Annotated in this window: 53 protein-coding genes, 1 tRNA gene and 2 pseudogenes (2 of these 56 running past the window's edge); 30 read left to right on the forward strand and 26 right to left on the reverse strand. The window is 46.6% G+C overall.

The annotated features are described in order from the left end of the window. Together LEPBO_RS0130720 and cbiB are read left to right on the forward strand one after the other, a co-directional pair. Nucleotides 1-277, forward strand: partial view of a molybdenum cofactor guanylyltransferase gene (locus LEPBO_RS0130720; RefSeq protein WP_017291442.1) — the 3' end only. Its footprint begins 281 nt before the window's first position; 277 of the gene's 558 nt are visible here — the last part of the coding sequence; its start codon lies off the left edge, out of view; it ends in the stop codon at nt 275-277. Then, complete coding sequence (gene cbiB, locus LEPBO_RS0130725; protein ID WP_017291443.1) at nt 265-1,236, forward strand: adenosylcobinamide-phosphate synthase CbiB; 972 nt, start codon at nt 265-267, stop codon at nt 1,234-1,236. Before LEPBO_RS0130720 ends, cbiB begins: the two co-directional genes overlap by 13 nt. Before the next feature lie 22 nt (nt 1,237-1,258). Here the strand turns inward: cbiB and LEPBO_RS0130730 are convergent, their stop codons facing one another. Further along, nucleotides 1,259-1,939 carry a response regulator gene (locus LEPBO_RS0130730; protein ID WP_017291444.1) on the reverse strand — a complete coding sequence of 227 codons (681 nt, stop codon included), beginning with the start codon at nt 1,937-1,939 and terminating at the stop codon, nt 1,259-1,261. Nucleotide 1,940: 1 nt separating this feature from the next. Beyond that, on the reverse strand, nt 1,941-3,038 hold the full coding sequence (locus LEPBO_RS0130735; RefSeq protein WP_026149040.1) for a sensor histidine kinase: 1,098 nt from the start codon (nt 3,036-3,038) through the stop codon (nt 1,941-1,943). Between the two features lie 293 nt (nt 3,039-3,331). Between LEPBO_RS0130735 and kdpA the strand changes: the two genes are divergently transcribed. From kdpA to ggt, 5 genes are all read left to right on the forward strand, one after another. Then, complete coding sequence (gene kdpA / locus LEPBO_RS0130740; RefSeq protein ID WP_017291446.1) at nt 3,332-5,068, forward strand: potassium-transporting ATPase subunit KdpA; 1,737 nt, start codon at nt 3,332-3,334, stop codon at nt 5,066-5,068. Between the two features lie 58 nt (nt 5,069-5,126). Continuing rightward, the gene (gene kdpB, locus LEPBO_RS0130745) at nt 5,127-7,253 is read left to right on the forward strand and encodes a potassium-transporting ATPase subunit KdpB (RefSeq protein WP_017291447.1); all 2,127 of its coding nucleotides are present in this window, start codon (nt 5,127-5,129) and stop codon (nt 7,251-7,253) included. Between the two features lie 9 nt (nt 7,254-7,262). Continuing rightward, on the forward strand, nt 7,263-7,523 hold the full coding sequence (locus tag LEPBO_RS38805) for a potassium-transporting ATPase subunit F (protein ID WP_017291448.1): 261 nt from the start codon (nt 7,263-7,265) through the stop codon (nt 7,521-7,523). 1 nt (nt 7,524) lies between these two features. Beyond that, nucleotides 7,525-8,139 (forward strand): K(+)-transporting ATPase subunit C, encoded by a 615-nt coding sequence (gene kdpC, locus LEPBO_RS0130755; protein ID WP_017291449.1) that lies wholly within the window; start codon nt 7,525-7,527, stop codon nt 8,137-8,139. A gap of 96 nt (nt 8,140-8,235) precedes the next feature. Then, nucleotides 8,236-9,927 carry a gamma-glutamyltransferase gene (ggt, locus tag LEPBO_RS0130760; protein ID WP_026149042.1) on the forward strand — a complete coding sequence of 564 codons (1,692 nt, stop codon included), beginning with the start codon at nt 8,236-8,238 and terminating at the stop codon, nt 9,925-9,927. A gap of 4 nt (nt 9,928-9,931) precedes the next feature. Here ggt and LEPBO_RS0130765 read toward each other — a convergent pair whose 3' ends face one another. From LEPBO_RS0130765 to trxA, 4 genes are all read right to left on the reverse strand, one after another. Then, nucleotides 9,932-11,101 (reverse strand): MFS transporter, encoded by a 1,170-nt coding sequence (locus LEPBO_RS0130765; protein ID WP_017291451.1) that lies wholly within the window; start codon nt 11,099-11,101, stop codon nt 9,932-9,934. A 4-nt stretch (nt 11,102-11,105) separates the two neighbouring features. Next, nucleotides 11,106-11,969, reverse strand: a complete 864-nt coding sequence (locus tag LEPBO_RS45155; RefSeq protein WP_017291452.1) for an SAM-dependent methyltransferase — start codon at nt 11,967-11,969, stop codon at nt 11,106-11,108. 179 nt (nt 11,970-12,148) lie between these two features. Continuing rightward, a complete protein-coding gene (locus LEPBO_RS0130775) occupies nt 12,149-13,243 on the reverse strand; it encodes an LOG family protein (RefSeq protein WP_017291453.1) in 1,095 nt (364 codons plus the stop codon). A gap of 176 nt (nt 13,244-13,419) precedes the next feature. Next, nucleotides 13,420-13,743, reverse strand: a complete 324-nt coding sequence (gene trxA / locus LEPBO_RS0130780; protein ID WP_017291454.1) for a thioredoxin — start codon at nt 13,741-13,743, stop codon at nt 13,420-13,422. A 269-nt stretch (nt 13,744-14,012) separates the two neighbouring features. Here trxA and thrC point away from each other — a divergent pair, with 269 nt between their 5' ends. The 3 genes from thrC to LEPBO_RS0130795 all read left to right on the forward strand — a co-directional run bounded on the left by thrC (nt 14,013) and on the right by LEPBO_RS0130795 (nt 17,212). Then, nucleotides 14,013-15,125 (forward strand): threonine synthase, encoded by a 1,113-nt coding sequence (thrC, locus tag LEPBO_RS0130785; protein ID WP_017291455.1) that lies wholly within the window; start codon nt 14,013-14,015, stop codon nt 15,123-15,125. Nucleotides 15,126-15,241: 116 nt separating this feature from the next. Continuing rightward, nucleotides 15,242-16,276: a Rieske 2Fe-2S domain-containing protein gene (locus LEPBO_RS0130790; RefSeq protein WP_051077905.1), complete on the forward strand. Its 1,035-nt coding sequence runs from the start codon at nt 15,242-15,244 to the stop codon at nt 16,274-16,276. A 267-nt stretch (nt 16,277-16,543) separates the two neighbouring features. Continuing rightward, a complete protein-coding gene (locus tag LEPBO_RS0130795; RefSeq protein ID WP_017291457.1) occupies nt 16,544-17,212 on the forward strand; it encodes a DUF1877 family protein in 669 nt (222 codons plus the stop codon). An 83-nt stretch (nt 17,213-17,295) separates the two neighbouring features. Here the strand turns inward: LEPBO_RS0130795 and LEPBO_RS0130800 are convergent, their stop codons facing one another. Next, entirely contained in the window at nt 17,296-18,264 is a 969-nt protein-coding gene (locus LEPBO_RS0130800) for a hypothetical protein (protein WP_017291458.1), read from the reverse strand. A 68-nt stretch (nt 18,265-18,332) separates the two neighbouring features. On the opposite strand from LEPBO_RS0130800, the gene LEPBO_RS0130805 reads away from it, so the two are divergent. After that, nucleotides 18,333-18,608 carry a hypothetical protein gene (locus tag LEPBO_RS0130805; RefSeq protein ID WP_017291459.1) on the forward strand — a complete coding sequence of 92 codons (276 nt, stop codon included), beginning with the start codon at nt 18,333-18,335 and terminating at the stop codon, nt 18,606-18,608. Then, complete coding sequence (locus LEPBO_RS0130810; protein WP_026149045.1) at nt 18,605-18,982, forward strand: hypothetical protein; 378 nt, start codon at nt 18,605-18,607, stop codon at nt 18,980-18,982. Before LEPBO_RS0130805 ends, LEPBO_RS0130810 begins: the two co-directional genes overlap by 4 nt. Here LEPBO_RS0130810 and LEPBO_RS0130815 read toward each other — a convergent pair. Further along, nucleotides 18,975-19,544, reverse strand: coding sequence for an RNA 2'-phosphotransferase (locus tag LEPBO_RS0130815; protein ID WP_017291461.1), 570 nt, complete (start codon nt 19,542-19,544; stop codon nt 18,975-18,977). The genes LEPBO_RS0130810 and LEPBO_RS0130815 overlap by 8 nt on opposite strands. A 98-nt stretch (nt 19,545-19,642) precedes the next feature. Here LEPBO_RS0130815 and leuS point away from each other — a divergent pair, with 98 nt between their 5' ends. The 3 genes from leuS to LEPBO_RS41330 all read left to right on the forward strand — a co-directional run bounded on the left by leuS (nt 19,643) and on the right by LEPBO_RS41330 (nt 23,703). Beyond that, nucleotides 19,643-22,210 (forward strand): leucine--tRNA ligase, encoded by a 2,568-nt coding sequence (gene leuS / locus LEPBO_RS0130820; protein WP_026149046.1) that lies wholly within the window; start codon nt 19,643-19,645, stop codon nt 22,208-22,210. An 86-nt stretch (nt 22,211-22,296) separates the two neighbouring features. Then, nucleotides 22,297-23,322 (forward strand): agmatinase family protein, encoded by a 1,026-nt coding sequence (locus tag LEPBO_RS0130825; RefSeq protein ID WP_017291463.1) that lies wholly within the window; start codon nt 22,297-22,299, stop codon nt 23,320-23,322. A 216-nt stretch (nt 23,323-23,538) separates the two neighbouring features. Further along, a complete protein-coding gene (locus LEPBO_RS41330; RefSeq protein WP_197693302.1) occupies nt 23,539-23,703 on the forward strand; it encodes a hypothetical protein in 165 nt (54 codons plus the stop codon). Here LEPBO_RS41330 and LEPBO_RS45655 read toward each other — a convergent pair. After that, a protein-coding gene (locus tag LEPBO_RS45655; RefSeq protein ID WP_394368072.1) for an IS1 family transposase occupies nt 23,679-24,423 on the reverse strand; the annotation gives its coding sequence in 2 pieces (ribosomal slippage) (nt 23,679-24,173 and nt 24,175-24,423; 744 coding nt in all). The genes LEPBO_RS41330 and LEPBO_RS45655 overlap by 25 nt on opposite strands. An 80-nt stretch (nt 24,424-24,503) precedes the next feature. Here LEPBO_RS45655 and LEPBO_RS38815 point away from each other — a divergent pair. After that, the gene (locus LEPBO_RS38815; protein WP_394374100.1) at nt 24,504-24,725 is read left to right on the forward strand and encodes a type II toxin-antitoxin system RelE/ParE family toxin; all 222 of its coding nucleotides are present in this window, start codon (nt 24,504-24,506) and stop codon (nt 24,723-24,725) included. 2 nt (nt 24,726-24,727) lie between these two features. Further along, nucleotides 24,728-25,039 carry a helix-turn-helix domain-containing protein gene (locus tag LEPBO_RS0130845; protein WP_017291467.1) on the forward strand — a complete coding sequence of 104 codons (312 nt, stop codon included), beginning with the start codon at nt 24,728-24,730 and terminating at the stop codon, nt 25,037-25,039. A gap of 144 nt (nt 25,040-25,183) precedes the next feature. Here the strand turns inward: LEPBO_RS0130845 and LEPBO_RS45470 are convergent. The 3 genes and pseudogenes from LEPBO_RS45470 to LEPBO_RS0130855 form a co-directional block, all read right to left on the reverse strand. Next, nucleotides 25,184-25,306: pseudogene (locus LEPBO_RS45470) on the reverse strand (addiction module protein); the annotation flags it as partial. Between the two features lie 105 nt (nt 25,307-25,411). Continuing rightward, nucleotides 25,412-27,028: a B12-binding domain-containing radical SAM protein gene (locus tag LEPBO_RS0130850; RefSeq protein WP_026149047.1), complete on the reverse strand. Its 1,617-nt coding sequence runs from the start codon at nt 27,026-27,028 to the stop codon at nt 25,412-25,414. A 253-nt stretch (nt 27,029-27,281) separates the two neighbouring features. Continuing rightward, nucleotides 27,282-30,803 (reverse strand): WD40 domain-containing protein, encoded by a 3,522-nt coding sequence (locus LEPBO_RS0130855; RefSeq protein ID WP_017291469.1) that lies wholly within the window; start codon nt 30,801-30,803, stop codon nt 27,282-27,284. 177 nt (nt 30,804-30,980) lie between these two features. Here LEPBO_RS0130855 and LEPBO_RS41955 point away from each other — a divergent pair, with 177 nt between their 5' ends. Then, the gene (locus LEPBO_RS41955; protein WP_081614780.1) at nt 30,981-32,486 is read left to right on the forward strand and encodes an adenylate/guanylate cyclase domain-containing protein; all 1,506 of its coding nucleotides are present in this window, start codon (nt 30,981-30,983) and stop codon (nt 32,484-32,486) included. A 128-nt stretch (nt 32,487-32,614) separates the two neighbouring features. On the opposite strand, the gene LEPBO_RS0130865 is transcribed toward LEPBO_RS41955, so the two are convergent. The 5 genes from LEPBO_RS0130865 to LEPBO_RS0130885 form a co-directional block, all read right to left on the reverse strand. Then, nucleotides 32,615-34,978: a glycoside hydrolase family 65 protein gene (locus tag LEPBO_RS0130865; protein WP_017291470.1), complete on the reverse strand. Its 2,364-nt coding sequence runs from the start codon at nt 34,976-34,978 to the stop codon at nt 32,615-32,617. 57 nt (nt 34,979-35,035) lie between these two features. Next, nucleotides 35,036-37,276, reverse strand: coding sequence for a hybrid sensor histidine kinase/response regulator (locus LEPBO_RS0130870; protein WP_017291471.1), 2,241 nt, complete (start codon nt 37,274-37,276; stop codon nt 35,036-35,038). Between the two features lie 123 nt (nt 37,277-37,399). After that, the gene (locus LEPBO_RS0130875; protein ID WP_017291472.1) at nt 37,400-39,325 is read right to left on the reverse strand and encodes a hybrid sensor histidine kinase/response regulator; all 1,926 of its coding nucleotides are present in this window, start codon (nt 39,323-39,325) and stop codon (nt 37,400-37,402) included. Between the two features lie 14 nt (nt 39,326-39,339). Further along, on the reverse strand, nt 39,340-39,783 hold the full coding sequence (locus LEPBO_RS0130880; RefSeq protein WP_017291473.1) for a response regulator: 444 nt from the start codon (nt 39,781-39,783) through the stop codon (nt 39,340-39,342). Further along, nucleotides 39,780-41,204, reverse strand: coding sequence for a GAF domain-containing protein (locus LEPBO_RS0130885; RefSeq protein ID WP_017291474.1), 1,425 nt, complete (start codon nt 41,202-41,204; stop codon nt 39,780-39,782). The genes LEPBO_RS0130880 and LEPBO_RS0130885 overlap by 4 nt, the downstream gene beginning before the upstream one ends. 318 nt (nt 41,205-41,522) lie before the next feature. Between LEPBO_RS0130885 and LEPBO_RS0130890 the strand changes: the two genes are divergently transcribed. Then, entirely contained in the window at nt 41,523-42,623 is a 1,101-nt protein-coding gene (locus LEPBO_RS0130890) for a hypothetical protein (RefSeq protein ID WP_144056305.1), read from the forward strand. A gap of 150 nt (nt 42,624-42,773) precedes the next feature. Next, a complete protein-coding gene (psb34, locus tag LEPBO_RS42570) occupies nt 42,774-42,944 on the forward strand; it encodes a photosystem II assembly protein Psb34 (protein ID WP_017291476.1) in 171 nt (56 codons plus the stop codon). 157 nt (nt 42,945-43,101) lie between these two features. On the opposite strand, the gene trmB is transcribed toward psb34, so the two are convergent. Further along, nucleotides 43,102-43,734 carry a tRNA (guanosine(46)-N7)-methyltransferase TrmB gene (gene trmB, locus LEPBO_RS0130900; protein ID WP_017291477.1) on the reverse strand — a complete coding sequence of 211 codons (633 nt, stop codon included), beginning with the start codon at nt 43,732-43,734 and terminating at the stop codon, nt 43,102-43,104. A gap of 3 nt (nt 43,735-43,737) precedes the next feature. Next, entirely contained in the window at nt 43,738-44,997 is a 1,260-nt protein-coding gene (locus LEPBO_RS0130905; protein WP_017291478.1) for an FIST signal transduction protein, read from the reverse strand. Between the two features lie 129 nt (nt 44,998-45,126). On the opposite strand from LEPBO_RS0130905, the pseudogene LEPBO_RS38830 reads away from it, so the two are divergent. The 3 genes and pseudogenes from LEPBO_RS38830 to larE all read left to right on the forward strand — a co-directional run bounded on the left by LEPBO_RS38830 (nt 45,127) and on the right by larE (nt 47,488). After that, nucleotides 45,127-46,039 (forward strand): annotated as a pseudogene (locus tag LEPBO_RS38830) (IS982 family transposase). A gap of 305 nt (nt 46,040-46,344) precedes the next feature. Beyond that, nucleotides 46,345-46,569 carry a Calvin cycle protein CP12 gene (locus LEPBO_RS0130915; protein ID WP_017291480.1) on the forward strand — a complete coding sequence of 75 codons (225 nt, stop codon included), beginning with the start codon at nt 46,345-46,347 and terminating at the stop codon, nt 46,567-46,569. Between the two features lie 97 nt (nt 46,570-46,666). Further along, nucleotides 46,667-47,488: an ATP-dependent sacrificial sulfur transferase LarE gene (gene larE, locus LEPBO_RS0130920; RefSeq protein WP_017291481.1), complete on the forward strand. Its 822-nt coding sequence runs from the start codon at nt 46,667-46,669 to the stop codon at nt 47,486-47,488. Here larE and LEPBO_RS0130925 read toward each other — a convergent pair. Continuing rightward, complete coding sequence (locus LEPBO_RS0130925; RefSeq protein ID WP_017291482.1) at nt 47,466-48,461, reverse strand: vitamin K epoxide reductase family protein; 996 nt, start codon at nt 48,459-48,461, stop codon at nt 47,466-47,468. The two genes, larE and LEPBO_RS0130925, sit on opposite strands and share 23 nt — an antisense overlap. 207 nt (nt 48,462-48,668) lie before the next feature. Between LEPBO_RS0130925 and LEPBO_RS0130930 the strand changes: the two genes are divergently transcribed. Then, nucleotides 48,669-48,741: transfer RNA gene (locus LEPBO_RS0130930), tRNA-Phe, on the forward strand. Nucleotides 48,742-49,318: 577 nt separating this feature from the next. Then, nucleotides 49,319-49,669, forward strand: coding sequence for a hypothetical protein (locus tag LEPBO_RS0130935; RefSeq protein WP_017291483.1), 351 nt, complete (start codon nt 49,319-49,321; stop codon nt 49,667-49,669). A gap of 123 nt (nt 49,670-49,792) precedes the next feature. Here LEPBO_RS0130935 and LEPBO_RS0130940 read toward each other — a convergent pair whose 3' ends face one another. After that, complete coding sequence (locus tag LEPBO_RS0130940; RefSeq protein ID WP_026149048.1) at nt 49,793-50,044, reverse strand: DNA/RNA non-specific endonuclease; 252 nt, start codon at nt 50,042-50,044, stop codon at nt 49,793-49,795. A 135-nt stretch (nt 50,045-50,179) separates the two neighbouring features. Here LEPBO_RS0130940 and LEPBO_RS0130945 point away from each other — a divergent pair, with 135 nt between their 5' ends. Further along, complete coding sequence (locus LEPBO_RS0130945; protein ID WP_017291485.1) at nt 50,180-50,602, forward strand: hypothetical protein; 423 nt, start codon at nt 50,180-50,182, stop codon at nt 50,600-50,602. A 329-nt stretch (nt 50,603-50,931) separates the two neighbouring features. Here LEPBO_RS0130945 and LEPBO_RS0130950 read toward each other — a convergent pair whose 3' ends face one another. Next, nucleotides 50,932-52,188 (reverse strand): RNA polymerase sigma factor, encoded by a 1,257-nt coding sequence (locus LEPBO_RS0130950; RefSeq protein ID WP_017291486.1) that lies wholly within the window; start codon nt 52,186-52,188, stop codon nt 50,932-50,934. A 161-nt stretch (nt 52,189-52,349) separates the two neighbouring features. Here LEPBO_RS0130950 and LEPBO_RS0130955 point away from each other — a divergent pair, with 161 nt between their 5' ends. From LEPBO_RS0130955 to LEPBO_RS0130970, 4 genes are all read left to right on the forward strand, one after another. Then, nucleotides 52,350-52,706 carry a YciI family protein gene (locus LEPBO_RS0130955; protein ID WP_026149049.1) on the forward strand — a complete coding sequence of 119 codons (357 nt, stop codon included), beginning with the start codon at nt 52,350-52,352 and terminating at the stop codon, nt 52,704-52,706. An 83-nt stretch (nt 52,707-52,789) separates the two neighbouring features. Next, nucleotides 52,790-53,200: a VOC family protein gene (locus LEPBO_RS0130960; RefSeq protein WP_017291488.1), complete on the forward strand. Its 411-nt coding sequence runs from the start codon at nt 52,790-52,792 to the stop codon at nt 53,198-53,200. A 27-nt stretch (nt 53,201-53,227) separates the two neighbouring features. Continuing rightward, a complete protein-coding gene (locus LEPBO_RS0130965; RefSeq protein ID WP_017291489.1) occupies nt 53,228-53,956 on the forward strand; it encodes a DUF899 domain-containing protein in 729 nt (242 codons plus the stop codon). A gap of 65 nt (nt 53,957-54,021) precedes the next feature. Next, nucleotides 54,022-54,537 carry a DUF1579 domain-containing protein gene (locus LEPBO_RS0130970; RefSeq protein WP_017291490.1) on the forward strand — a complete coding sequence of 172 codons (516 nt, stop codon included), beginning with the start codon at nt 54,022-54,024 and terminating at the stop codon, nt 54,535-54,537. 211 nt (nt 54,538-54,748) lie between these two features. Here LEPBO_RS0130970 and LEPBO_RS0130975 read toward each other — a convergent pair whose 3' ends face one another. The 4 genes from LEPBO_RS0130975 to LEPBO_RS0130990 all read right to left on the reverse strand — a co-directional run. Then, nucleotides 54,749-55,021, reverse strand: a complete 273-nt coding sequence (locus LEPBO_RS0130975; RefSeq protein WP_017291491.1) for a hypothetical protein — start codon at nt 55,019-55,021, stop codon at nt 54,749-54,751. Nucleotides 55,022-55,095: 74 nt separating this feature from the next. After that, the gene (locus tag LEPBO_RS38835; protein ID WP_081614781.1) at nt 55,096-56,592 is read right to left on the reverse strand and encodes a serine hydrolase domain-containing protein; all 1,497 of its coding nucleotides are present in this window, start codon (nt 56,590-56,592) and stop codon (nt 55,096-55,098) included. A 72-nt stretch (nt 56,593-56,664) separates the two neighbouring features. Further along, entirely contained in the window at nt 56,665-57,279 is a 615-nt protein-coding gene (locus LEPBO_RS0130985) for a type 1 glutamine amidotransferase family protein (RefSeq protein ID WP_017291493.1), read from the reverse strand. 105 nt (nt 57,280-57,384) lie between these two features. Then, nucleotides 57,385-57,671, reverse strand: the 3' portion of a protein-coding gene (locus LEPBO_RS0130990) for a GNAT family N-acetyltransferase (RefSeq protein ID WP_017291494.1). Its footprint extends 280 nt past the window's final position; 287 of the gene's 567 nt are visible here — the last part of the coding sequence; its start codon lies beyond the right edge, outside the window — the gene reads right to left on this strand; its stop codon occupies nt 57,385-57,387.

Raw genomic sequence — 57,671 nt, forward strand, 5'->3', positions numbered from 1 at the left:
CGATTTGCCTCGATTGCGGGGTGAGACGTTGAAACAGTGGACAACTCAACTCGCAGAAGTATCGATCGTAGTTGCAAAAACTGAGCAGAGATGGGAACCTTTGTGTGGATTTTACCACCGCGATTGTCTACCAAGTTTGCAACGCTACATTGCACAAGGTCAGAGGTCGTTTCAGCATTGGTTAGATGCTGAAGTTGTCCAAGAGTTAGTAGTATCCGATCGTCAAATCTTGTTTAATTGCAATACTCCCGATGATTTGAAACAATGTCTGCCTTAATTTTAATTTGCTCAGCACTGCTTGATTTCTGGATTGGTGATCCGTGGAATTGGTTGCATCCAGTGCAGGTGATGGGTTGGGTGATCGAGCAATTTAAGCAAGTTACTTTTCGGCTTACTAAAAATGCGATCGCGCTGCGGATTGCGGGCGTGATTTTAACGATTGGATTAGGATTTGGAAGTGCTGGTATCAGTTGGGGGTTGATTCAGCTTGGAACATTCCTGCATCCGATTTTAGGAAGTGCGATCGCGGTCGTTTTACTTGCAAGCTGTTTTGCTGGACGGAGTTTGAGACGAGCAGCAGAAGATGTGATTGCAAGATTGGATCATTTAGATGAAGCGCGATCGCAACTTCGGCTTTATGTCGGGCGTGACACAGAGCATTTGTCAAAACCTCAGATTCTTAGGGCAGTTCTGGAAACTGTCACCGAGAATTCAGTCGATGGAGTGATGGCTCCATTGTTTTATGCCTTGATTGGGGCATTTACGCCTGTGGGAAGTGTTGCGTTTGCGATCGCGTATAAAGCCGTTAGCACGCTCGATTCAATGATTGGATATCAGGCACCGCCTTTCACGGATCTTGGTTGGTTTAGTGCTAAAACTGATGATGTTTTGACTTGGTTTCCTTGTCGATTGACTGTGTTGACATTGGGTTTAATATCCGGCAGACCGTTTGAGGTATGGAAGCTTTGCCAGCGAGATGCACCTCAAGATCCAAGTCCTAATTCTGGATGGAGTGAATGTATCTATGCGGCTATCTTGAAGGTGCAAGTCGGTGGCGTGAATTACTATCAAGGAGTCGAAAAACATAAACCTCTGCTCGGAGAGCCTTTACAAGAGATCACAGTTGATACGATTTATCAAGCACTCAGTTTGACGCGGGTTTGTTTTTTGAGTTGGTTAGCGATCGCATGTTTATTTTTACTACAGCACTTGCCGCTAGGCACTTTCGCAACTTAAACCTCAATCACTGCCTTTAAACCTAATCCTCTGATTTAGAAAGTTCATCAGGAGCAATGAGCTTTTGCTGCATCGCGATAATTGCAGCTTGAGTGCGATCGCGAACTTCTAGCTTCTGCAAGATAGCATGGACATGAACTCGCACTGTTCCGGGTGTAATGTATAGTATTTCAGCGATTTCTTGATTCGTTTTTCCGCGTGCAATCCATGCCAAAATTTCTTGCTCTCGTTGAGTCAGAGCCACTTTAGGATGATCCGGATCAGAAGTTCCTTGATGTTCAAAAGCAGCTCGAATTTCAGTCGTCGCGGTCGCATCCCACCATGATGCACCTGCTGCTACTGACTGAATCGCCAGAATCAGAAGTTGAGAAGGGCATCCTTTCAGACAATATCCTTGTGCCCCAGCTTCGATCATCCGATTGACGATCGCTTTTTGAGTATGAGACGTGAGAACTAGCACAGGTAGTGTCGGTACACACTGCCGAATTTGCCGACAAGTTTCAATTCCTCCAAGCCCTGATAGCCCAATATCTAAGACAACAATGTCGAGCGCTTGCGACTTAACTAGATCGAGTGCCGTTTCTCCATCTTCTGCTTCTGCGACAACCTCTAAGTTTGGTTCTCGATCGAGACGAACTCGCAAACCGAGACGGAATAGTTCATCATCTTCAACAAGAAGAATTTTTAGCGGTGGAGATGCCATCTTACACGACAGGGGAGTGAGGGAGAGTTGGCAGGCGAAATGCAAATACTGCTCCTCCTGCCTGACCATTTTCTGCCCAAATTGTACCGCCATGTGCCTCGATAATTTGACGCGAGAGATAGAGTCCGAGTCCAGACCCTTTGGTTTGGCGATCGCTCTGTCCCTGATAAAATCGCTCAAATAGATGCAGAATTTCTTCAGACTGCACGCCTGCCCCGGTATCGATTACTTTTACCGTTTGATAAATTGAGCCAGGTTCTAGCGCAATTTCAACTTTGCCACCGCGAGAAGAATGATGAATGGCATTGGTCAGCAAATTTGCAATCACCCGCTGAAGTTGTAGCGGATCACCTTTGACCCAGAGAAATTTGCGAAAATCCGAAGCTCCATAATTCAGTGAAATATGAATGCGACGACTGGCTGCAAGTTCTCTCAGGGTTGTTGTGACTTCTTCTGTCAGTTTTACGAGATCGACAGGAACTGCATTGAGTTGAATGCCCTCATTATCGTTGCGGTAGACATCTAATAATGTTTCAACGATCTGTAAGGTGGTTCGATGACTTCTCATCATCATTGCTAGAACAGGTTGTTGGGCAGACTGCACCTCGCCAAAACTACCCTGTTGAAATGCTTTTAATGTTTCAATGGCTCCGAGTAACGGAGTTTTTAGATCATGCGTCAAAGTAGAAGCAAAATCTTCTCGAAGACGTGCAAGTTGTTCTTGGGATTCTAATTGACTCTGCTGGTGTAAAACGGTTTGCTGATATGCTCGATTGCGATCGCTCAACATCCCTGTTACTACGATCGCGATTGTTGCGATGATTCGATTTGAGATCATTGCAGCATTGATGATCTCAAAATTGGGCAGCCAAACGTTGAGCATGGTCAGAATGCAAGCGATCGCCGTCAGTGTAAAAACGGCGCGTCGGCTCAAATGATGACTCGCAATCAGAATAGGACCAATGTATAGATAGCCAAATACATAGGCAGAAGGCGTGGCATATTCTAGGACAAATACGATCGCGAACAGAAATACGATGAGCCAGAATGCGTGAAGATGCCAATCTTTAGAACTAACAAACAGCTTGAAGAGTGACATTGGGCTGATCCGGAGGAGTCCTTTCTCAAAGTTTAAGCGATCTGCTTGAGAAAAAGGATGTTTCAATTCGCGTTTAGATGCGATCTATATCTATGCTAATAGCGCTTTCCTAAACACGACTCAGTGGAAGATATAGACGAGACCCGTTTCAAAGTTATACCTTGTCAGATCGACAAAATCGTTCATGATAGTTCTCAGAGACGATTCAAATGCTTCGCGTGTTCGCTGCATTACGCTTCAAGTTTGAGCAAAAACAACTACTTCAATTTTTCTGTTGGAGTTCGAGATAAATTATGCTGGAAGGATGGTTTCAAATTGCGTTAACGCTGCTGATTGTAGTAGTGATTACCCCTTTTTTAGGTGGGTATATGGCGCGCATCTACTTGGGTCAGCGATCGTTACTTGACCCCGTGCTCAATGCGATCGAGTCGAGAATTTATCGCTTGAGTGGCTGTCAAGCACAGGAAAACATGACGGGCTGGCAGTATGCTAGAGCCGTATTGTTTAGCAATGTGGCGATGTCATTGCTGCTGGCTTTTATTTTGTTTGGTCAAGGCTGGCTTCCGTTGAATCCGACTTATCTCAGTTCGCCAACTTGGGATACGAATTTACATACAATCATTTCATTTATTACGAATACCAATCAGCAGCATTATTCTGGCGAAACGACCTATAGCTATTTTGCTCAGGTTGCTGGTTTAGGCTATATGTTCTTTGTCTCAGCAGCAACAGGGATGGCAGTGGGTGCTGCTTTTATCCGAGGGCTGACAGGTAGACCGCTTGGTAATTTTTATGTGGATCTGATTCGGACGATTACGCGGATTCATTTGCCGATCGCAATCTTGATCACGATTGTTCTTATTGCTGCTGGAACTCCGGAAACCCTCGGAAGTCCTATTATCGTTCCGACTTTAGAAAATCCAGCAATCAGTCAAGCGATCGCACGCGGACCGATCGCTCACTTTGAGGCAATGAAGGAACTTGGGGAAAACGGGGGTGGATTCTTTGCGATTAACTCAGCACACCCATTTGAGAATCCCAATCCGCTCACGAATCTCATCCAGATTATGAGCATGGTTGCTTTACCTGCTTCTTTCATCTACGCCTATGGTGTGATTGCAAACAATCGTAAGCAAGCTTGGCTCGTCTATGGGCTAGTCATGTTCCTATTTATTGGCTTCGTCATTATCAATGGGATTGGGGAGTACAATGGCAATCCCGCAGTTAACGCGCTGCTTGGCGGTCAGGCTCCGAACCTAGAAGGAAAAGAAGTCCGCTTTGGTTGGGCACAATCGGCACTTTATGCCACGATGACGACTGGAACCATGACTGGAGCCGTCAATAGCTTACACGACTCGTTTATGCCCAATGGTGGCTTTGTCACGCTCTCCAACATGCTGCTGCAAATTGTCTGGGGTGGACAAGGAACGGGAACAGCTTACCTTTTTGCTTACTTGCTTCTGGCAGTGTTCGTAACAGGATTGATGGTTGGTAGAACGCCAGAATTTTTGGGACGCAAGATCGAAAAGCGGGAAGTCGTGCTAGCGAGTTTTCTGATTTTGCTGGTGCATCCGATCGCGATTCTCCTGCCTAGTGCGATCGCATTATCTTTACCCAGTGCGCCCGATGGTGCGACGGCTCAAGGCTTTTTTAACGGTATTCCTAATCCTGGCTTTCATGGCATGACTCAACTCCTGTATGAGTATGCGTCTGCTGCTGCAAACAATGGGTCTGGATTTGAAGGATTACTCGATAGTCAACCTGCACCCTCTGCATTGTGGTGGAACTTGAGTTGCTGCTTTAGTCTACTAGCAGGTCGTTATATTCCAATGGTTTCACTGCTGTTGCTTGCTGATAGCATGTCCCGCAAACAGCCTGTGCCTTTAACGAGTGGAACATTGAGAACTGATACCGGATTATTCATTGCTGTGACAGCAGGTGTGATTTTAATTCTCGGCGCACTCACATTCTTCCCTGTCTTGGCACTTGGACCGATCGCTGAAGCCTTTCAAATTGCTAGAGGCGGTTAGTTTGATCAACGACTAGAGTTATTTACTTCAGGATAACATTTCAACTGTTATGAAATCTATGCCGTCTCATTCAGGAAAATTGCCTCAGGGATCTCGTGACAATCGCAAACATACCGCTAAAGTCAAGCTGGATGGCTTGTATCAAAAAGCCGTCAAAGAGGCATTTGTTAAACTTGACCCACGGATTGTCGTTAAAAATCCGGTGATGTTTGTGGTTTGGCTCGGTACGATCGTGACTTTGCTCGTCACGCTGGAGCCAAACTTATTTGGAACCGTGCAAGCTGATGTGAATCAACAACGCCTGCTCAATGGCATCATTACGTTGATTCTATTTTTTACAGTTGTTTTTGCGAATTTTGCAGAGGCAGTTGCAGAAGGACGTGGAAAAGCTCAAGCAGATTCACTGCGATCGACGCGATCGGATACTTCTGCTTTAAAAGTTTTTCCCGATGGTACAACTCAGAAAGTAAGTTCTACTGCACTACGGCGGGGTGATCTGGTTCGAGTCGTAGCTGGAGACATGATTCCAGCTGATGGGGAAGTGATCGAAGGCATTGCTTCTGTAGATGAATCTGCCATTACTGGAGAATCGGCTCCGGTGCTGAAGCAACCCGGCACAGACATTATGAGTTCAGTCACGGGTGGGACTCGCATCATTTCTGACCAATTGTTACTCAAAATTACTCAAGATCCGGGGCAAGGCTTTATCGATCGGATGATTGCCCTCGTCGAAGGCGCAGCACGCACGAAAACGCCAAACGAAATTGCTTTAACTGTGTTACTTGCAGTTCTGACCCAGGTGTTTTTGATTGTGGTTGCGACCGTTCCCCCAATTGCAAACTATGTTGCAAACTTTTTAGAAACAACGCTCGGAGGAGAGGTTGCAAATAGCTTCCGCTCGGGAGCCAGCATCGCGATTTTAATTTCGCTGCTTGTGGCATTAATTCCGACGACAATCGGGGGCTTGTTGAGTGCGATCGGGATTGCGGGAATGGATCGAGTGGCGCAGTTCAATGTGATTGCGACTTCTGGACGAGCTGTTGAAGCTTGTGGAGATGTCAATACACTCGTGCTTGATAAAACTGGAACGATCACGCTTGGGAACCGTCTCGCTGACGAGTTTATTCCAGTGAATGACCATTCACTCGTAGAGATGGCTGATATTTGTCTTGCCGCTAGTTTATTCGATGAAACTCCAGAAGGACGATCAATTGTCCAGCTCGCTCAAAATTTAGGTGCGAATTTTGCCTTAAATGGAAAAGCGGCTGAAGGGGTTGAATTTTCAGCTCGAACTCGCCTGAGTGGGACAGATATTGAAGGCATTGAGTATCGTAAGGGAGCCGTGGATGCTGTGAAAGGCTTTGTGCGATCGCGAGGTGGACAGGTTCCTGCTGCACTCGACGAAGCTTATGAGCGTGTCTCTCGATTCGGAGGAACGCCGCTTGCGGTCTGCCAAGGCAGTGATATGTACGGCGTGATCTACCTTAAAGACATTGTAAAACCGGGACTTCGCGAACGATTTGATCAACTCCGTCGCATGGGAGTCAAGACGATTATGCTCACTGGAGATAATCGCATCACAGCTTCAATCATTGCTCAAGAAGCAGGGGTGGATGATTTTATTGCAGAAGCGACTCCTGAAGACAAGATTGACGTGATTCGCCGCGAACAATCTGAAGGTAAGCTCGTTGCGATGACGGGTGATGGAACCAATGATGCGCCTGCTCTTGCTCAAGCCAATGTCGGCTTAGCAATGAATTCTGGCACACAGGCTGCGAAAGAAGCTGCCAATATGGTTGATCTAGATTCTGATCCGACTAAACTGATTGACTTAGTGACGATTGGCAAACAGCTTCTCATCACCCGTGGGGCATTGACCACATTCTCGATCGCGAATGACATTGCGAAGTATTTTGCAATCATTCCTACTATCTTTGCTGCTGCCGGAATCGGTGCATTGAACATTATGGGGTTAAAAAGTGCAGAGTCCGCGATCGTATCTGCCTTAATCTACAACGCGCTGATCATTCCTGTACTGATTCCATTAGCCCTAAAAGGTGTGCAATTTCGTCCGCTCACTGCCGATCAATTGCTCAAGCGCAATATGTTGGTCTATGGCTTGGGTGGCATTGTTGCACCTTTTATTGCGATTAAAGCGATCGACCTGATTTTGCCGTTATCCTAGTAAACTGCTATGAAATTCAATTTACCTCACACTCTCACTCCAGTGTTTGAAGATACGAGCGAAATGCTTTTAGCATGGCGCAGAAGAAAGCTGCCTCTGTATTTGTTCTTGGCACTTTGTTTTAATCTTGTTCTTGCACCTGTGGTCTATGCTGCTAGTAGTTCTCAGCTTTCTCGCTCCCAAGCTTGGTCACTGGGACTACTTGGCTTATTAATCGTTGCATTGTCTGTTTACTTGTTTTTTGTGATGTTTGCGCCGGAGAAATTCTAAAATGAGCTTTGTACGTGAGGCAGGTAGAGCCGTTCGTTCTACTTTCGTTCTTTGGGTTCTGACTGCTTTGATTTATCCATTTGTGATGATTGCGATCGGACAAATTGCCTTTCCATTTCAAGCAAATGGCAGTTTGATCAACAACGCTCAGGGACAACCGATTGGCTCAGCTTTAATTGGGCAACCGTTTACCAGCGATCGCTATTTCAATAGTCGCCCTAGTACTACAAACTATAGTACTGCCGATCCAAAAGCAGATTCGCTAGGGGTATTAAAAACAGGGGTTTCAGGTGCAAGTAATCTGGCTCCGAATAATCCCGCTTTGCTCGATCGCATCAAAGGCGACATTCCCAGATTGCAGAAAGCAGGTGTGAAACCGACAGCCGATTTAGTTTACACATCAGGGTCAAGTCTTGATCCGCACATTACGCCAGAGGGAGCAAGAGCGCAAATTGATCGAGTCGCAAAAGCGCGAGGACTGCAACCGAATCAGATTGAAGCTTTGATCACCCAAAATACTGAGAATCGCTTCTTAGGCATTTTTGGTGAACCCGGAGTAAATGTATTAAAGCTGAACTTAGCGTTAGATGCTCTCAAACCTGCTCGGGCATCGTAACTGCAAAATCTAAGAGGCTAACTTAGAACTGTATTTGAGAGTGCAGATGCTCTTGATCCCATTATGATAATGAATGCTTCTAGTGTGGCATTGCTCATGAAAGTTTGTAGCCTCGTTGCAGTTAGTCTTGTTGTTGTCATTGATGCGTCGCTGGTCAAAGCGCAAACTATTTATCTCGATCGCGCTCAACAGGGCATGGTGACATCGGCGCACCCTATCGCCAGCGAGATTGGTTTGAGCATTCTCAAACAGGGCGGAAATGCGATCGATGCTGCGGTTGCTACGACCTTAGCGATTTCGGTTGCGGAGCCGTTCTCTGCTGGCATCGGTGGTGGGGGCTTTCTGATGTTTTACCAAGCGCAGAAAAATGAAACGAAAGCCCTGGATTTTCGAGAACGTGCGCCCCTGAAAGCAACTCAAAACATGTATTTAGATGCTCAGGGCAAAGTTCGCCCGAACAGTAGCATTAATGGTTACTTAGCAGTCGCTACACCTGGAACAATTGCAGGACTCTACGAAGCCCATCGGCAATATGGAAAATTACCTTGGAAGACGGTTGTTGCTCCGTCTGTGAACTTGGCTCAATCTGGTTTTCCGGTGAGTCATCGGTTTACGGAAGCAACGACATCACGGAAGTTTCAAAATGCCGAGGCTCAGAAGATTTTTACGCATCAGGGCAAGCCTTACCAGCCGGGTGAAATTTTCAAGCAACCTGATTTAGCAACCACTTTAAGCGCGATCGCAGTTGATCCGAATAGTTTCTATCAAGGCAAAATTGCGACTGCGATCGTTAATGATATGCGAGTCAACAAGGGGCTAATTACTCTCGAAGACCTCAAACAATATCGTCCGATCTGGCGTACTCCTGTATGTGGAGATTTTCGCCAAGCGCGGGTCTGCTCCATGCCGCCGCCTTCATCGGGTGGAGTGCATTTAATTCAGATGCTCAATTTGGTGAGTGATACGGATCTTAAAACAATGGGTTGGCGCAATCCAGATTCGTTGCATCTTCTGGCTGAATCGATGCGAATCGCTTACGCCGATCGTGCAACTTATCTTGGCGATCCTGACTTTGTGAAAGTTCCGGTATCTGCCTTGATCAGCCCTGCTTACGCGAAACTTCGGCGTTCAGAAATTAATCCCAAAAAAGCTGCTCCTTCAGTGAAACCAGGCGATCCAGCAGTTTTACAAAAGCTTTCAAAAGAATCGACGGAAACGAGCCATCTCACAGTGGTCGATCGCGATCGCAATGCAGTCAGTCTTACTTTTACAATCAATCTGGGTTTTGGGGCGGGAATTGTTGCGAAAGGAACTGGAATTGTTTTGAACAATGAGATGGATGATTTTGCGATCGCGCCGAATACTCCGAATGCGTTTGGTTTAGTCGGGGGGCAAGCGAATGCGATCGCGCCTCGCAAAACGCCGCTTTCGAGCATGACTCCCACAATCATTACTGAAAATGGAAAGCTCCGAATGGCAGTAGGCGCACCAGGCGGAAGCACGATTATTACAACAGTGCTGCAAAGTATTCTGAATGTGTTGGTTTACGAGATGGATGTCCGCCAAGCGATCGCCGCACCTCGAATTCATCATCAATGGCAACCGGATCGATTAAATGTAGAACAACGGGGACTTGATCCCTTGACGATTTCAGACTTACAGCGTCGAGGACATCAAATTTATCAGCGTGGAAATTGGGGCAATGCGAATGCGATCGTCGTTCGTCCAGATGGCGGGTTAGAAGGTGCAGCTGACCCACGCGGCGAAGGTACTGCTGCTGGATACTAAAGAGCTAAAACTGGTTGATCCAGTGATGCAGAACAATCATGAAAACTGCTAATCCAACGATTACCATTGGAATAATTCCTAAACCAGTTTGATTAGCTAGCCAGCCGAGTAAGGTTGGAATGGTTGCTGCTCCTAAACTTGCCGTACTCGTCATCAACCCGATCGCAGAGGGAACTAATGCAGCTTCCACGCGCTGCGGAACGAGCCAGATCACAGTCGGAAAAATTGCAGCCAAAGCAAATCCCATCACAAACAAACTCCAAAGCTGCATTGGAAAAAGCCACCAAACCCCCGCACTGAACAATAACAATCCGAGCGAATAAATAATCGTGCGAATTGCTCCAAACCAGCGAACCATTTGACCCATCGAAAATCGACCGAGTGTTAAACCTGCCCAATAGCCGCTGACGCTATAGCCTGCAAGCCAAGTTACAGTACCCCGATCGACCGTTTGCACTGTATATGACCAATTCCCGATCGAGGCTTCTGTGCCCACATAAACAGCGAGAAGCAGTGCCGAAAGTACGATCGTCGGAGTCCGAAAAATCATGCGAAGATTCGATCGAGCCGATGCAGTCGCTTCAATTCTCTGAGTTAAAGGGCGATAGTGATGCACAATCGCCCAAATCATTCCAACAATGACAAGCCCGGCAAAGCTCGCAAACACCAAATAGACATAGCGCCAATTAACTTGTGCTTCCAGGAGCGTTGTCGCGATCGCGGGTCCTAATAAAGCACCAATTCCATAGAACGCATGGAGAAAACCCATCTGATTCGCATTTTGCTGATTGCTTGCGATGAACGTATTCATACCAGCATCGATTAGCCCAATTCCGATTCCTAAGAGCGTGCCCGATGCGACCATCATGCTCCAATGAGTCGTTGAAGCATAAATAGAAAGCGCACTGGTTAGAGAAATGGCTGCCAGTAGAATCATGCGAGCTAAACCGAGATGGCTCACCAATGCGCCACTATTCAATGCAGCGATCACATAGCCTGTAATTTGGCTGAGAAACAAAAAAGTGATACTTGCCGGATTGAGTTGAAATGTTTTCAAAATCGAAGGCAGTAGAACGCCCAATCCACCTTCTGCAATTCCGATCGCGATAAACGAGTAGAATGCTAAAACAATCCCAATCCAGCTAGCATCAGTGCGGCGCTTTGAGAAGACCATACGATTAACTTCGCTGTCCGTTCAGTGTGAAGGTCTGAGTTGAAGTCCCATCTAACACTTCAGCAGTTCCCGTTAACGTGTTCTGAACGACTTGAGCATTGATGCGAACCTGAATGTCTTGACCCTTAAATTTTTGCCGATGTTCGAGTGTGAAACGATCTCCTACAAGTTTGATCTGAGGCAGGCTAATTGTTGTTCCCGCAATTTCCCCGGTAGCACTCGCATTTTGAAAGGTTTGTTTCATCTGCAATGTATAAGGGATAGATTGTCCGGAAGCACTAGAGAGTGTGCCTGTCCAAGTTCCTTCCACAGGTGCGGGAATGATCCAAAGATAAGCCGATCGATTGTTGACTAGCACTCGTTTATCCGGTGTCCAATCTCCCATTGCAAACGCATGAGAAACAACACGGCTGCCTGGTTTGAGGTCACTTAATAGCTTCGGTCGCAGTTGTAAATTGATCTTGGGCAACAGATACAAGGTGACGACTGAGGCTTCGCTAAAATTGGTTTGGAAGAGGTCTTGCTGAATAAATTGAACACGATCGCTTACGCCTGCTTCTCTTGCATTTGCATTACTGCGATTGACTAATCCTGGATTAATCTCAACTCCGACTCCTCGTTTTGCGCCGAATTTCTGAGCCGCAGTAATCACTAATCTGCCATCGCCTGAACCTAAGTCATAAACGATGTCCTCTCGCCCAACATTGGCTAATTCCAACATTCCCATCACAACTTCTTCCGGCGTTGGAACATAAGGAACAGCCGGATTGATCAGCTCTGAGCTAGGTTGAGCCTGTGTAATAGTCGGTTGAATAGTAACGACTGACAGTGCAATCAGGACTCCGAGAAACTTGAGCGATCGACGCATGAATTCTTTCCTCACAGTAACCTCTGGAGATCTAACGGATTCAGACATGCTGGATCATCTATCGGAGAGAGGAGTTGTGTGTGGAGGAGTTGAGTGGGTCTCGTAGTTAGTCGAGGTGGGGAGTGGGGGGAAGACTAGAAATAATTTTTGCTCCCACTCTCCCCACTCCCCACTCCCCATCACTTACGCTCTGGATGCGCCGACACCTCCGGCGGTGGATTGCCTAGGAAATTCACGGCTGCGATCAATTGATAGAGTCGCCCTAAATCTCGTTGATTAAAATTCAAAATTAATCGGGGTAAGCCATAACTCTCATCTTGGGCTTCTTGTGGCAATGGCTTCGTCTTCTCGATTCTGCCCGTCACTAAAATGTCCCGAAAGCGATCGTTCAACTCATCAACTGCTGCATCACTCAATTCTGTCTTCAAGCGCAGCACTAGCTGGCTGCCGACATAACGGCTAGAGTGATACACCTGATAGAAACTCGAAATCGCGTTACAAGCTACATCGAGATCATCAGTAATGGTATACAGGCTCGGATCATCGGCACTGATCAACCCCCGTTTCATCAACTGTTTGTGAATGTACTCTGACCAGTCGTGCCAATAATGTCCACCCGGTTTGTCAATCAGCACCAATGGCACCGGAGCCGATTTGCCCGTCTGCGTCAGAGTCAAACATTCAAACGCTTCATCCTGCGTGCCAAACCCACCTGGAAACAACGCTAACGCATCACTTTCTTTCAAGAAAAAGACCTTGCGCGTGAAGAAATACTTGAACGGAATTAATTTGGGATCGCCTTGAATAAAATGATTCGCGCCCTGCTCAAACGGCAATTGAATATTCAAGCCAAATGACTTGTCCATGCCAGCCCCTTCGTTTCCGGCTGCCATAATGCCGCCGCCAGCACCCGTGATCACCATGTACCCTTGCTGAGTCACGCATTTCGCAAACTCTTTCGCCTGCTCATACTCTTCCGTTCCAGGCTTAATCCGCGCTGACCCAAAGATCGAAACTTTTCGGATATGCCGATATGGATAAAAGGTGGTAAACGCCCGCTCCATGTCCTGAAGCGACGCATTCAGAATTTTCCAATCTAAGCGATCGATTTCGTCCTGAGAAATTCGGGCAATCAGACCCAGGGCTTGAGCAATCAGCGCACCATGTTGCATCTCAGGCAAATGATCCAGAAGCTCGTTGAGCGTCGATCGTAAAGACTGGACATTCAGCATCGATCGAGAAGGTTGAGGCAAATCCGAAGGGTTAGCAGTCATGTAGATTTTCCTTACAGGGGCATTCTATTTTAGCGAGACAGGGCGCACTGGGAATGCCCGTATCGACACTGAAAAACGCCCTAGCACTCAAGTCTAGGGCGTTATCAGCACTGTGACAAATGAATTTAACAAATGAGACGAATCCAGGCGAATCAAGAAACTTGTCGAAACTGGTCTTAGAGGTGTTTGTCTAAAGTGTTCGATAAGGTGGTCTTGGGAACAGCACCAACGACCATATCAACCCGCTGACCGCCTTTGAAAATCATCAGCGTCGGAATACTACGAATTCCAAATCTGCTGGCAACACCTGGGTTCTCATCGGTATTAAGTTTAACGACTTTGACCTTGCCTTCGTATTGCGCTGCAATCTCATCGACAACAGGCGCAACCATGCGGCAGGGACCGCACCAAGGAGCCCAAAAATCTACGAGAACTGGGACTTCACTCTGAAGCACTTCCTGGTCAAACGACGAATCTGTAACTTGTGCGGTTGCTGACATTACCTGAAAATCCTTGCCTTTGTTTCATTTGACGAAATTCTACCATAGCAAAACGGTCAGGAGTTATTCACATTGCAGACATAAATAGATACATAAAATTAGATACAAAAGTTTTGGATAAGGTTGAATTTTGTAGCGGAATGAAGTGAGGTGGACGGGAGTTTGGAGGGCAGAGAGGGCAGCGTAACGAAATGTCCTTGACGATCGCTGCTTTGAGATGAACCAAACGCAGTAAACTGAAAATCTAATCGTGATTCATTTTGACTCCTGTGACTTTACGCTTGTCTCTCGCAAACCCCGCTCAGAACGAAGAATTGCCCAGAGTACAGCCTTGGCGCGGCTTGATTCATGGCTATCGTCGCTATTTGCCCGTGACAGATCAAACGCCCGTGATCACGCTGCACGAAGGGAATACGCCATTGATCCCGGTTCCTGCGATCGCGCGGGAGATTGGTCGGCAGGTGCAAGTGTTTGTGAAATACGACGGTCTGAATCCGACGGGCAGCTTTAAGGATCGCGGCATGACGATGGCGATCTCGAAAGCGAAGGAAGCAGGCGCGGAAGCGGTCATTTGTGCGAGTACAGGTAATACCTCAGCAGCGGCGGCGGCTTATGCGCGGCGTGGCGGTATGCGAGCGTTTGTGCTGATTCCCGATGGCTATGTGGCGTTGGGTAAGTTGGCGCAAGCGTTGCTGTATGGGGCAGAAGTGCTGGCGATTAAAGGGAATTTCGATCGCGCGTTAGAAATTGTGCGCGAGATGTCTCAGAATTATCCGGTGACGCTGGTTAATTCGGTGAATCCCTATCGCTTAGAAGGACAGAAAACGGCGGCGTTTGAAGTCGTTGATGTATTAGGTGATGCGCCGGATTGGTTATGTATTCCTGTAGGAAATGCAGGAAACATTAGTGCGTACTGGATGGGATTTAACCAGTATCACCAAGAAGGTCGATCGTCGAAATTGCCGAAGATGATGGGATTCCAGGCAGCGGGATCGGCTCCATTAGTGACAGGTGAGCCATTTAAACATCCAGAAACCTTGGCAACGGCGATTCGGATTGGGAATCCAGCGAATTGGCATAAAGCGATCGCGGTTCGAGATGCCAGCCAAAGTAGTTTTAATGCGGTGACGGATGAAGAAATTCTCCATGCCTATCGGATGTTGGCATCGCAGGAAGGGATTTTCTGTGAGCCTGCGAGTGCGGCTTCGGTCGCTGGATTGTTGAAGGTGAAGGATCAAGTGCCAGAAGGCGCGACTGTGGTTTGTGTCTTGACAGGCAACGGCTTGAAAGATCCAGATTCGGCGATTAAGTTCAGCGAGAATAACTTTAAGCAGGGGATTGAACCCGGTTTAGAGGAAGTTGCGAAGGCAATGGGATTCTAATGTTCTGAGACGCTCGCTCAATTGATCTAAATGGAGTTTCGTAGTACAAGACACAACGCGATTGGGTGTGCTTGCTACGATTCCATTTAGATAGTTTGAACTTCAGGATGGGGCGAATGGTCAGCACGATTCGATCGACTGTTTATCCGAAAGATTGCACCTTTGCACCTTCGGATTGGGATGCGTTGGCTCCATTTTGGTATCCGATCGCATTTAGTCGAGAGGTCACGGATCAGCCGATTGCTGCAAAGCTTTTAGATCAACGGCTGGTGGTATGGCGAACCTCAGCAGGCGTTTCAGTTGCAAATGATATTTGCTTGCATCGCGGCATTCCGCTCAGTATGGGCTTTGTGGAAGGCGATCATTTAATCTGCAAATATCATGGGTTTCATTATTCAACAGACGGGCGCTGTGTTTTGGTTCCAGCCGATCCAAATGCTTCAATTCCTGCAAAACTTTGTTTGAAGACTTATCCGGCGATCGAGGCTTACGGTTTAGTCTGGACTTCGCTGGGTGGGGGCGATCATCCCCTGCCTGATTTTCACGAGTGGGACGATTCGGATTATCAGCAAATTTTACCTGAAGCGGTTGATCTCAATGCTGCGGCTGGGCGGCAGATGGAAGGATTTCTGGATGTGGCTCACTTTGCTTGGGTACATCAGAAATCGTTTGGCGATCGCAGTAATCCGATTGTGCCGCACTATGAAGTGACGAAGACTCCAACGGGTTTGAAGGCTGAGTATTTGAGCAATGTCAGCAATTTTCCTAAAGCGATGCAAGATCGTGCCCCGGCAGATTTTCAGTGGATGCGAATTTTTGAAGTATTTTTACCCTTTACAGCGCGGTTGACGGTGCTATTTCCGAATGAGGGACGGCTTTGTATCTTGAATGCTGCGTCTCCCGTTTCAGCCCGAAAAACTCGCATCTTTTGCCCGATTTGCCGGAACTTCGATAAAGACATGTCTCTTGAACCCGTGTACGAATTTAACTATCAAGTATTTGCAGAAGATCAAGAAGTGGTCGAAGCTCAATATCCTGAAGATTTGCCCCTTGAACTGAGGGCTGAATCTCATATTCGGGCGGATCAAACGTCGATCGCATATCGCAAAGGATTAAGTGCGCTCGGTCTTGGTGCAACATATACGGCTTAATTGCCGATCTATCTCGCTGAGTGGAATGATGATCGAACCTTCCAATACGACGATTTAGATTATCGATGAGTGTGTTGGTATAGCGTCGAATGGCTTGAAGGGAAAGAATGTCGATCGTGCTTAACCTAAGATGCTAGAGACTTGAAGGAATAGAAATAGTCTCCAGCAGTAAGGCTAAGACACAGATCAAAGAGTTATGGCTAGGAGTGGTACATTAATGCTATTTTGTGGAATATTTAGCTCAATAGGCTTAGAACGTTCGCCAATATGGGAATTGAAGGTAATTTTAGGCAAATATCTCCACCCTTGCTTGAAATAGTACGGCAAGATCTATACATGCTGAATTTATATCTTCATGCCAAAGAATCTATAGAAACGGCAGAAATACAGTATCTGCCTACTTATCTACGAGATGAGAATCTTCATGGTGATTTGGATGCCATTCTTGCTGACGACCAGTGGAGAATTGGTAGATTAGACATTGATTCTGATTGGCACGCAATGCATTACTTGCTCACTGAAGATGCATCATCATGGGAAGAATGCAAACTACCGTTTGTTGTTACAAAGCATAAAAGTAAGAATTGGTTGCTAATCAATGCCGTTATGGGCGGCACTGCGATTGAAGAGACTACAGGCGGCTTCATGGATTTTGCTCCTGTCAGATACTTAGCACAACCTGAGACCCAAATAATTTCTGAAGCATTTCTCCAAATTTCAGAGAAGGAGTTTAAGTACAGATATGAGGAAGCCTGTGAATGTAATCCCAAAGTATTCAGAGGGATACGAGACGGTGAATTTGAAGATTATTGGTATAGATTCCGATGTATTTCAGAGTATTACAAAGTAGCAGTGCAGATGAACAGAGGTATGTTGCTATATCTAGGTTGTTTTTACGGTGTTGATTTCGAGTGGGAAGATATACCAATTGAGTAGCAGGGTAACCATTCAAATACAGATGACAAACCAAAATGGTTTCTGCTTCGTTGTGAGTCCTCTACCACCGCTGATTTGAGCCGTTAGACCGATATTGCTCGTCTCCACGCAATTGCCAATCTCATAGACTCCGATTCAATTTCAGAAAGTGTATGATGTCGGGAAGTATGGGGCTGAACTTGCGTAATAAAATCTTCTACTAATCGTCTTTTATCAGTCAAACTCCACCACAAAATGTCATAGGTGTCGAGCTTTCTCAAGTAGCTTTGATTCCTTGATAGATCATCGATCACATCTTGCCACCCCAGTTGTACTGCGACATGAATACAGTTTCGCTGTCCCAATTCCTCGCTGAGTTCTTCCTCCGATAGCATTCCGTTGGCTAAATCTTTTTTTGCTAGCGTGCGAAATGCCTGCCGTATTTGCTGAAGTTCACTTTCCGAAACGATAGAAGCCACCAAAGACTTTCCGCCGACACTCGCTATGGAAGAGAGACTCTCACTGACCCAGAACCAGTCTTGGTTTTCATACTCCGAGAGCAAATTGTTATGTAGGGCAATAATTGCATCTTTGTAGCCTACGTTTGCTAGAATTGCCCACTCCCGACAATTCTCTGGATACTCGTGTAAATCTTGAAAGATAGGATGCTCTGGATAAACCAGCATTGCTAGAGTCCACCAATTTTCTGGATCATGAGCAGACTTCTCGTACCATTGCTCAATGCGTAAACGTGCAGCACTACGGTACTCTGGCAAAAAATGATGTGCCAAAATTTCTAATTCATCAATTAGCCATCGATTGAATGAATCCTTTTGCTGCTCATATCTTGATCGCGCAGTTTCAATCCACCAAGATTCATCAACCCACGTATCGTTGCCTTGACGATACCAAGGTAAGCCAGATACAGCTACTAAATATGCCTCGCCATCATACATGAGTTGTTTTGCGGCTTGAATGATTGACTCAGCCCAATCTGTGATGAGTTGTCTTGCTTCATCTCTAGGGTTGGAATTCTTGACTATCATTTCAGTGCCTGTGCTGATTGTCGGCATTGTCTATTTTGGGATCAGTATAATCGAGCAGGCTAAAATGGTAAGCATGATATTAAGGGATGAAGCTTATGGCAATTCGACAACCCCGCTATCCCAAAGAAGAATTTGCTCGACGTGGCGATGAGATTTATGAATCTCAGGTACGATTGCAAGTCGAAAAAGGCAACCACGGCAAGATTGTAGCGATCGACATCGAAACCGGAGCCTTTGAGGTTGCTGATGATTTACTGACCGCATCTAAGCAACTCACCGCAAGATTACCAGATGCTCAGACTTGGTTTGTTCGCATTGGGCATCCAGCCGTTGATCATTTTGGCGCACGGAGTTTAAGACCGAAGCCATGATGGAGGGACGGGTAAATCAATATTGTGAGGCGACATTATCGATCGTCGTCAGAAGCAATACGACAACGCAACTAATAGATGCTGTAATTGATACAGGATTTTCTGGCTTTCTAACCTTGCCATCTGAAATCATCTCCACATTGAGATTGAGTTGGGAAGGTCGAGATTTCGCAACATTGGGCGATGGATCTTCCTGTACGTTCGAGGTTTATCTTGGGTCTGTCATCTGGAATGGGCAGTACCGCGAAATTTATATCAACGAGTCAGAGACAGTTCCTCTAATTGGAATGCGATTATTACGAGGCTACGAATTACAGATTCAAACCATTGAGGGTGGCTCCGTTAAAATTGATGCCTTGCCAAACGTCATTTAGCGACTCCTTGTGAGGTATGGTCTAGCAACAAAAATTCAGGCGGAACTCGATCGACTAACCAAACCCCATTTTCTGAACGATAGAACATAAAGCCAGCTTGCTGCATCGCGATCGTATCAACGCTCAACACGACAGGATGACCGTGACGCATTCCGACTTTTTTCGCAGTCTCGATCGATTCCGACAAATGCACATGATGACGATTCATCTTGAGCAAGCCAGATTGCAGAATTGATTCGACTGAAGATTCTGCTGTGCCGTGATAAAGGATATCCGGCGGGATTCGGGGTTCTAATTGCAAATCTACGATCGTGCTATGTCCCTGATTTGCCCGAATTCGAGTTCGAGTTTCATCAAACGCGAAACGCTGTTTATCGCACAGTGCAACAACCTGATCCAGTTCAGTGCGAGTGATCGAAAACCGAGCCGCAGCACAAGCGTTGAGTAACATTTCAACTTCGACCCAACCTCCCGGAGCCAGCGTAATTCCAAGACGCTCCGGCGTATGTCGCAAATGTTTACTCAAATATTTACTGATTTTGACTCGCCTTGTCGTATCCATATAATACAGAATATACTACAACTATTCTAGCTACAGACGGGATCTCGTCAACTAGAATAAGTAGGCACAAGGTTTTAACATCGCTAGGAGACGCATTCGTGGAGTCCCGTTACACCCCCGCCGAAATTGAGGAAAAGTGGCAAAAAGTCTGGTCAGAGACGAATCTAGATCAGACCCCAGAACAGAGCGACAAGCCGAAATTCTACGCTCTGTCGATGTTTCCTTACCCATCCGGCAATCTTCACATGGGGCATGTGCGCGTCTATACGATCGTCGATGTAATCGCCCGTTTGAAACGGATGCAGGGCTATCGCGTCTTGAATCCGATGGGATGGGATGCCTTTGGATTGCCTGCGGAAAATGCAGCGATCGAGCGAAATGTCGCACCCGCAAATTGGACGTATCAGAACATTGATCAGATGCGCGACCAGTTGAAGCAATTAGGCATTTCTTTCGATTGGTCAAAAGAATTAGCAACCTGCTCGCCGGATTATTATCGCTGGACACAGTGGATTTTCTTGGAATTCTTCAAAGCAGGCTTGGCTTATCAGAAAGAAGCAACCGTTAACTGGGATCCGATCGACCAAACCGTTTTGGCGAATGAGCAGGTCGATGCGGATGGTAGATCTTGGCGATCGGGTGCGAAAGTCGAGCGGAAATTGTTGCGGCAGTGGTTTTTGAAAATCACGGATTATGCCGAACAATTGTTAGTCGATTTGGACAAGTTGAAAGGCTGGCCCGATCGCGTGAAGTTGATGCAGGCAAACTGGATCGGCAAGTCTACTGGCGCACAAGTTACTTTCACAACAGAAGCAGGCGACGAGATTGTTGTCTTTACAACTCGCCCAGATACCTTGTGGGGTGCTTCTTTCATGGTCTTGTCACCTGAGCATCCGTTAGTTGAAAAATTAACGACTTCGGAACAATCAGCAGCAATCCAGCAATATCAGGAAGCTGCTGCTGCAAAAAGTGATTTAGATCGAACGGCTGAAGGTCAAGAAAAGACTGGCGTTTGGACGGGAAGCTATGCGATCAATCCAGTCAACAATCAGAAGATTCCGATTTGGATTGCAGACTATGTGCTGATGGACTATGGAACAGGGGCAATTATGGCAGTTCCAGCTCATGACCAGCGCGATTTTGAGTTTGCGAAAAAGTTCAATTTGCCGATTCATGTGGTCGTACAACCTGCTGATCAAACTTTGGATAGTTCAACCATGACTGAAGCCTATCCAGGCGAAGGTGTAATGGTGAATTCAGGTGAGCTAAATGGTGTACCCGCAGGTAAAGGTAAAGGTCAGAGTGTCGAAAAAGCGATCGCGTTTTTAGAAGCTCACCAAAAAGGTAAAGGCACATCGAACTATCGGTTAAGAGATTGGTTGATCTCGCGTCAAAGATACTGGGGCGCACCGATTCCGATTATTCACTGCCCGAACTGTGGAGCGGTTCCGGTTCCCGATGCGGATCTGCCTGTGAAATTGCCTGAAGATGTGGAATTTTCCGGTAAAGGTGGATCGCCTCTGACTCAGATCGAATCCTGGTTAAATGTTCCTTGTCCTAGCTGTGGCACTCCTGCGAAGCGGGAAACGGACACGATGGATACCTTTATCGATTCATCGTGGTACTTCTTGCGCTATCCCGATGCCAACAATGATCAAGCAGTATTCGATAAAGCGATTACGAATGATTGGATGCCCGTTGATCAATATGTGGGCGGGATTGAACATGCGATCTTACACTTGTTGTATTCGCGATTCTTTACGAAAGTGTTGCGCGATCGCGGATTACTCAACTTTGATGAGCCGTTTGAGCGGTTACTGACACAAGGGATGGTTCAAGGCAGAACCTACAAGAATCCGACCACTGGAAAGTATGTAATCCCGGCGGATATCAAAGATCCGACGAATCCAGTTGATCCGATTACGGGAGAGAAACTAGAAATTGTTTTCGAGAAAATGTCGAAGTCGAAGCACAACGGCGTTGCTCCGGGCGATGTCGTGAACAAGTACGGAGCAGATACGGCTCGGATGTTTATCTTGTTCAAAGCTCCCCCTGAGAAAGATTTGGAGTGGGAAGATGCAGACGTTGAGGGACAATATCGATTCCTCAATCGTGTCTGGAGATTGGTAGCAGACTCGAAGTTGAATCAAAAACCTGCCAAAGATTTATCCAAAGCAGAGAAAGATTTACGTCGATCGATTCACACTGCAATCAAAGAAATCACCGAAGATTTGCAAGGTGAGTATCAATTCAATACGGCTGTTTCTGAATTGATGAAATTGAGCAATGCCTTAAGCGATTGTGCTCAAAAAGATTCTCCAGTTTATGCAGAAGGAATTGACGCTTTATTGCGCTTGTTAGCTCCTTTTGCACCTCATATGGCTGAGGAGTTATGGCGATCGATTGGTCATTCTGATTCGATTCACACTCAATCTTTCCCGATCGTTGATCCGGGTGCTTTAGTTGCCGATGAGAAAACGATCGTGATTCAAATCTTAGGTAAAACGCGCGGAACAATCGAAGCGGCAACTGCGATCGCAGATGACAAAGCTGCTTTAGAGCAATTCGCCCGTGATTCTGAGATTGCAAAACGCTATATCGACGGTAAGGAGATCAAGAAAGTGATCGTCGTGCCTGGGAAGTTAGTAAACTTCGTTGTCGCGTAATTTAGAGTCGAGCCGCTCCCAACACAGCGGCTCGACTGCTTTCAGAACCTCAAACTTTCGGTAAAACTCTACAAGCAGCTTAAACAATGACGACTCTAGAAAACTATAATCCGAGCGGTGTTGGTGTTACTGGTCGGCTATTTGGGTTGCCGTTTGACTACGATTCGGCAAATCTGATTATTTTAGGTGTGCCTTGGGAAGTAACCGTCTCTTACAGTGCAGGGACAGCGAGAGGAGTTGAAGCAACTTTGAATGCTTCTTCTCAGCTCGACCTATTTGACTTTGATAATCCCGATGGTTGGAAGCAAGGTATTTTCATGCCTGAAATTCCCCAGCATATCTTAGACAAGAGTGATGCACTAAGACCGCAAGCAGCACGAATTATCGATCGCTTAGAGTCTGGTGAAAAGCTAGATGCAGAACTCACTGAACTACTAGCAACCATTAACCAAGACTGCGAAGCTACTAATCAATGGCTCTTTGAAGAGACAAGCAAAGCTTTGAGTCAAGGTAAAAGAGTCGGATTGATCGGTGGGGATCATAGTGTGCCGCTGGGATATTTGAGAGCGATCGCACAACATTACTCCTCTTTTGGCATTCTCCACATTGATGCTCATGCTGACTTACGAGAAGCTTACGAAGGCTTTGAGTTTTCCCATGCGTCGATTATGTACAACGTTCTGAAACTGCCGCAGATGGTGAAGCTAGTACAAGTCGGCATTCGGGATGTGTGTATTGATGAAGTGGAATTGATTCAGAAGAGCGATTGTATTTCAACTTACTTCGATCCCATGCTGAAACAAAAGCAATATGCAGGAATTCCCTGGCTAGAGACTTGCAAGCAGATTGTTTCAGAACTCCCACAGGATGTTTACATTAGCGTCGATGTTGATGGATTCGACCCGAAGCTTTGCCCAGAAACGGGCACACCTGTACCGGGAGGTTTGGAGCTAGAACAAGCATTCTGTCTGTTCCGGGAAGTCGTGAACAGTGGGCGAAAAGTCATTGGATTTGATGTCGTGGAAATTGGAAATGCAGAATGGGATGGAAATGTAGCTGCCCGAATTGTTTATAAGCTGTGTAATTTTCTGGATTTGTCTTGGAAGAATTAAATCCTTGACGAATGCTTACACATCACGGATTCAAACGCGGCAGTTTAAGGATTGATTTGTGCAAGCGAGATCGCTGCACAAAAGCAGTGGATGATTCCTCGAAAGCGACTTATTCAACAACCCAATATTCTAAGTAAAATTAGAAGTACGATCGCTTGATCAAATTGGATGGGAAGTGGTTGCGCCAAAATATATCAGATATGATGTAAATCAGGCATGGATCATGATAAACCTCTAGTATGGTTGCGAGGTGAGATTAAAACTTCACCTTTCAGCCAAGAAGCTCGTCTCGAAGCAGGTTTCTTACTCAGACGCTTGCAGCAAGGCGGTCATGTTCTAGACCTGTGGATGAACTATCAGACAGCCCGACCAAATTCGTAGCGGTTGATGAACAATCCAATCACGACATCATGCAACCAGATGGACTTAGAAAAGCAAATCGTTTTTCGAGCGAGCCGTTTGATCCGAGTGCGAAGCGTCAAATGCTTACGTTCGATACGTTGCGTGTTCGTTTTGCCGACCGTATGCTTTTGAGAATCTAACAAGCGCAAGTATGCGCCCCAGTTGTCCGTATAAAACCGCTCAATCGCGAATGGGGCAAGTAATTGCTGAAGTTGTTTGAGCGCTGCATCCTCGTGTGGAGCCAGGACATAAGCCAGCACTGCTCCAGTGCGATGATCAATGGCGTGCCACAACCATCGCTGCTGTTTCTTGGACTGCACAAAGCTCCACATCTCATCCATTTCTGCTGCCTCAACTTTTACCACCATGGCGCTCGTCGGTGACATGTTCATCTGTTGCAATAGACGAGTGTTGACTTGTTCGAGATGGCGATCTTTTTTTTTATTCCTCAATTACCGTCGTCGGGCTAATCTTTAGCACTCGTGCAGTATCTCGAATCCCACTGCCATTGACTGCCATATCGCTAATTTGCTGCTTCACTTCGGGCAAGTAGCCTCGGTAGCTGTAATCCCGAATGAAGGAACGACGCGAGCAGTCGGTATTGCGGCAGCGATAACGCTGTTTGCCTTCATCACTTTTGCCATTTTTCACCACATTTGTACTGTTACAGCTGGGACAGCAGACAGGTTCAAGCACCATGAGAACAACAAGAGCTAACAACTGCTCTTATTTTCACACGAAATACACAGGTCTAGAACATTACCCAGCAAGGCGAAAACATCGAACTTCCTCACTTGCGACCGATGCATAGTATTGGGTCACGTTGCCACGAATTAAGAATTCGGGACATTGATAAAAGCTGGAGAATCATCTATCGCATGGATGAAGATGCAATCCTCATCATAGAGGTGTTCAACAAAACGACACGAACAACACCCGACCAGATCATTGAGAATTGTCAGAAACGGTTAAGTAAATATGACACAGATATTCAGGAGTAGACATGGATCAAGAGAAGCAAAAGCGTCTAGAGGCAAAGGGTTGGAAAGTTGGCACAGTTTCAGAATTTCTAGAACTGACGGCTGAAGAAACTGCTTTTGTCGAAATCAAACTCGCGCTTAGTCGAAGCTTGAAAGCACGACGACAGCAAGGAATGACACAAGCCGAATTAGCAGAAAAGATTCACTCCAGCCAGCCCCGAATTGCAAAAGCAGAAAATGGAGATGCTACCGTTTCGATCGAACTTTTGATTCGTGCAATGCTAGCAACAGGTGCAACCCCTCAAGACATTGGCAAAGTAATTGCCGAAGTTTGATGAAGTGAGCGAACTTCATCAATTACATTCAAAGGAAGCCTTATCGTGCTCCAACTCTCAGGCGATTCCCGAATCCGATAAACTGCATTTTCAACTGCATTGATAAAAGCTTGGGCAACTTCCGGGCATTGCCGTAATACTGAACTACCTCAGCATATTCTCAGTCTTGCCACTTCTCACTTCATCCCGCCGTCGCTTTGCTTCTGATGTCCAAGCCTTCTGAATCGCTGGATCGGTATCAAATTCCAAACTTTCTACCAATTTCTCAGCTAAAAGTGCCTAGAAGCACTAGGAAGTGACAACAGTTCTTCGGTAATTTGCTCGATCGATTTCATAAGTACCAGCTAACTGCCAGATTTTATCTTTAGCTTACTACTTCCCTCGAAGTTTTTGAGAATAAAAAGAAGCGGATTCAGCACCTTTTGTACATTCTTGAGTGAAATGAATCAAGTGATGAGCGACTAAGCCAATGTGAATCACTTGCTCGATTTTTGTCTTTTTCAAAGCAGGAGCTGCCATTTGCCAAAATGTCTCTCGATAGCTACTAAAAACTCCAACTCTGAGCAAGATTTTTGCAAGCATGGTTAGCCCTCGACAAACCTTATCTGGAGCGGTGCGTGCAGGACTATTCGGAACTTTGATCCGATTCGGATAAGTATGTTGGCATTGATAAGCAAATCGCTCGTACAAAAAGTTGGGTTCGTAAGCCGCACTAATACAGCGATTCCACATCGCAATGACTTCTTCATAGGGCAGGAGAAAGTCAATATTCGATTCTCGTCCGACTTCTGAAACAATGCGTCCTTCAGCTTGCAGACGATTCCAGAGCGGGGTTTTTGGCAAAGCGTAGAGCAAATTGATTGTCAGCATCGGAATCTGCGATCGCTTAATAAATTCCAAAATGCGATCGACCGTTTCTGCCGTGTCCGTATCAAATCCTAAAATGATCCCCGAAACAACCTCCATGCCATATTGATTCAAAGTTTTGATTGCTTCGAGCATCGGCATACTCAGATTTTGCGTTTTAGAAATTGCTCGTAACGCCTCTGGTTCTGGAGTTTCAATGCCGCAGAAGACAGTGCAGAAATAAGCTTCGCGCATCATTTCCAGGAGCTTTGGACTCTGTGCGAGATTCAGCGTTGCTTCACAAGCAAACTGAACCGGATAACCGTTTGATTTTTGCCATTCAATCAGGTGCGGCAGAAGTTCCGCAACGGCTCGACGATTGCCCACAAAATTATCATCGACAAAGTAAACGGCTCCAGGATTTCCAGCCTCTAGCATGGCATCTAGTTCTCGGAGCACTTGTTGAGGCGATTTCAAGCGGGGATCGCGACCATAGAGGGTAGGAATGTCGCAAAATTCACATTGATAGGGGCAACCACTTGAGTATTGGATATTGGCAAGAAAATACTGATTTAAATTGAGCTTGTCATAAGCAGGTGTGGGAAATTCAGCCAGCGGTAAGCGATCGACGGTTTCAAACCGAATTTGCTGAGTTGGGCGTTCATGATGGCGATCGAGATATTCGATCATGCGATCGCTCGCATCTCCTAGTTCGCCCAGATGCAAGATGTCAAAGTCAGGATAGTACTCTGGGCAACCTGAAACTGAGGGACCACCTAGCACAGTAATTTTTCCAGCTTGATGAGCAAGTGCATTAATGTGCTGAATTTGTGGGCGTTGGATATGCATTCCGCTGACAATCACAACATCTGCCCAACGATAATCAGCGCGGGAAGCAGGTCGAATGTTTTCATCAATAAAACGCACATCCCATTCTGAAGGCAAATAGGCAGCAACAATTAAAAGTCCTTGGGGAGGCATGAAAGCCTTTACGCCTTTTAATCCAAAGGCGTGATGGAAGGTTCCAAAAGACCGACTGTACTTTGGAAAAATGCAGAGAATACGGCGATGGGTAGTCGGACGATACCGGGTATTTTGGGATTGAGGAGCAACAGCATTGGGTGACCCAAGCAGACCTGTCATTACAAATCTCTCCCGAACTTATTTCTGAGGTTGTTTGAATATTAGCAGGATCAAGTTAATGCTGGAATGTTGATTGGCGAATACAGCACTCGATTTTGCTTCAAGTTATCTTAGCTACAAACTGACTTACTGAAATCAGGAACGAAAGATGCGTTGCTAGACTCAATATCCTCCGAAGGGTAGAGGCAAAATTCTGTCTAATGACTAGGAGTAACCAATGGTAGAGCTAGCTGCACGCTTGATGTTAGCAGAATTAATCTGTTACGCCTAATGCTTTCAGCGCTAATCTCTGCGCAGAAGTAATTCCGGTTACTCCCCGAATATTTGTCCCTTCATAGGGTCTATCAGGAATGAAGGTCTGCAAACACTGTGCATCTTGCAAATCCCACATCCGAACTGTTCCATCATGGCTCCCGGTTGCGATCGTCATTGTTTCGCCTGGACGAAACGCGATCGAGGATCTGACCGAATGCATCAAAATCGGCAGTGTTTTCGCACAAGCAAAATGCTCAGTTTCCCAGAGTTTCACGGTTTGATCTAAGCTTCCACTTGCTAAAAAACGACCATCCAAACTGAAAGCAACTGTCCAGACATTGTTTTCGTGTCCCTGTAAGATCTGCACACATTCCCCGGTTTGAACATTCCAAACTCTGACGGTTTCATCTCCGCTGCCGCTGGCAAGTAACGTTCCGTCTGGACTAAAAGCGATCGCTTGAATTTGCCCTGTATGTCCCTGTAGTACGTGCAAGCACTCCGCTGCTTCCACTGACCAAATCCGAATCGTTTGATCATCACTACTACTCGCAATCACTGAGCCATCTGAACTAAAAGTCACTGCCCAAATCCAACTCGAATGTCCGGTTAAAACCTCCAAGCATTGTCCAGTTTCGACCGACCAGAGCCGAATCGTTTGATCATCGCTGCCGCTCGCTAAGATCTGACCATTCGGACTAAATGCTACAGACTGTACCCAATTTGAGTGTCCTTGTAATTGTTTGAGGCATTCCCCGGTTGCAACTGACCAAATCCGAACAGTTCGATCGAGACTACTACTCGCAGCCCATTCTCCGTTCGGATGAAAGGTGACTGAAGTGACCCAATCTTGATGTCCTCGTAGCGTTTTCAAGCAAGTTCCTGACTGGATTGACCAGAGCCGAAGGGTGCGATCTGTACTTCCGCTCGCGAGCAATTGCCCATCTGGGTGAAATGCGACTGAAAAGATAGAGTTTGTATAGCCTGTGAGGGTCTTTAAACAGCGACCTGTAGTAGTATCCCAAAGCTTAACAGTATGGTCAGTACTACCGCTGGCAATCAACTGATTGAACGCCACTGAGAAGACAGAATTCGTGTGCCCCTTGAGTGTTTGCACACATTGCCCAGTGTGGATGTCCCAAACTTTAATGGTTTGATCATCGCTACTACTGACTAACCGTTGAGAATCTGAGCTAAAAGTAATCGATCGCACTCGATCGCGATGTTCGCTCAAGACATTTAAACATTCACCCGTTTCTAATGCCCATAATCGAATTGTATGATCCGCGCTTCCGCTGGCAAGCAGTTGACCATCAGGACTAAATGCAACTGACCAAATGCGATCGCGATGTTGCTGATAAATTGCCTGACATTCGCCACTCTGCATAGCCCAAATTCGCACAGTTCGGTCATCGCTGCCACTTGCTAAATACTGACCATCGGCGCTAAATGCAACCGAAAGAATTCGACCCGTATGACCCGTTAAAACTTGGTAGCATTCTCCTGTTTTAACGTTTCGCAGTTGAACAGTTGGCTCATCGCCACCACTTACGATCGTAGTTCCATCTGCGCTAAACGCAACAGCCCAAATCGCGCTAGTATGACCTCGAAGAACTTGCAAACATTCACCAGTCTCGACTTGCCAGACTCGAATTGTTTTATCGCTGCTACAACTTGCTAGCAAGCTTCCATCAGGACTAAAAGCAACTGCCCAAACCCAGCCCCGATGTCCTGAAAGATTCAATAACGGTTCTCCAGAAGAAACTTGCCAAAGCCGCAATCCTCCTTCAGCATCGCCTGTAGCTAACTGAGTACCATCGGGACTAAAAGCAACCGTAAAGACCACGCCCAATGTGTCTGCAAATGCAGAACGACTGAGATCAGAATTTGCTAAGTTTACTCGATCGAGATTCACCTGGCGGAAATCTGCTTGCCAAATTGCTAAATCAGATAAGTCATGATGCTTCAGCCGAGGTTGGATCTGACAAAGTAAATTTAAGAGATTTCCACCTGCATAGCCGATATCTGATACGGGATTATCTTGAAGTTGGTGAATTCTATCGACCAAAAGATGCTCGATGTTCCCTGGAGAATTTGCTTGTAAAGTCGAGATTACAGGCTGCAAACTCAATCGAATTTGAGCCTCTCGAACATCATCACTAGCTTGGGGTTTGAGCAATGCGTGAGTTTTTAAGCGGAGCAGCTCTCCGGTTTGAATTTCCTGGCAAACTTTTTCCACCAAGCAATCAGTCACGTATTCCATGATCACAGGCTGGAGCGAAAATTTCGCATTCACCTTTTCGATTAAAGAGCGTTGCTCTAGGAGTTCTAAAATCTCGATCAATCGCTGCACTGAAAGCGGCGGAAATATGTCAGCTTTGAGTTCTGAAAATGAAACTGGCTCACGGTACACTGCTAGCCAATCCATCACCGTTTTTTCGGACTCTGAGAGCCGCTGAAATTGTTGCTCGATCAGCGATCGAATATTGCCTAATGCCCAAGCATCTTGGCTGAGAAAATCCGCTAATTGTCCATCAAATAAATTCTGAATCGTCGTGGAAATCATTTTCAAGGCTAAGGGATTGCCTGAATATCCGGCGATCAATCGGCTCCAGTCCGTCTCTGTGCCGCGAAAGGTTCCCTTAATTTGCAAAAGCTGCTGTCCCGCTGCAAGCGTTAAGCCGCGCAACATCAGCGATCGCACAGGTAGCACATTGCCTTCTAGCATACCAATTTCATAAGGTTTCTCGCGGCTCGTCAGCACACTACAACTTTGATGAATGGTTTCTCCAAGCTGCCGAAACAATTCTCCATATTGCTCATAGCCACTGCGATACTGATTCCCTTGCAGAACGGTTTCAACATTGTCCAGTACGAGTAAACAGCGTCGCGATCGCATTTCTTGCAATAATCGAGAAATCGTCACATCTCGCTGATTAGAAATTGCTTCACTCGATAACACCTGAATCACGTCTAGCAGCAATTCCTGAACAGATGGAGCATTTCTGAGCGATCGCCAAATAATCCAGTCGAACTGGTTTTGGAGCTGTTTGGCAAGCTTCACCGAGAGCGAAGTTTTACCCATCCCGCCGATCCCAACAATTGAGATCAAGCGGCATTGATCCTCACAAATCCACTGCTGTAACTGAGATAGCTCATGCTCTCGCCCACAAAAAAAACTCACATCGACAGCATCGCCCCAATCTTGAGCTTGAATGATTTGTTTGCTAATGACTGGTTGTTTCTGTTCTTGAGCTTGAAAGCGTCGCTCGATCGCGGCTCGAAAACTGGTTTTATTGACTTTTTCACCCAGAACTTCTGACAACAATTTCCAAAGTTTTGGACCAACATCGTGTTTTAGATAAGTTCCTGAATAGCCATAAGTATCAGCAATTTGGTCATAACTTTGACGCTCCCACGACCAAGACGATCGCAGCATTGCCAATTGCAGATCGTTCAGATGTATGCCAATTTTTTCAAACACAAGTCGATCAGTAAAGGCTAGTGTTGCGTCAATATCCATGCTGTCAAACTGATGAATTTATCCCTGACATGAACTTAAGACCTCTCTCATCAAAAATCAAACAAAATAGTTGCGGCATTTCGCAAGATATTCTTTAAACTGCTGGTGTGATCCGTAATCCTGACATCACAACCAGTAACAATTTAAGTATAAGATGCCCATTCGCCTTCAACCGTCATGATATTGGCAATGCTTTGGAATCGATTTTTTCGATTTCTTCTCAAACGAATTGTGCTGGTTTTGGCACTTCTGCTTTGTCTCGGAGCCGGAATCGCGCTGGCAAATATGTCTCGCTTGTCCACGAACTTGATCGAGTCCCAAGCAATCCAAAATGCCGCTCTACATGCCCAGTCTTTTCAACAAGCGATCGCGCTCTACAGCGATTCTGCTGCCGATCGTGCTAAACCTGTGAAAGGCATTACTGTGACCCATGCTTATCTGAACCAGTCTGGAGGTATTCCTTTGCCCTCAACGTTCGCTCTCGAACTGGGAAATCAAATCAGCGAAAAGAATCCAGAAATGGTGGTGCGCTTGTTCAGCGAGTATCCATTTCCGTGGCGGGGCGCGAGGCAAGCCGATGCATTGGAAAAAGATGCGATCGCATTTTTGCAGAAAACTCCGCGATCGCCCTTTGTGCGATTTGAGCGCAAAGATGGGCATACCACCCTGTTTTACGGTGAAGCCAGCATCATGAAGCAAACCTGCGTTGAGTGCCACAATACGCATCAGCAAAGCCCGAAAAAAGATTGGGCAGTCGGTGATGTTGCTGGAGTCTGGGAGATTCGCCAACCGCTGGATCAATTTGTCGAGAAAGTCAATCGCAATCTGCAAGGAACCTTTGCGATGCTAGGCAGCATGTCGGTCATCGGACTATCGGGTTTAACTTTGGTTGTAGGACGATTGCGACAAACAGCAAAAGAGCTAGAACAGCGAGTGCGAGAACGAACCTTTGATCTCGCTCAGGCAAATACAGATTTAGAGAAACGCAATAGTCTGATTCGTCAAGTCTTTGGACGTTACTTAAGCGATGCGGTTGTTGGCACGTTACTCGATCAACCGACCGGACTAAAGTTAGGTGGGGATCGGCGAACGATTACGATTTTGACTTCTGATCTGCGAGGCTTTAGTACACTGTCAGAGCGCTTACCTCCCGAAAAAGTGATTGAAATTCTGAATTTGTACCTTGAAGATATGGCAGAAGTGATTAACCAGTATCAAGGCACGATCGATGAATTTATGGGAGATGGCATCTTAGTGCTGTTTGGTGCGCCTCTGTCTCAAGCTGATGATGCGCTGCGAGCCGTTGCCTGTGCCTGCGCGATGCAACTGACAATGGGATTGGTCAATGAGAAGCTACAAGCCTTGAATTTACCTCAGCTAGAAATGGGAATTGGTATCAATACCGGAGAAGTCATTGTTGGGAACATTGGGTCGGAAAAACGGACGAAGTATGGTGTGGTCGGCAGTTCTGTGAATTTGACCTATCGGATCGAGTCTTATACCCAGGGTGGACAAATTCTAATTTCTGAGCAGACCCGTCAGGCTTTAGGTCAGAATGTGCAAATTATGGGCGAGAAACAGGTTCATCCGAAAGGGTTTGAGAACCCGATTACTATCTATGATGTCTATGGGATTAGAGGCCGCTACAATCTCTTTCTTCCCAAAGATAAGCCGATGGCTTGAGAACTTCAGTAGTCCTGAATTGGGTGTGAAGTGGGGAGTAGGGAATTGGTTTCTTGGTAGCTCTCTACTTCCTACCCCCTACTCTTTTCAGCATTCACAACTCAAACAGATCCGCCCTATCACCGTTTTCAAACTTCAATTTCGACGGAGACAGGATGACCTTCACTCAGTTCTAGTACTTTGCCTTGATGCTCGATCGATAATCCCTGTCCGTTTTGCAGGAGATAAGTTGCCGTCTTGTCATGCATCTCAACCCATAATCGCTGACCTCGCACCGTTAGGGGAAATCGCAGGCGTTGAATGATCTTCGGCAGCCTAGGATGAAAGGATAGTCGCCCGTCATCATCGCGGAGTCCTGCAAAACCATACACTTGAATCATCCAAGTTCCGCCCATTGCTGCAATATGACAGCCATCTTTCACATTGCCCGCGACATTGCCTAAGTCCATTAAGCTCGCATAGGCTGCATATTCGATCGCTTCATCCATGTATCCAATTTCAGCAGCAAGGATGCTTTGAATACAGACTGATAAAGAAGAGTCACCTGTTGTGAGCGGATCATAATAGTCAAAATTGCGGCGTTTCTGCTCTTGTGAAAATTCGTGTCCTAGTAAAAACATAGCAAGCACAACATCGGCCTGTTTGATCACCTGATGCCGATAGATCACGAGGGGATGAAAATGCAGCAATAAAGGGTATTTGTCAGGAGGTGTATTCTCGAAATCCCAAACTTCATCATCAAGAAACCCATCATGCTGTAAGTGAATTCCTCGCGATTGATCATAAGGCAGATACATACGATCAGCAGCCTTTCGCCAACACTCTACTTCAGCCAAATCGAGATGAGTTTGATGTACTAAAGCCTGAAATTGTTCTGCATTCTTGTCGCGCAACGTTTCAATTGTTTCAGCGGCATACCACAGATTCTCACGTGCCATCAAATTCGTATAGGCATTGTTATTGACCACAGTGTTGTACTCATCCGGTCCAGTCACACCATTGATGCAGAATTGATCTCCTTTGCGCGGTGAAAAGAACCCTAAGCTACACCACATTCGTGCTGTTTCAACTAGCATCTCTGCGCCTTCTCGGAAACGAAACTCTTCATCTCCAGTCGCTTCGATATACTTCTTCAGCGCATACATAATGTCAGCATTGATGTGATACTGGGCAGTTCCGGCTGCATAGTTCCCAGATGCTTCTTCACCATTGATTGTTCTCCAAGGAAATAAGGCTCCCGCTTGACTCACTTGTTTCGCCCGCGATCGCGCTTGCTGCAACATGTTGTATCGAAACCGCAGCAAGTTCTTCGCAATCTGTGGCGAGGTGTAGATCAAGAACGGCAAAACATAGATTTCCATATCCCAGAAATAATGCCCTTCGTAAGCTTGGCTAGTTAACCCCTTCGCCGCAACTCCAGCATCTTGCGATCGCGCTGAAGCCTGCAAGATGTGAAAGAGATTAAACCGCAGCACTTGCTGCATCTTCTCAGTCGAATCCGGTGCATCTGGATGTCCTTCGATTTGCACATCACTGCGCTGCCAAAAATCATTCAAGTAATCATACTGACTGGCTAAGAGTTGATCAAAGCCTTGTCTGAGCGCACGATCGAGGGCACGATTTGAGCGATCGCACAATTCTTGAGCAGAAGCACGCTGACCTGTGTGATAGGTGATCAGTTTGATCAATCGGATTGGTACACCTGCTTGAGCATCCACACTGAACACAACTTTACCTTTATCTTCAGAAGCTTGTGCTTCATAGAGATAAGAGCATCCCGTTTCAAAAATATGATCAATCCCACAGGTGACACTCATTTGACTATTGCGAGTGCGATGGCTGAGTAAGATGCGCTGCTTCTCGCAGAAGTGATGCTCGGGGAGTAAAACCCGTTCTTTGAAACCTTTGGTGAGGCGAGGATCATTTGTATTGCTAGAAGGCGTGGGATCATAACAAACTTCTGAAGACAGTACGATCGGGGTATTGGCATTGAGAACCGTCACTTCGTAAGAAATCGCCGCAAGATGGCGATGCTCAAATGAGACGAATCGGCGAGAGCAAATCTTCACTTGTTTTCCCGATGACGTTTCCCATAGGATTGTGCGATCGAGCGTTCCCGATCGCATATCTAAGGCGCGTTCATACTGCGATAAATGGGCAGTCGGGAGATAGAACGGCTCATCATCAACGTAGAGCCTAATGGTTTTACTATCTGCGACATTGACGATGGTCTGCCCGGTTTTTGCATAACCATAGGCTTCCTCAGCATATTCAATCTGCGAGGTTTCATAGAAACCATTGATTAAGGTACTATTTTGCCAAACGGGATCACCTTCATCACACGTTCCGCGCATGCCTAAGTAACCATTTGCGGTCGAAAACAAAGTTTCCATCTGCTCTAAAAAATCAGGGGCGAACTTTGTTTCAACCCATCTCCAAGCGTCGGCGGGATAAATATGTGTCGGGGGATGAAAGGGTTGGCGCTGGAGCATGGGTTAATCGTTTCAAATTGGACAACCCTATGTGTAACGAATTGTGTTGTGAAAATGTCACTCTCTAAAGGCAGAATGAAAGGAATCCAGAAGGTTCTCAATCTCAGTTAACAGATCTTCGATCACAATCGGTTTTGCTAAATGAGCATCGAACCCTGCCGCGATCGCGCTAAGCCGATCTTCTTCGCGAACATTCGCGGTTAAGGCAATCGCCGGAATCCGATGAGATTGGCGAACTTGACGCATAAACTGATAGCCATCCATCTCTGGCATACTGATGTCACTGATGATTAGATCCGGCTGAAAGGGTTTCAGTTGGGCGATCGCGGCTTGCGCCGAGGCAGTAGAGATGACGATCGCGTGCTGGGATTCCAGAAAGAACTGGAGTAGCTCTCTGGTATCTGCCTCATCATCAATGACTAAAATCTTTCTGCCTTCTAAAACGGGAGTGAATTCTGGTGTGGATGGAATGGGTTCGGGCAACATTTCAGAATTTGCATTTGCGATCGGTAGTGTGATCACAAATGTTGCACCTTGATCGAGTCCTTCACTTTTCGCTTCGACTTGTCCATGATGCAACTCGACGAGATGGCGCACGATTGCGAGTCCTAATCCCAATCCACCAAAATTGCGAGTTGTGCCATTGTCTTCCTGACGAAATCGCTCAAAGACATAAGGGAGAAACTCTGGGTGAATGCCCTTTCCCGTATCACTCACCCGAATTTGCACATGGGTTGCGGTACAGTCTAAGAGAACTTCGATTTGTCCATGTTCAGGTGTGAACTTAATCGCATTTGTCAGCAAATTGACTATGACTTGCTGCAATCGATTTGGATCCCCGTAAACTAAAACTTTGGACGCTGCATTCGTCTGCGTGAAAGTTAGAGCAAGTGCTTTTGCTTCTGCCGATAAGCGAACTGTCTCGATCGCAGAGCGAATAACTAAACTCAAATCTAGCTCTATTTCTCGCAAAATTAACTTGCCGCGCAAAATCCGAGAAACATCAAGTAAGTCTTCGATTAACTGGGATTGTAGCTTGGCATTTCGGGAAATTGTTTCCAATGCTTTCTCGGTTGTTGCTGGATCGAGCTTTCCGGTTTGTAATAGCTTCGACCAACCGAGAATTGGATTGAGTGGAGTGCGTAGCTCGTGTGAGACGATAGCTAGAAATTCATCTTTGACCTGATTTGCGGCTTCGGCTTGCGATCGCGCCATTTTCTCTCGCATGAGCAACTCATCTTTTTCACGATTCGCCTGTTTTAATTGGGCATTTGTTTGCTCTAAAATCTCAGCTAAACGCGATCGGGCTGCATATTCTGCAAGTTGTACTTGAGAGATTGCGAGTTTGACTTGGGTTTGAGTTTGCTGAGTAATTGCAGTTCCAGTCAATAAAGCGATCGCGCATTGAGTGAGCAAACTGAGCTTATGAACGGTGAGAACATCGGGATCAATTGGGAAATTTTGTAAGATTAAAGCATTAGGATACTTCAGGATATAGCTCAGTAGAGCAGCAATCACACAGAAGCTTGCCGTTGCTATACTGCCAATAGCTCCGAAGCGCAAAGCTGTCCAGAGGATTGGAATAAAGTTGAGAAAAGCAAACTGCTGAAACGCAAATCCGTTATGGCTCGTTTGCCAGACACTCAACATTGCGATCGCGATACTCATGCCAAAAATTGCAATTTTCTCGGCTCGAAAGCGAGAAGAGTTGCACGGATCAGAAGCACTTTTGGCTGGAAGTTCGCTCTCTGGAAGCCATCTCCAGTGTTGCAGTACTGGGTTTAAGGTCAATATCGCCAGCGGCGCGATGGTCATCGTTCCGATCGCATTGCCTAACCACCAGTGTGGGATTGTGCTTAAAACCCTCCCCCAAGGTAAATTTCCAATCGTGGCTAAGGTCAAAGTTCCACAGATTGCAGAACTAGCACAGGCGACAGTAGGAGCACTCAAGACAAAGACGCTGACATCTTTTACGCGATCAAGTGACAGCGATCGCTGCCAAACCCGCCGATAAAGCCACCAGGCTAGGAAAGGTTCTACGCCATCTATCAAACCCGCAAATTGGCTCCAACCGTGATTTCCCCAAAGTGGCGCGACTAGAGTTGAAACAATTCCAGTGAGGATCACAGCAGGCATTCCGAACCAAATTGCTAGCGTCACTGCAACCCCTGAAGGTGGAAACCAGAGTGAAACCGCAGGCTGTACACGAAACAGTAACGCTGCGTAATGGGACAGAATAAGAATTCCTGCACCAAGCAAAAGAGGCTGCCAGGACTGCCTAGAGGGTCGAGCGTTCATTCAATGGGCACATTTTGAGCAGGCTCTATTCTACGGAGAAGTGCCGATGACCGGATATCTCTTGAGACGGATCTTAATTATAGTTTGCTAAAGTTTAGTATCTGATCATCGGTCTAAATTTAGCTATGGGCAAAGAACTGTTTGTAAGGTATCGACTAAATCTTTTGTAGTATAAGGTTTAGATAAGAATGCTTTGATACAGCTACTCCCACCCTCTTGAGAAATCTCATAATTTGTTGCTAACCCGCTCATCGCAACAACCTTCACTTCAGGATTAATTTGCTGCAAGGCGCGAACTGCTGTTAATCCGCTCATTGATGGCATCATAATGTCCATCAGCACTAAGCTAATCTTTTGATGGTGTTGGGCATAGAGAGAAATTGCTTCAACTCCGTCTTTAGCAACGAGCGTTTTGTAATGACAGAGTTCTAAAGTTGTTTGCGTGACTTGCCGAATCGAAGCTTCATCTTCCACAATCAGAACCAGCTTGTTCTGTCCGTGGGCATGTGCAGTTGCTTCTACTGCTAGATCCACTTTTTGTGGAATTGCAGGTAAGAAGACCTTAAACTGCGTTCCTTTCCCAATCTCACTATAGACCTCAACAAATCCACCATGATTTCTGACAATTCCCGATACGGTTGAGAGTCCTAACCCGGTTCCTTTCCCAACTTCTTTTGTCGTAAAAAAGGGATCAAAAATTCGCTCGAGTAACTCCGCTGGAATTCCAGTTCCTGTATCTGCGATCGTCAATACGACAAAGGAACCCGAAGAAGCTTCTGGGTTGATGCGTCTGTAGCTTTCATCAATCACAAGATTGTCCGCGCCAATGGTCAGCGTTCCACCTGTGGGCATGGCATCTCTTGCATTGACACAGAGATTCATGATGACCTGATGCAGCTGAGTCGAATCGGCAGAAACGATCCACAAATCGACGGTCGATAGCATTGTCCGAATCTCGATCGCTTTTGGAAAAGTCTGACGTACAATTTGCGTCACTTCTGAAAGCAGATGTCGGATTTGTAGCGGCACACGCTTTCCATCTCCTCCTCGCGCAAAAGTCAGAATCTGTTTGACTAAATCGGCACCACGTTTCACATTGTCTTCAATCAGTTGCAAGAGTTGGTGATTCTGCTCATCAAGATCGGGTAGCTTAAGGGGGAGAAGCTGTGAGATCGCTAAAATCGGAGTCAGAAGATTGTTAAAATCATGGGCAATTCCACTCGCTAAAGTGCCTAAACTTTCGAGTCGTTGCGCCCGCAAAAATTGAGCTTCTAACAGCTTTTTTTCCGTAATATCGGTATCGACGATCAGAATCGATCGAGCTTCTCCGGCTTCACCGCGCACGAGCGTACAGCGAGTCGCAACAATCACAATTTGACCTGTTTTATTCAGCTTTTGACATTCTCCTTGCCATTCGCCCTTTTCCAAAACAGTTTGGAGCATTTCACTCTCTTCTAGATCTTGTCCGAGAAGTGTACGGACATCTTTGCCGATAACTTCTACCGCATTCCATCCATAGAGTCGTTCTGCTCCTTGATTCCAAAACGTAATTTGATTCGAGAAATCGCAGACGAAAATTGCATCTGAAGCAATGTTAATTAATGCAGCCTGCTCTCGGATTTTTTCCTCACTTTCTTGCAATGCGAGTTCTGCTTGATGCCGCTTTTGTCGTTCTTTTGCTTCCCGCAATTCCCGTTCTACCGCAGGAACTAATCGTGCTAGGTTCCCCTTAAAAATATAGTCATGTGCGCCTGCTTTCATGGCAGCGACCGCAATTTCCTCCCCGATCGTGCCCGAAACGATAATGAATGGTAAATCTCGTTGCTGGCGCTGAACAAGCTTTAGCGCTTCTGGCGCACTAAACTTCGGCAAAGTATAGTCTGCAATGATCAGATCCCAAGTTGCGCGATCGAGCGCGGCTTGCATGGCTTCCGGAGTTTCCACCCGCACATAATCCAGGCTATAGCCACCCTGTCGTAACTCCCGCAGGATCAGGAGCATATCATCTTCTAAGTCTTCAACAATTAAAAGCTGTAGATGAGAATGCATATGCGATCGCCTCTCTAAACAGGGGGGGGTTCATTCATCAGTAACCAGTACATGCCCAATTGCCGAATCGCTTCGGAGAATTGCAGAAAATCAACTGGTTTGCGAATGTAGCTATTGCAACCCAAGCTATAACTATCGAGTAAATCCTGTTCTTCACTCGATGTCGTTAAGATCACTACAGGCAATAATTTGGTCGGTTCACTTTCTCGCAGACGGCGTAAAACTTCCAGTCCGTCAATTCGAGGAAGTTTGAGATCGAGGAGGACGACTGAGGGCTTGAATGTAATATCCCGTCCTGCATACAGCCCGGTTCCAAACAGATAATCTAAAGCTTCTACTCCATCTCTTGCGACAATAATTTCATTACCGATATGATGCCGTTTGAGTGCTCGCATTGCTAGAGCTTCGTCATCCGGATTATCTTCGACCAACAGGATCACTCTGCTATTCGCACTCATGCGCTGGGTTTCTCCTCTATTAATGTGAAATAGAAAGTTGCGCCTTGATCTAAGGCTCCTTCTGCCCAGACGCGACCGCCATGACGATGAATGATGCGCTGTACAGTCGCGAGTCCGACTCCATTACCCGGAAATTCAACCATGCTGTGTAACCGCTGAAACGGCTTAAATAATTTATCAAGAAACGCTGGGTCAAAGCCAACTCCATTATCTCGGACAAAGTAGAGGGGGATACCGTTGTCTTGTAGAATCATGCCAAATTCAATTTTGGCTTGTGCCTGCTTTTCAGTAAATTTCCAAGCATTATTTAATAAATTGTCTAAGACAACTTGGATCAGACGGGTATCTCCATAAGCGGTCAATCCCGGGTGTACCTGAACTTCTATTTGTCGTTGCGGAGAGGCTTGCTGTAACTGAGTGCAGATCCGGCTGGCAACTTGGCTGAGATCAAGGGTGTCTTTTCGCATATCACTGCGAGTGACTCGCGATAGCGTCAGGAGATCATCAATCAAGTGTCCCATGCGCTGAGTGGCAGAGCGGATACGACGCAAATAATCTTGCCCGCTCGGATCGAGTTGCTCGAAGCAATCTTCTAGTAATGCCTGACTGAAGCCATCAATGCTGCGTAAAGGGGCGCGCAAATCGTGCGAAACAGAATAGCTAAAGGCTTCTAATTCTGCATTGACTGCTTTAAGTTCAAGAATGGCTTGTTGTAACCCTTGGTTGAGTTTTTGGGCGCGTTGTTCAGCTTGCTGGCGCTCCGTGACTTCTGCGCGCAATTCTGCCAGCAGTTCTGCATGTTGCAGGGCAACTGCGAGGTGATTGGCGATTTGTTGCACAAACTCGATCTCTGTCGATTGCCACTGGCGCGGAGCGCGGCATTGATGAATACAGAGTAATCCCCATAGATTGCGACCTTGCAGAAGCGGCACGACGAGGTTGGCTCGCACTTGAAATTGAGCCAAAATTTGTCTGTGACAATCGCTTAATCCTGCTGTGTCGATGTCGGTTACATTTTGGATGCGCCCTTGTTGGTAATGTGCTGCGAACTGGTCGCCGAAGCAGTGATCGTGGATTTTTTGGGCGATCGCGGAAGAAAACTCAGGATCAACATCTTCTGAAACAAATTCTCCATCATTCCAACCGCAATCAGGATAGAAGCGAAATACGCCAACGCGATCGGCTCCGAGCAATTGCCGGACTTCGGCTGCGGTTGATTGAAAAATTGTTTCGAGATCAAGGGGCTCGCGTAAGCGGGCGATGACATGAAACAGAGCCTTCTGCCGCTCAACTAAAAAATTTGCCTGATTGATCTGCTGTTCTAAAGGCTGAATTTTGTCAGCGAGGGTTTGTCGGAGTTGCTCAAATGCGGCTTCATCTCGGCACAAGCTTTTCAGTTTTGTCAAGACTTCTGAATCCATGATTCGATTGTCCTCAGTCCGGGATGGATAAGAGTATTGTAAGAGGTCTGGCTATTCTCTAAGGATTTGGCTTGAACACAGCGTTTCACCCGATGTCTGTCTTACTGCAAGCAATATGAGCTACTCATTGCAATGAGCTACAAACAGACTACACCTTAAATTGCGATCGCACTAAGACACCATACAAATCGTAGGAGTTCCCGATCAATATAAAGTCATGGATTGATGTAACAGATTCAGAAACAGCGATCGTGTCTCATCATCAGGCTCGTTAACTTAGATCTATCCCTAATCAAGTTCTCAATCCTTATGAAACTCATGACTCAGAAACAATTCAGATTATCGCGTCACTTCATGACTTTTGCATTGTCTGGATTGATGTTCAGCACTGGAATAGGATTCTCTCAGCAAGCTGGATTTGCACATACTTCTGCATCTGCGATCGCGCTCACTACTCCGCGATCTGCACTTCCGTCATCCGTTGAACTTAAAGTCCGTCAAGCTGCCGCGCAGCAATTTAACATTCCGCTGCGCGAGATTCAAGTTGTGCATTTTTCTCAGCAAACTTGGACAGATGGATGTCTAGGTCTAGGAGGTGCGGCGGAAAGTTGTTTACAAGCACTGGTTGAAGGTTGGCAAATTGAAGTCTCCAGCGGGCAGCAAAATTGGCTGTATCGCACGGACAAGAATGCTGACACAATTCGCTTAGCACCCAACTCTGAAACAGGAGTGACTTTACCCGCATCAGTCAACCAACGCTTGCTCCGAACGGTTTCAAGACAAGTGCGAGTACCGATGCGTCGTTTAAAAGTAGCAGAAGTCAGATCCGCAACTTGGGATGGCTGCATGGGCGTTTTCAAACCAGGACAAGCCTGTACGAAGATTGCGATACCTGGATGGCAAGCGATCGTGACAAACGGCGATCGCAGTTGGGTCTATCACTTAGATCAGTCCGGCAATCGCATTGCTCAAAATCCCACAGCAAGCGGTAGCCAGGGTGGTTTAGTGCCTTCATTTATTCCAGAAGAGAACTTATCGCCGAGTGAAAAAGACGTTGTATTTCAATCGATCGTCAGCGGGGATCTGGCTGGCAAAGTGACACAACTTACGTTGACCCAGGATGGTGCAATCACCCAGTGGATCATGGGACCGAATATTCGTTCTCGTCCGATCGTGGTCAAGCGTCTCTCTCAGCAGCAAGTTGAGCAGTTTCAGCAAATGATGCAAACCCAGAGATTGCCCAATTTCCATCGCTTGCGTTATTTGAGTAGCGCCGCTATGGCAGACTATCCGACGACAACGCTGAAAGGCATGGGGATTACTGTTCAATACATCGATCTGGAAATTAAAAATCTTCCAAGAGCTTTACAAGACATGGTGCAAGCGTGGGCGCAACTGTCTGCTTCTGCGCAACGCTAGCTAGAGTCTCTCATTCTGAATTCGGAAGTGCTGCTCAAACGCAGTCTGTGCTTCTGTATCAGAAAATCAGAAATTTGTTGACATTTTGTAAACATAACGTTACATTAATTTACATAACGCAACAAACCACTGACTTAAGAGGAACCTGCGATGTATACGACTCGGAATGAAGACGGAATCTTGAACAACTACGCTTCGGAACCTGTGATGTATTTCGCTGAATCTCCTTCTTTCGAGCAACAGCAGAACTACGCTTTTCAAGGTGCGATCGCATTCCTACTCGTTGCCTTCACGTTTCTCACTGCGTTTGCTGCAAGCTAAGACTTTTCAGAAGTTGTCTCTCCTCAACTTCTGAATCCCTGACTGAGCAATAAGACTTTTCAGAAGTTGTCTCTCCTCAACTTCTGAATCTCTGGATCAATCATTGGAAAGTTGAAATCAGCCCTAGTAAATTGCTAGGGCTTTTTTGTTGCGACCTTCAAACTTTCCGAAAAATCGCTCGGTAGATCGGATCTCCAAAGGACATCACCATCAGTTCTCGCTCTGTTGGAATCGGTAACGGATTCTCAGCGAGCCACTCTGAACTGGTGCGCACAAAATTGGGTGACTCTGCAAATCGATCAACCATTTTCTGCGCAACTTCCAGGATGTCTGATTGCAGAAACACGGTTGTATCCGACTTCATAAATTCCGCCAAAGTTGTAACAATTTCCGGCTGTACAACTCGACGCTTTTGGTGTTTCCGCTTAAACCAAGGATCAGGAAACTGAATCGACACCCGCGCAAGCACACCTGTCGGCAAAGATGCCAACATCGGATGCAGCGAGTTACTCACATTGCAAAAAATGTAATGCAAATTTTTCAAGCCCGCTTCGTCTCGCCACTCTAAGGCTTGTTGAACAATCGGCTCTCGAATCTCTAACCCCAAATAATTCCAATCCGGGTGTTGCTCTGCCATTTTCAGCAAAAACACCCCTCGCCCACAGCCAATATCCAAATGCAAAGGGCGCGACAGATCTGAAAAAACCTGATTCCAGTCTGGCGCAGGCGTGGGGGTTTGATATCTCCGGCTCAGCGGATTTACATGCTCTCGAACTCGAACGATCGCCACAGTCTATTCCTTCTCCCGACAAATTCCAAAAACTGACGTATAGCCATGTAAGAATGTACTCCCTCCCACAGGCCCAATTTCACCGCTACAGAAAAAACCCGCGATCGGCAGTTCTTGCAAGTACTCATTCACCAATTGCGAATCAAAATTCGGTTCTCCATACAGCCCTTCGCCCCGTCCCAAACACGAAAACATTAAGGCTCCCGTCGGACTCGGATCAGATTGGCTCGTCTGCATATATCGCCGCAGGAACAAATCCAAATCTTCTGCGGAAGTTTCTGCATCTCTCAAGTGAAACTGAATCCGTTGACCGGGACGAATCAAATCGCCAATTGCGATCGCGCCCACTCTCGGATCAACGCCTAATAAATTCCGAATCAAAAAATCCCCAGGTTCCAAGGTCTGCTTAAATCCGTTCTGCGCCACACCCACAAAAATGTGATTCTGCTGTGCGAGCTGCTGATCTTCTTCGCTCAATCCCTGCACTAACTCTTGCAACTGTTCCAAGGGAGATCGCTTCACACCACAGCGATCAGACGGCACTCCTGAGCCATCGTCTTCTTGCATTGCCAGCAAGACATTGCGCTCGCCTTCGGTTACCCAATACGGTTTACCAATCGGACGGCAACCCTGAGCGACGATCGTTTCCATGACAATATTGCCGCTCAGCGCAACGCCAACCGCGCCTTCTCGATAAAAGCGATCGCCAAACAATCCGGTCGATCCCCCTAACGTTCCCGCACTTGCCAACCCGCCGACTTTCGGCGCACTAGGATAAGCAAAATCTAACCCTTGCAGTAGATCGTTGACTCGCGGCAAATCTGCGAGCACGATGAAATTTGGCGAATCTGATGTCGGAACCCCGATTAAATCTGTCCAAGTATCCGGCGGACTATCCAAATCCGGTAAATCCCCTGCCGAAATGTAAAACGGCTGCACCTTCACGTTCGGTAAATGCCCAAGCATCAGGCTCAGCGAAGGCTCCCCTTCGACTTCCCGCACTTTTCCCCGCTGTGTCATTCCGATAATGCCGCCCCCGCTACATCCAATCAGCGGCACACCCGGCAATTTTTCTCGAAATAAAGGCAACAATCGAGAGTACTCACTGGCAAAGGCAGATGAGATAAAAATAATCCCCAAATCAATTGAAGCTTGCAAGGTTGCCTGTGCTTGAGTCACAACTTCTTCGACCGCAGCTTCTAGGAATGGGCGAGTTGACAAGGCGCTTGCCCATCGCATGGATGATTTGAGAGATTCGGTCATACGCGATCGCTCTCCTGAGAAAAGTCGCAATGACTCTAGTGTAACGTGAGTTCGACGAGGGAAAGTAGCGCAAAAGAAAAGCTGAGACTACGTTTGAAAGAGTAATCAAAATCTTTCGAGTCTCAGCTTATGGAACCTATCGTATCGCGCCTCGACCTGACAGCTTTGTTCTGCGACGTAGACGACTTCTGCCAGACCTTTGAATGGGCATGGGCACACCAGCCCCAACTGCCGTCGATGCCTGGAGAGAAACGCAGTCGTTCCCGGTTGCGCTTGAGTGAAGTGATGACCATCGTGATTGCCTTTCATGCTTCTGGTGCAAGGACATTCAAGGATTTCTATACCCTGACCGTTCTACCGCATTGGCGCAAAGCGTTTCCGAATTTGGTGAGCTACACCCGATTTGTGGAACCTGATGCCTTGGTGCTTGATGCTGTTGTGTTGCTTCCTGATGACCCGACGCGGCGAGATGACGGGGATTGCCTTTGTCGATTCCACTCCAATTGAGGTGTGCCATCCCGCCCGTGCCCACAGTCACAAGGTGTTCAAACATCAAGTGGGTTGGGGCAAAAGCTCAACGGGCTGGAAGTTCGGCTTCAAGTTGCATCTGATCATCAACGAACACGGAGAACTCCTGGCGTTCAAGCTGACTCCTGCCAATACTGACGACCGTGCTCCTGTGGCTGAAATGACCGAAGGCATCTTCGGCAAGCTGTTTGGAGACCGGGGCTATATCTCACAGAAGTTGTTTGAGGAACTGTACGAGCGCGGCTTGAAACTGATCACCAAACGCAAGCGCAATATGAAACAGAAGCTCGTCACGCTGATGGATAAGATTCTGCTGCGAAAGCGTTCCCTCATTGAGTCAGTGAATGACCAATTGAAGAACATTTGTCAGATTGAGCATTCTCGTCATCGCAGTTATTGGAATTTTCTGGTCAACCTGATGGCCGGGTTGATTGCTTACACCTATCAGCCCAAGTTACCGTCGCTCGATTTGCAACCGAAAGGGTTGCCTGCTTTGCCTCCTGCCATCTTTTAGCGTGTCGAACTCACGTTAGTGTAGAACACGGTTGACAGCTTATCAGACTCACAGATCGGAAGACCGCACTTCAGGTAGAGTCGCCAAGGGGAAACAACACGGGTTAATATATGCACATAAAGCATGAGCGGACACTCACTGGAATGTTGTCTAGTGAGCAGATTAAAAAGAGCTGATTGTCCTAAGCTTGAATGCTGGATAGTCCTGTCAACCGTTCTCACTTGTCCTGAGTACAGTCCAGGTCTAACGTCTACTCTCTCTAACCCGCTTGTTTTGACTTGAATTAAAGAGGACGGATCCTAACAATGAGCAATATTGAAAAGCAGATTGAAGTCGAGCGTGATAATGCTCGCAAAGAGTGTGACATCAACGGTGCGAACTCGGCTGAGTGTGCGGCTGCTTGGGATGTAGTCGAAGAACTACAGGCTGAAGCGGCTCACCAGCGCGAAAGCAGCAAGCCCAAGAACAACTTTGAAAAATACTGCGACGATAATCCTGATGCACTAGAATGCCGCGTGTACGACGACTAATCGAATTCCTTGAATTCACAAATTCTCAAAAGTAAAGCAGGCAATCAATGCCTGCTTTTTTGTGGCATAACGAGAGTATCCCTAACTCAGCCCCCAGATGTACGAGAAATTAGACCTGCTAAAAGCGCTCTTCGTCGAGATGGATCAAGCCCTAGTCGCGTATTCGGGCGGGATCGATAGTACGCTTGTGGCAAAAGTTGCCTTTGATGTTTTGGGCGATCGTGCCATTGCTGTGACTGCCGAATCCCCGTCTCTCCTGCCCGAAGATCTTGAAGATGCTCGCATTCAAGCTGCTGAGATTGGCATTACTCACAAGATCGTTCAAACTCACGAATTAGAAAACCCCAATTATGCTTCTAATCCGGTCAATCGCTGTTATTTCTGTAAAAGCGAATTGCACGATACATTAAAGCCTCTCGCACATGAATGGGGTTATCCTTACGTGGTCGATGGTGTGAATGCAGATGATTTGCATGATTATCGTCCTGGCATTCAAGCTGCAAAAGAGCGAGGCGCACGATCTCCTTTAGCCGAAATTGGCATCACAAAAGCTCAAGTTCGAGCGATTGCGAAACATCTCGGATTGTCATATTGGGACAAACCTGCCCAACCTTGTTTGAGTTCACGGTTTCCCTATGGTGAGGAAATTACGATCGCGAAACTGCAACGAGTTGGACGGGCTGAAGTGTATTTAAGAAAACTGGGCTGGTCGAATATTCGAGTGCGATCGGAGGGTGACACGGCTCGGATTGAAGTCATGCCCGATCAAGTTAAAGAATTCGTTGTTCAGACGGATCTTTCAACGCTGGTCGAGGCATTTCAGTCTCTGGGCTTTTTATATGTCACCCTCGATTTAGAAGGCTACCGGAGCGGCAAACTCAATCAAGTTCTGCAATTTACGGCTGACCGCACGCCTTAAATGCATTCTTGAAGTCTTGCGGTCCGGTATATCCAGACGCAGAGGCTAACTGCTGAGGAGTTTGCCGACCGCTATAGAATTTGCCATTAATTTGCCAAGTTGGGTATCCAGGTTTCTGATTCAATTGACTTTCAGCTTCGCCTAACACTTTCTGGCAAGTCTCAATTTGAGCCTCTTTGCCACCTTCTGCACACTCGACGTAAGGAAAATCTGCGAGAGCTTCTTTGCCAAAGAATTGTTTCTGTTCACAGCAATGCGGACACCAATAAGCCCCATACATCGTGGCTCCAGTTTGCTTCAAGTGTTTCGCTAATCCAATTTCGGCTTGTCCAGACGTGTTATTGACAACAAAATAAGGATTGCCTGCCGCATCTGTAATGGTTGCGGCATCGATCGGACCTCTGCCAATCGAAGCGCCCCAAGCGATCGAGCCAATGAGAGTAATCATGGCGACGATTGTGCCCAGGAAAAATAACTGTCCACGATCGTTCCAATCTCGCCCAATCAGCGTCAATACGAACATCAATGTGGCAAACGTGGCTGAAGCCAGACAGAAATAACAAATTCCATTAACTCCAAACTGCGACACAAATTTGGAGAACATGATGTACATCAGGTAGCCGCTAAACAGCAACATTGCAGTTGCGCCTGCAAACAGCAGCAGCCAAGTTTGATTCTCTAAATTGGTGCGGAGCGATTTCTTCTCTTCAGGATTCACCAGCAAGGGAGCCAAGGCAAGTACTGCCATTCCGATGTATGCCAATAATCCATACAGAGAAAGGGGCAGCCCGAATAAGACGGCATAGGGGCTTTCCAGCACCCGTTCACATCCACTGGTCGGACATGCCACCGTGGCGCTAGACAATTTGTTAAAGGTGATATAGCCCGTGTTGAGAATGCCAAGCCCTGCGATCGCGCCAATCAGCGGGCGAGCGGCACGGTGTATCCAAGGGGTAGAACGTCGGCGAGTCATAATTTTGATTTCAACGGGAGTCGGTACATACTTTATCAGGGTAACTGCTGCTCGTGCGATTCGGACGTGTAGTTTATTGTGTCCGAATCGAATGGGGTTGAGCCGATTATTTTCATGATGCGAAACGGCATTTCTAAGTTTCTGAGAAATTTGCTTGCAAAGTTACGATTCTTTTGCTAATTTAATTAAGCGCCGAAACGCGCTCCCGCCGGGATAGCTCAGTTGGTAGAGCAGAGGACTGAAAATCCTCGTGTCACGAGTTCAAGTCTCGTTCCTGGCATAAGTTCTAGCCTTCAGATAAAAGCAATGAGCTGAATCTGAGCTAAAGCTCAACTCATTCAAATAACTTTTTCTTGCACACTCGTCATGGTGAGAAAATATTACCTATTTCTATAGTTATTTAATAGAGATAGGTAATATTTTTTGTATGTTCTATTTAACCGACAGCATCTTGGGTTGGTGCCATACTTGAGAGAACATGGGTTTAATTTAATGAAGTTTTTATAGTTGTAAGTGACTTTTTATATGTCATAGTGACGAATTAGTGTCGTTGAGACTGTAAAGCTTGTCTCTTCTGACGTTTAGCGTCCAGTGCAAATTCAGAGAATATAACCTTACCTCCAGCTCAAGACTTGGAAGTTTGTTGGGGCAAGACTATCTCAATGACAAGATTTTGTCTCGATGTCATTTAATTTGGCACTGTACAGCTACTAAACTCCCTGGTTTTTGACCATATTTGGGTACGAGTGTAACCGTTACAGGACAAGAGATTCAGCAATTTTGAAAACTTTTCCGCAATCGAGTATTGATTTGCTACAGTGTACTCGGAAAATAATTTTTCAGAGGAATCACTGATAATGTTCCTGTGCCAAGTTGAACTCTTATCAAGCCTTCCACAACCCAATGGAGAACCGTTTTATCTCGGTGTGGGGAAATACAATTTCGATCCAAACTTGCAAGTTGGTGATGAAGTCTGGGTCAACGATTGGGAGGTAGGGGGTAAGACTTACCACCTCAAAACGAAGGTTGTCGCTAGAAAGAAGGAGATTCATCCTCCTGATCACACTTTAGAAAGATTTGGTGCAGAAGCAATACGAAATGGTCTTTTCATCTTGCGAATTTTCGTCGAAGCTGAAGACAGAGACGCAGTTCTAGAAATCAGCGAGAATATCGAACGTCACAAATCAACTGCTGGATTTCCAGCATAGCCTTAAGAGCGAAATGGTTGGCAGTTCTTGACGATTAACTCAATCTAGTAACTCCCAAATGAAGGCGGCTCAAGTGCGATTGGTTCCAACCCCTTCTCGCACTTGAGTTATGATTGCTCACCTTCAACTTAGCTTTTCGTTGACTTTCCCTTCAATTACTTCCTGAACAGCATCAGGCAGGTTCCCGAAAAAATCGTGCCCAGTCAGCCGCTCAACTTCATCCACCGAAGTTACATACTTCTTCCAGGGCTTCAAGTTCACCCCTTGCTGATTAGGGACAACAAGACCGATCGTGCGGCTTACCTTCTCGGTCACGTCTTTTGGCTTGATGCCCGAACGATCGAGAACTAGCGCATCTGTCGCTGATCTCGTCAATAGTGCCAGTGCTTATAGGATGGGGTTCAGAAATAGGTTACAAAAGAGGCATTGAAACTGTGCAGGAACGTTGTCCATAACTGTTAGACAGGTAGAAACCCCAGCACAGCTAGGAACACGCTCTACATAAGAACGATGACGGTATTTGTAACTATTATTTCTGGTGTTGCAACTTTTGTACTAGGGCAAATTTTACTCAAACTGCTTATAGAGCCAGTTCATGAATTTAGAAGGACTGTTGCTGATATTGCCCTTGCATTAATTGAATACGCAAATATTTATGCGAATCCTGGTGTGGCTGGTGAAGAAGTTGAAAAGCTGGCTTCAGTAAATTTGCGAAAACTATCTTCACGCCTTCACGCTCAAATGTATTTAATTCCTTGTTATTCCTTTACTTCTAAAGTGTTTCGACTGCCTTCAGGAGATAAAGTCAGAGAAGTTGCAAGCAACATCATCGGCTTATCCAATGGGTTATCTAAATCGTCATCTGATCTAATTTCCGCAAATGTACAAAGGGCTAACAAAATTCACCACTTGCTCGGTATTCCACCTTCGTAACCAAATAGCAACAAGCAACTGGGGTCGATCGACTTTCTATGGGGACAAATGTGACAATTGCTGTACAGTGCCAAATTAAATGACATCGAGACAAAATCTTGTCATTGAGATAGTCTTGCCCCAACAAACTTCCAAGTCTTGAGCTGGAGGTAAGGTTATATTCTCTGAATTTGCACTGGACGCTAAACGTCAGAAGAGACAAGCTTTACAGTCTCAACGACACTAACTCAACGACACTAATTCGTCACTATGACATATAAAAAGTCACTGTACAATCGCGCTTGCTCAAGCTAAACGGTTGCAAACCTTTAGCCGAGCTGAATGTTAGACTATACTCCGCGCAATCGACGCTCCAAGAAGCGACGCTCACTGTCGTTTGTCACCAATTCCAGTGCCCGTGTATAGCTCTGGCTCGCTTCCTCTAATGCTCCAACACGCCGGAATAAATCTGCACGGGTGGCATGAAACAGATGATAGCTATCAAGTTCTGGAGCAAGTTGATCAACCAGTGCAAACGCCGATTGGGGACCGTCTGCCATTGCGATCGCCACTGCTCGATTCAAGGTCACAATCGGTGAAGGCTGCAAGCGTTCCAACACTTCGTAGAGTCGCACAATCTGTACCCAGTCCGTTTGTTCGGCGCGGGCTGCCTGACAGTGGAGGGCAGCGATCGCCGCTTGTAGAGCATACACTCCCGTTCCACCCCGTAAGGCTTCTTCTACCAGAGGCAATGCCTCAGCAATCTGGGGGTGGTTCCAACGACTCCGATCCTGATCTTCCAACAAAATTAGATCGCCTGCCTCATCCAAACGGGCATCACGTCGCGAGTCGTGTAGCAACATCAGCGCCACGAGTGCTGTGACTTCAGATGGAGGTTGAGGCGACATCAATTCTCGCACCAGTTGCCCCAGCCGAATTGCTTCAGTGCAAAAGTCAGCCCGCACGATCGAATTACCTTTGGTTGCAGCATAACCTTCATTAAAGATGAGATAGATTACCGTCAGTACTGCCTCTATCCGAGGGGAGAGGTCGGTTGTCTCTGGCACTTTATAGGGAATGCCTGCATCTCGAATCTTGCGTTTAGCACGTACCAACCGCTGTGCCATCGTTGCTGTAGGAACCAGAAAGGCGCGGGCAATTTCGTCGGTTTCCAGTCCTCCTAACATTCGCAGCGTCAATGCCACCTGAGTTTCGATCGCCAGTGCTGGGTGGCAACAAGTGAAGATTAATCGCAGGCGATCGTCTTCAATTTCATCACTGCCATAGGTTGGTTCTTCACTCGACGGAATTAACCCTGATGCCGCGTACCACTCTAGTTTTTCGGTTAGTCGTGTTCGTCGTCGCAGGCGATCGATCTCTTTATATCGAGCAGTTCGGATAATCCAGGCACGAGGAAGATCGGGAATCCCACTGGTTTCCCATTGATTGACTGCTGCTGCAAACGCCTCTTGTGCAGCTTCTTCAGCTAAATCAAAATCTCCCAACAAGCGAATGAGGATAGCAACAATTCGCCCCCATTCCGTCTTATAGACAGAGGCAATTGCCTGAGCAACGTCGGATTTTGGAGTTGAAGCCGTACCTGTCATAAAACGACACAAAAAAGTTTGGGCAAAATGTCGATTTGGGTGATTCCCGTTCGACTGACTAACAAAGAGAGCTAAAGTTCAATTGTACTAAACAAAATTTTTGCTGTCAGGTGTCGATTTGGGCAATTCCCATTCGACTGAATCACAAAGGAGACAACCCAATGAAATATTTGCTGCTGATCTATATGGACGAAAACGCCATGAGTGATACCGAGCGCGAGCATTGCTACGTGGAGTCTGCCCAGGTCGCCCAGGATCTCCATGCAAAGGGACAATTTGTGGCATCTGCTCCCCTTCATCCTGTTGCAACGGCTACCAGTGTTCGCGTCCGTGAGGGCAAATCGCTTGTAACCGATGGACCCTTTGCCGAAACCCGTGAGCAATTGGGCGGGTTCTACCTGGTCAATGCTCAGGATCTGGATGAAGCGATCGCGATCGCCAATCGAATTCCAGGGGCGCGAGTCGGTACGGTCGAAATTCGCCCTGTTCTTGAAATTGCAGGACTTCCAAAATCTTGACGTTGAGACTCAATCCATCAGCAATTTGAAGTTCAAACCAAAGGAAAAAAACGCAATCCTTTGAAGGAACCCCAGAAGTAGTCATGAAAATCAATTCCTATCTCATGTTCGACGGAAACTGTGAGGCAGCGTTCAAGTTCTACGAGCAATGTCTGGGTGGCAAAATCACCATGATGATGACTCACAAGGAAGCACCCTCCGCAGAAAATGTTCCAGCTGAATTGCACGACAAAATCATGCACGCCTGCCTTGAACTGGAAGATCGCTTCCTTATGGGATCTGACTGCCCACCGGGATATTTTGAACCCCCTCAAGGCTTCTACGTCCAGGTGAGCGTATCTGACCCAGACGAGGCAGAAAGAATTTTTTGCGCTCTGGCAGAAAACGGCAAAGTAAAAATGGCGATCACGCAAACGTTCTGGTCCGTTCGCTTCGGCATGTTAGTTGATCAGTTTGGCACACCGTGGATGGTCAACTGCGATCAGGTCGCTTGAGCTTTTTATTATTCATGGAGATTCACAATGGTTCAGAATACAATTTCACATCCAAAAGTTGTTGGAAAAGATGAGTGGTTGACTGCTCGGAAAACATTGCTTGAACACGAAAAAGAGTTGACCAAGCAGCGCGATCGTATCAACGCAGAACGACGCAGGCTACCAATGGTCAAACTTGACAAGGAATACGCTTTTGAAGGATCAAACGGTGCTACCAAACTCGTTGATTTGTTTGAGGGACGAACTCAACTGATCATCTACCACTTCATGTTTGCACCAGAGTGGGAGAAGGGCTGTATGGGTTGCACAGGCTTTGTTCATTCGCTGGGCGATTTATCTATGCTGAATGAACGGGATACGACCTTTGCCTTAGTCGCGCGCGCCCCGTTCCCCAAGTTGGAAGCCTACAAGACGCTGAAGGGATGGACGATTCCCTGGTATTCGTCCTTTGGTAGTGATTTCAACTACGATTTCCATGTCACGCTGGATGAAACTATTGCACCCACCGAATACAACTATCGAGACAAGGCGGAGTTAGAGCGATTAAACGGACCCAATGTAATACAAGGCGAGAGCCACGGACTCAGCGTTTTCTTCCGTCTAGGCGACGATGTTTTCCACAGCTACTCGACCTACGCCCGTGGCGTTGAATCCCTCACTGACTCCTACAGCCTGCTGGATATGACCCCCTACGGACGGCAGGAAGACTTTGAAGACTCACCCCCTGGATATCCGCAAAAGCCGACCTATGGATAGAAACGCGGCACTTCTACGTTAAATCTACTGCGATCGCACTTCTCATTCATCACAAGGAGAACAAAATGGAAACGATTCAAACTGAACAAACTCCATCTATGCCTGCTCAACCGCAGAAAGAACATCAGTGGCTCCAGAAACTCGTTGGTGAGTGGACGTATGAAATCGAAGCGATGATGGCACCTGATCAACCTCCCGTGAAATCAACGGGAACAGAAACGGTGCGCTCACTGGGTGGACTCTGGATATTGGCAGAAGGACAGGGTGAGATGGGTGGCTGTGGTTCTGCAACAACTCTGATGACCCTTGGCTACGACCCACAGAAACAGCGCTATGTGGGCACCTGGATTGGCTCAATGATGACGTATCTCTGGATATATGACGGTGAACTAGATGCTTCTGAAACTGCACTAACACTCAACTCTGATGGACCTGTCATGACGGGTGAGGAGAAGCTAGGCAAGTACAAAGATGTGATCGAGTTCAAGAGTGACGATCACCGGGTATTAACCTCACATATGTTGAGCGATGATGGGCAGTGGCAGCAGTTCATGACCGCCCATTATCGACGCAAGCAATAAGCCGTATTGTTCCATTGACGAAACCAAGTCCTGCAAAAAAGCTTATTCTCCATGCGATACCCAATAGGGTTTGCCATTTGGGTATCGCATGAATCTTTCATTTCCACGATAGTCATCTGAATGCTGGGTAATCAGGGAGAGAAGGCGTACCTCTCCAACGCTGCTGCAACAGATCCAACAACCGACTAGCAGTGCCGCGTAAACCAGGAAGTTAATTGAATTCTTGCGTTGTTGTAATGAATGCTTCTAAGCGAGCCAAAATCCGTTGGCGGGTAGTAGAAATTCCCCAATTCAGATCTTTTCGTAAAGCAGATTCAAGATGTCGCGTTAATGTATCCAACATCCAGTAGCCACAAGCTCTGACTAAAGCTGTTTCAAAGATGGAATCACTCTCTACAATTGGACGCTGCTTGGTTAGGATCGTGCGATAGGTATTTTCCATCTGTTGCACCCAGCGGATCGACTCTTCTAGGTACCTGGGCATAGACAAAGTTAATTAATTGAAGCGGCAAAGCTTTTAATGGGAACTGAAAAACTTTCGTACCACATTAGGCTTGCTCATCTTCCGCTTTCCTTCGACTGCCTATCATTAGCACAAGCGATCAGACGGATCGTTCCGTTGATGGAACCCAACCCTGCACACAGACCCAGCCAAAGCATCACATCGGGCATCGCTCGGAAGAGTTGTTGGTAGTTGAAAATGCGATCGCTCATCATCCCTACTAGCCAAGGCATCGCTAGTATGACAACTAACGGGAAAAACATCCATGCAATATCCAATAGAATTTGCCATCTAGATGTTGCGCGGGTCTTTCGTTTCCACTGAGGAAAATACAGTAGACTACGAATCGCTAATGCTACACCAATAGTTGTCAAGATTGCGAGACTGATACCCCAGAGATTAATGTTAAAACTATCTGGAGGAAGCATTCCATCTGTCAGTAATTGAATTAATCCCGCTTTAATTTGCGGTAGTGCAAACGCAATGAGCGACGTTGCACTAATGGTGTAGAGCAGAGCAATACCGTACTTTTCGTCCGGTAATACCGCAACATCGGTGTAGAACGTAGACAAAATACCATTATGTTGGAGAGTCTTTCTGCCATTTTCCGTTGTGACAAACCATCCCATTGCATAAGGACTTTTAATTTGCGGTGGTGGCGTATGCATGAGAGCCATACTGTCTAAAGTTAGAAATTGCTTGTCTTCAAACCGTCCCTCATTCGTGTGCAAAATCAGATACTTCGCCATATCCTCTGCTGTAGAAATAACGCCAGCATTGCCGCCCAGATAGCCCGATAGTTCTTGAGCCGCAAACGGGATTGCGAACGCCATTAGATGTCCCGTTGCCATACGATCACCGCGCTGAAGTGCTTCAGCCATTGTTGTGGCATGAAATGTCTGGGACATCTGAAGCGGGATGAAAATGTGCGATCGCAAATACTCTCCAAAAGATTGACCGCTGACCACTTCCACAACTCGTGCCAAGACATCATAGTTAGGATTGAAATAGTGAAATTGGGTTCCAGGAACCGCAACAGGACGAGCTTTTTGCAAACTCTGTATTCGCTCTGCATGTGTAGTGGGTTGGGGTAGAAATGCTTCTGAAAAGCTCAGGTCAGATAACCCACTGGTGTGATTCAGTAAGTGACGAATCGTGATTAGATCAGCCGTTTTAGTATCAGCCAGAGTGAAGTTTGGCAGGTGTTGTTTCACAGGGGCATCCAAATCAATTTTCCCAGTTTCTACTAATTGCAGCACAGCGATCGCTGTAAAGGATTTGCTCAGTGAGGCGATCGGAAATTGGGTTTGTGGCGTGACAGGTTGCTGAGCGATCGCTTTACCATAGCCTTTGACATACATCACCTGATTTTCGTGGGTAATTGCTAAAGCTAGACCAGGAATGTGTTGAGTGGTCATCTGGTGAGTAATGAAGCGATCGATTTTCATCTCAAGGCTTGGCTGAACCGCGTTTGCTCTGAGTTGGAACACCAGCACAATCAACGTCCCTAGCAGAAGTAATCTGTAGCGCAACCTCATTCTGTCTTTCATCATCGCTAGTCAACTTACGCGATCGCGTCTCTTTTTCCAGAATAGATCGTTTAGATCGCCTCACTTGAAAATAGGTCAAGTGGTTAACTGTTCCAGCGTGAAGTAGTACGAGGCATCCCCCGTTTTGAATAGCCTATACCAGGCTTCTAAGACGGGAGGCTCGTAAAGGTCGAGTTTCTTGAAGATGTGGTAGGCAAACTCAAGGGGTGCAGTGGAGTTCGCTGTAATGACATTACCGGAAGTAACAACGGGCTGATTTTGATACAGGGCTGCCCCTCGATAATTTGTTACTTGCAGATACTCTGGGGCATTGCTGGTGTGAGGAATATCATCCAGAATGCCAGCACGTGCCAATCCTGCGGTTGCACCACAGATAGCAGCAACCGGAATATTCGCTGCCAACAATGCTTTCGTAGACTCCAGAATTTTCGAGTTTTCACCTCTATCCCAAGCTTCGCCACCTGGCAAAATCAGCATAGCTCCCGGTTCCAATTCATCGAGGGTGATATCAGGAAGAATTGTGAGTCCGCCGATTGTGGCGACAGGTTCAGCGTCTAAACCAACCGTTTGGATCTGATACTGTCCCGGCTGTTTTTGCATATCTGGATTATTGATTCCAGCGACAGCATATCCTGTTTCCCAGTCAGCAAGCGTGTTAAATACAAACAGATGAACAATTTGTTTTTCCATAAAACATCTCCTAATCTCTAAACCTGCACGTGGGGAGGAAATAGCCCAAAACCAATCATGCGAGGTGGAATATCTTGAATTACGTTGCTTCCTCTTCCAAAAAGCTCAATTAACCGAACGGGGCAAAGGAAATAAATGCTCCCATGATTCTCTGGTAAGCTGCCACTTAATCTGGCTCCACCCCTGCATCTGCATCCAGTCAGAACCCGGTTGTGCATCGAGCACCTGGAATCCGTAACGTTCTGCTAGCCGGGATACTCTCAGGTTAGCACTCACAGAAATACCGATAATTTCCTCCAGTCCCAAATTGCGGAACCCAAAATCAATCAGTGCTTTCCCGATTTCGATCGCATAGGCATAACGCCCCCAGTACAGAGGTGCTAGCTCAATGC

Origin of the sequence: Leptolyngbya boryana PCC 6306 (genome assembly GCF_000353285.1) — a bacterium.
Classification (GTDB): domain Bacteria; phylum Cyanobacteriota; class Cyanobacteriia; order Leptolyngbyales; family Leptolyngbyaceae; genus Leptolyngbya; species Leptolyngbya boryana.

Excerpts from the sequence above, each read along its gene's own strand:
- LEPBO_RS41330 (WP_197693302.1), top strand. The coding sequence starts at position 23,539 with ATGGATCATGATAAACCTCTAGTATGGTTGCGAGGTGAGATTAAAACT.
- LEPBO_RS0130905 (WP_017291478.1), bottom strand. The coding sequence starts at position 44,997 with ATGACCGAATCTCTCAAATCATCCATGCGATGGGCAAGCGCCTTGTCA.
- LEPBO_RS41955 (WP_081614780.1), top strand. The coding sequence starts at position 30,981 with ATGATATTGGCAATGCTTTGGAATCGATTTTTTCGATTTCTTCTCAAA.
- LEPBO_RS0130975 (WP_017291491.1), bottom strand. The coding sequence starts at position 55,021 with ATGCCCAGGTACCTAGAAGAGTCGATCCGCTGGGTGCAACAGATGGAA.
- LEPBO_RS38835 (WP_081614781.1), bottom strand. The coding sequence starts at position 56,592 with ATGATGAAAGACAGAATGAGGTTGCGCTACAGATTACTTCTGCTAGGG.
- LEPBO_RS0130850 (WP_026149047.1), bottom strand. The coding sequence starts at position 27,028 with ATGACAGGTCTGCTTGGGTCACCCAATGCTGTTGCTCCTCAATCCCAA.
- LEPBO_RS0130960 (WP_017291488.1), top strand. The coding sequence starts at position 52,790 with ATGAAAATCAATTCCTATCTCATGTTCGACGGAAACTGTGAGGCAGCG.
- LEPBO_RS0130810 (WP_026149045.1), top strand. The coding sequence starts at position 18,605 with ATGATGGAGGGACGGGTAAATCAATATTGTGAGGCGACATTATCGATC.
- LEPBO_RS0130880 (WP_017291473.1), bottom strand. The coding sequence starts at position 39,783 with ATGAGTGCGAATAGCAGAGTGATCCTGTTGGTCGAAGATAATCCGGAT.
- LEPBO_RS0130790 (WP_051077905.1), top strand. The coding sequence starts at position 15,242 with ATGGTCAGCACGATTCGATCGACTGTTTATCCGAAAGATTGCACCTTT.
- LEPBO_RS0130775 (WP_017291453.1), bottom strand. The coding sequence starts at position 13,243 with ATGACTGCTAACCCTTCGGATTTGCCTCAACCTTCTCGATCGATGCTG.
- LEPBO_RS0130945 (WP_017291485.1), top strand. The coding sequence starts at position 50,180 with ATGACGGTATTTGTAACTATTATTTCTGGTGTTGCAACTTTTGTACTA.
- LEPBO_RS0130965 (WP_017291489.1), top strand. The coding sequence starts at position 53,228 with ATGGTTCAGAATACAATTTCACATCCAAAAGTTGTTGGAAAAGATGAG.
- LEPBO_RS0130825 (WP_017291463.1), top strand. The coding sequence starts at position 22,297 with ATGACGACTCTAGAAAACTATAATCCGAGCGGTGTTGGTGTTACTGGT.
- LEPBO_RS0130845 (WP_017291467.1), top strand. The coding sequence starts at position 24,728 with ATGGATCAAGAGAAGCAAAAGCGTCTAGAGGCAAAGGGTTGGAAAGTT.
- LEPBO_RS0130870 (WP_017291471.1), bottom strand. The coding sequence starts at position 37,276 with ATGAACGCTCGACCCTCTAGGCAGTCCTGGCAGCCTCTTTTGCTTGGT.
- LEPBO_RS0130885 (WP_017291474.1), bottom strand. The coding sequence starts at position 41,204 with ATGGATTCAGAAGTCTTGACAAAACTGAAAAGCTTGTGCCGAGATGAA.
- LEPBO_RS0130865 (WP_017291470.1), bottom strand. The coding sequence starts at position 34,978 with ATGCTCCAGCGCCAACCCTTTCATCCCCCGACACATATTTATCCCGCC.
- trxA (WP_017291454.1), bottom strand. The coding sequence starts at position 13,743 with ATGTCAGCAACCGCACAAGTTACAGATTCGTCGTTTGACCAGGAAGTG.
- LEPBO_RS0130815 (WP_017291461.1), bottom strand. The coding sequence starts at position 19,544 with ATGGATACGACAAGGCGAGTCAAAATCAGTAAATATTTGAGTAAACAT.
- LEPBO_RS45155 (WP_017291452.1), bottom strand. The coding sequence starts at position 11,969 with ATGCGTCGATCGCTCAAGTTTCTCGGAGTCCTGATTGCACTGTCAGTC.
- LEPBO_RS0130875 (WP_017291472.1), bottom strand. The coding sequence starts at position 39,325 with ATGCATTCTCATCTACAGCTTTTAATTGTTGAAGACTTAGAAGATGAT.
- LEPBO_RS38805 (WP_017291448.1), top strand. The coding sequence starts at position 7,263 with ATGAAATTCAATTTACCTCACACTCTCACTCCAGTGTTTGAAGATACG.
- LEPBO_RS0130735 (WP_026149040.1), bottom strand. The coding sequence starts at position 3,038 with ATGTCACTCTTCAAGCTGTTTGTTAGTTCTAAAGATTGGCATCTTCAC.
- LEPBO_RS0130915 (WP_017291480.1), top strand. The coding sequence starts at position 46,345 with ATGAGCAATATTGAAAAGCAGATTGAAGTCGAGCGTGATAATGCTCGC.
- LEPBO_RS0130765 (WP_017291451.1), bottom strand. The coding sequence starts at position 11,101 with ATGGTCTTCTCAAAGCGCCGCACTGATGCTAGCTGGATTGGGATTGTT.
- LEPBO_RS0130925 (WP_017291482.1), bottom strand. The coding sequence starts at position 48,461 with ATGACTCGCCGACGTTCTACCCCTTGGATACACCGTGCCGCTCGCCCG.
- LEPBO_RS0130935 (WP_017291483.1), top strand. The coding sequence starts at position 49,319 with ATGTTCCTGTGCCAAGTTGAACTCTTATCAAGCCTTCCACAACCCAAT.
- ggt (WP_026149042.1), top strand. The coding sequence starts at position 8,236 with ATGAAAGTTTGTAGCCTCGTTGCAGTTAGTCTTGTTGTTGTCATTGAT.
- larE (WP_017291481.1), top strand. The coding sequence starts at position 46,667 with ATGTACGAGAAATTAGACCTGCTAAAAGCGCTCTTCGTCGAGATGGAT.
- kdpC (WP_017291449.1), top strand. The coding sequence starts at position 7,525 with ATGAGCTTTGTACGTGAGGCAGGTAGAGCCGTTCGTTCTACTTTCGTT.
- LEPBO_RS0130955 (WP_026149049.1), top strand. The coding sequence starts at position 52,350 with ATGAAATATTTGCTGCTGATCTATATGGACGAAAACGCCATGAGTGAT.
- LEPBO_RS0130855 (WP_017291469.1), bottom strand. The coding sequence starts at position 30,803 with ATGGATATTGACGCAACACTAGCCTTTACTGATCGACTTGTGTTTGAA.
- kdpB (WP_017291447.1), top strand. The coding sequence starts at position 5,127 with ATGCCGTCTCATTCAGGAAAATTGCCTCAGGGATCTCGTGACAATCGC.
- psb34 (WP_017291476.1), top strand. The coding sequence starts at position 42,774 with ATGTATACGACTCGGAATGAAGACGGAATCTTGAACAACTACGCTTCG.
- LEPBO_RS0130950 (WP_017291486.1), bottom strand. The coding sequence starts at position 52,188 with ATGACAGGTACGGCTTCAACTCCAAAATCCGACGTTGCTCAGGCAATT.
- LEPBO_RS0130805 (WP_017291459.1), top strand. The coding sequence starts at position 18,333 with ATGGCAATTCGACAACCCCGCTATCCCAAAGAAGAATTTGCTCGACGT.
- LEPBO_RS0130970 (WP_017291490.1), top strand. The coding sequence starts at position 54,022 with ATGGAAACGATTCAAACTGAACAAACTCCATCTATGCCTGCTCAACCG.
- LEPBO_RS0130795 (WP_017291457.1), top strand. The coding sequence starts at position 16,544 with ATGGGAATTGAAGGTAATTTTAGGCAAATATCTCCACCCTTGCTTGAA.
- LEPBO_RS0130800 (WP_017291458.1), bottom strand. The coding sequence starts at position 18,264 with ATGCCGACAATCAGCACAGGCACTGAAATGATAGTCAAGAATTCCAAC.
- cbiB (WP_017291443.1), top strand. The coding sequence starts at position 265 with ATGTCTGCCTTAATTTTAATTTGCTCAGCACTGCTTGATTTCTGGATT.
- kdpA (WP_017291446.1), top strand. The coding sequence starts at position 3,332 with ATGCTGGAAGGATGGTTTCAAATTGCGTTAACGCTGCTGATTGTAGTA.
- LEPBO_RS0130730 (WP_017291444.1), bottom strand. The coding sequence starts at position 1,939 with ATGGCATCTCCACCGCTAAAAATTCTTCTTGTTGAAGATGATGAACTA.
- LEPBO_RS0130985 (WP_017291493.1), bottom strand. The coding sequence starts at position 57,279 with ATGGAAAAACAAATTGTTCATCTGTTTGTATTTAACACGCTTGCTGAC.
- LEPBO_RS0130890 (WP_144056305.1), top strand. The coding sequence starts at position 41,523 with ATGACTCAGAAACAATTCAGATTATCGCGTCACTTCATGACTTTTGCA.